The following is a 57,671-nucleotide window of genomic DNA, read 5'->3' on the forward strand; positions in this document are numbered from 1 at the left end:
TCGCCGCGAGGAGTTCCTCCCGGGAGGCGAACCGCCGGTAGACCGTGCGGCGGTCCACCCCCGCCTCCCCGGCGATACTCGCGATGCTCGCGCCCGGGTCGGCGGCGAGGATCCGCGCCCCAGTGGTCAGAACGGCTTCCAGATTGCGCGCTGCGTCGGCTCTCACCGCGCCAGTCTAGCGGCGGTTGTGAAACCTGGGTCCCATTCCGCCTCTCTAATGCGAAAGTATTTGCATTAACAGCGACAGTTATGTGGCAGATAACTTCTCAACAGTGGATTCGCCGACCGCACCGCCAACCTGCCCGCCGCAGGAGGCTTCGACCTCACTCGCCCCGACACCGTCGGCCACCTGCCCGCCAAGCCGCGCCCCACCGCACGACCACCGCCGGGCGCAGGTCGGCGGTCGTACCGCGCCCCGTGTCCCGTTGCGGATCAAGGTCAGCCGGCGCCGAGTGCGGTGAGGAGGCGGGCGCAGCGGGCCGTCATGTCGGCCGAGCTCTGGTCCGGGTGCTCGGACCACCAGCGCATCACGGCTGTCACTGCGTACTGCCAGACGTGGTTGAGGAGTTGATGGTCCAGCGCGTCGTCGTGTCCGGAGTGGGTGAGGAGCCCGGTGGCGCCCGCTGCCCCCATGGCGGCGAGCCGTCCCCGGTAGTGGTTCACGGCGTCGCGCATCTCACCGGCAGGCGGCAGAGCCGGATCGTAGAGGACGGACCACGCGTGCCGGCAGCCTTCGACCGCCGTGAAGATCGCGGAGAGGGTGTCCAGTGCGTGACCGGTCGTCCCGCTGCGCGAGCGGGCCGCGGCCACGGCCTCCACCAGGAGGCCGCCCACGCGGTGCACGCAGGCGAGGTACAAGCCGTCCTTGGACTCGAAGTAGCTGTAGATCAGAGGCTTGGAGATTCCCGCGCGCCCTGCGACGGCCGCGACGGAGACCCCGGCGTAGCCATGTGCGCCGAACTCCTCCACGGCCACGTCGATGATCTGCCCCTCCCGGTCGGCACGAGAGACGCCCTTGGTTCCGGCCTTGCCCATGCCCCGCATCCTAGTCCACGATATGACCACTCAGTAATTTACCCATCGGTCAATTCAGGGGAGGCGACGTCGTGGCGCGGTCGTGGTGGGGATGGGGAAACGTCGAGGACGCTGTGCGCGGCGCCGAACTCGAGGCACTTCTGACACGTGTGCGGGCGCTGATGCCGGGCGAGCTGACCGATCACGAGCCACCGGTCATCTCCTCGCTCGACCTGCCCGGGCCCCGCGTCACCCCTCCCGCCTCGCTCGCCGACCTGTGCTCGGGGGAACCCGAGGACCGGGCCGCGCACGCGCACGGCAAGTCGTTCCGGGACGTGGTGCGCAATCTGCACGGCGATCTGCGCCATGTCCCGGACCTCGTCGCCCGGCCGGCCGAGGAGCGCGACGTGATCGATCTCCTCGACTGGTGCACCCACGAGGGCGTCGCCGTCGTGCCGTACGGCGGCGGCAGCTCGGTGGTCGGTGGTGTAGAGCCGCGGTGCGACGGCCACCCCGCCGTGGTCACCGTCGATCTCGGGCGCATGAACCGGGTCCTGGAGATCGACCGGACGAGTCGTGCCGCGCGCATCCAGGCCGGCACACTGGGCCCGCACCTGGAGGGCCAACTGCGTCCATACGGACTGACGTTGCGCCACTTCCCGCAGTCCTTCGAGTTCTCCACGCTGGGCGGCTGGCTCGCCACCCGCGCCGGCGGCCACTATGCGACGCTGTACACGCACATCGACGATCTGGTCGAGTCGATGCGCGTGGTGACAGCGGCCGGAGTGAGCGCGTCGCTGCGGCTGCCGGGCTCCGGCGCCGGACCGTCACCGGACCGCCTCTTCCTGGGCAGCGAGGGATCGCTGGGCATCATCACCGAGGCATGGATGCGCCTTCAGGAACGCCCCCGTTGGCGCGCCGGGGTCTCCGTGCGCTTCGGTGACTACACGGCGGCGGTGGCAGCGACCCGGGCGATCGCGCAGAGCGGGCTGAACCCGGCGAACTGCCGCCTCCTCGACGCGAGCGAGGCGCTGATCAACGTCGGCGTGAACGCCGGCGGCCTGCTCGTGCTCGCCTTCGAATCGGCGGACCATCCCGTCCGTCCCGGCCTGGAGCGTGCTGTCGAACTGTGCCGCGACCACGGGGGAGAGCCGGTCGTCGGTACCGCCGAGGCCCCCGGCAGGGACTCGGACGGAGCTTCAGCCGGAGCCTCCGCCGCGGACACCTGGCGCTCGTCGTTCCTGCGGATGCCCTACCAGCGCGACGCACTGGCCCGGCACTCGATGATCGTGGAGACCTTCGAGACGGCATGCACCTGGGACCGCTTCGAGGTCCTCCACCGGACGGTCACCGAGGCAGCCCGGCAGGCCATCCATGAGGTCGCCGGAACCGGAGTGGTGACCTGCCGGTTCACCCACGTCTACCCCGACGGGCCGGCACCGTACTTCGGGGTGTACGCGCCGGGCCGCTGGGGCAGCACCGTGGCCCAGTGGGACCACATCAAGGACGCGGTGTCCGAGGCGATCCACACGTGCGGCGGTACGATCACCCACCACCACGCGGTCGGACGGGATCACCGCCCCTGGTACGACCGCCAGCGTCCCGGCCCCTTCGCCGCAGCGCTGACAGCCGCCAAGACCGCGCTGGACCCGGCCGGCGTCCTCAACCCCGGAGTCCTTCTTCCGGCGCCCTGACCCCGGGCCACTGCGGGGGAACGGCGACGGGGAACGGTTCGGGTCAGGTCTGACGCAGCGGTGCGTAGGCGGTTGCGTCCAACCCGAACGTCCAGGCGACTCCCTGGCGCGCCGTACGGGTGCCCGGCGGCACACGCAGCCAGTACGTGCGATGCGAACCGTCCGGCTCGGGCGTGGAGTTGAGCACCTCGACCATCACCGTCGGCTCGTCCCCGTCGAGGTCGATCCGCCACAGCGTGCCGGTCTCGTCCCGGTGGAGCGGTTGGGCGCCGGAGTCGGCCAGATAGCGGTCGTAGCCGTAGAACTCCAGCATCACCCGTCGCAGTTCGGCGTTCTCCTCCGACCGGATCCGCTCGGGCGTGAGCGTGCGCAGCTCCTCGACGAAGGAGGCCTGGACGGGCATGCCGCGCCAGGCGTGGAGGGCGAATCCGTCGGGGAAGGCCAGGGCCGGTCCGTCGCCGCGGTCGAGCCGGCCCGCCTCGTCCCGGTGCAGCACCGAGGGCCGCTCGCAGACGACGGCCACCCTCTCGAAGGGCCACCACCAACCGGCGCTGCGGCACACCTCGGCGAGGCCTTCGAGCGGACCCGGGCGGCCGGGAAACGCCGCAAGCCACGGCGCGTCGTGCTGACCCAGGACCGCGTCCAGCAGTACGAGCCGCACCTCCGCGCCCCCGCCGAGCTCGTCCAGCACGCCTGCCCGGATCCGGTCGACGAGCACCTGGGTGAGATCCCACAGCCGCGCACCGGTGGCCGCCCAGCGCGTGGCCCATCCCACGGCACCCAGTTCCTCGTGGAGCCGTCGTCGCTCAGCCGCCCACGGCGCACTGCGCACCACCTCCCGCACACTCATGCCCTCGTCCTGCAGGGCCTGCACCAGCCTGACCCCCTCGCAGGGGGACCTCGCCCACACCACACGCTCCGGCTCGGGCAGCCCTGCCCCCCGGTAGGCCAGACGGATCCCGGCCTCCGCCCTGCGCCGGTCGGCCGGAGCCGTCGAGGCGGCCCAGGCCCGCCACCGCGCCACCGCGTCCCCCTCCGTGCCCGCACGCGTCATCGCCGGGGTCTCCAGTTCCGTCACCGTCCGCTCCCTCTCCCTCAGTCCGCCACGATCCGCACCGACCCCGGCACGTACTCCCGCTGCCGGATCACGCGGTACCACCCCGCGGGCAGCGCTATCGCCGCATGCTCCTCGTGAACGACCCTGCCGCCCTTGGGCAGATGCAGCAGCATCGGCCCGAACGGCCCGCTCTCGCGTACCAGATCACCCGGTCCCACCACGGCGTGCGCGTGGCCCGTGACCTCGCCCAGGGCCAGAACCAGTCGGCCCCGCCCGTCCCTCCGCTCGCGCGGCGCGCCCGCCACATGCGCCGGGACCGCTTCCTCGGCCACGGGCACGAGCAGGACGTCTCCCTGCCGGTACATGACTGCTCCCCTCCACCGCGGTGCGCACCGCACCGCCGCCGTGACATCGACAGTAGGGCCCGCCACTGACAACGCACCCGAAGTCGCCCCGAGGCCCGTGCTGTCAGCGGCTGTTGGTAGAACTGCCGACATCAGCACGCAGTCGATTCCAGCTCCGGGAGCAGCCGCATGACCATCGGTGACCACCTGCAGTCCTTCCACGGGCTGCCCGTGCATCCCTTCCCCGCTCCGGGCGAGAAGCAGGTCCTGCCCGAACCGGAGGGGTCCGCCTGGCGCATCGCCGCCGATGTCTACGACGCCGAGGAGGAGTGGACGGCGGCGTTCGCCCGTTTCCTGGACGCGGTCGACACCTCGCGTGTGCGCGCCCTGATAGTCGGCGCCTGGGGAGAGGCGTACAACTCCGACTCGGCCCCCGTCGTCGAGGCACTGCTGGCCGCCCGGGACCGCCTTCCCGCCCTGCGCGCGCTGTTCCTGGGCGACATGGTCATGGAGGAGAGCGAGATCTCCTGGATCCAGCAGACCGACGTCACCCCACTGTTCGCAGGATTCCCCGAACTGGAGGAGTTCGGTGTGCGTGGCGGATCGGAGCTGAGGTTCCCGGCCGTACGCCACACGGGCCTGCGCCGCCTGACGATGGAGGCCGGCGGACTGCCCGCCGAGGTGGTACGCGGCGTCGGAGCCAGCGATCTGCCCGCACTGGAGCATCTCGACCTGTGGCTGGGCACGCCCGACTACGGCGGCGACAGCGAGGTGACGGACCTCGAACCCCTCCTGTCCGGGGCCCGCCTGCCGCGCCTGCGCCATCTCGCGCTGCGCAACAGCGAGATGCAGGACGCCGTCGCAGCGGCCCTCGCGTCCGCTCCGGTGGTGGCACGTCTGGAGACGCTGGACCTCTCCATGGGAGTCCTGACCGACGAAGGAGCGGCAGCCCTCCTCGGCGGCCAGCCCCTCACCCACCTGAAGAGGCTCGACCTGCACCACCACTACATCACCGAGCCGGTCCTCGACCGCATCCGCCAGACTCTGGAACCGGCCGGGGTCGAGCTCGACCTCGACCGGGGCGACGCCGAGGAGGACACGGACGGCGACGGAACCGTGTGGCGCTATGTGGCCGTGGGTGAGTGAGTGACCCCGCACCAGGCAGAGCCCGGCGCGCGGCGGACCGGCGCCGTGCGCTTCGCGGTGGTCGGCAACCCCGAGAACCGGCGCATCGCGCTCTTCGACCGCGCCGTGCGCGCGGCCGGGCTGCCCGCCCCGCGCGTCGTCGCCTGGGCGGACGTACTGCGCGGTGGTGGCGAGTTCGAGCCGGACGAGATCGTCCGGCTGGACTCCCCGGGCGAGAACGCGGAGGTCGACCGGCTGCTGCGCGGCACGGGAGACCCCACCCGGGTGGAGGGCTCGGGCCGCTGGTACGCGACACTGATGTCGGCGCTGCGCGGCCTGCGGGGCGGCGTGCGTCTGGACGACCCGGACGAACTCGCCGTCCTGTTCGACAAACGCCGATGCCACGCGGTGCTGTCCGCGGCCGGGGTGCCGGTCCCGGCCTCACCCACCTCCGGCGCCGAAGCGCCGCCGGTCCGCGGCTGGGACGACGTCCGCGATCTGATGCGAGATCACCGGATGCCGCGCGTGTTCGTGAAGCCCGCACACGGCTCGTCCGCCTCCGGTGTGCTCGCCGTCGAGTCGGCCGGCGGCGGCCGGATCCGGGCCACCACCTCGGTCGAACTCTCCCCGGACGGGTGCCTGTTCAACTCCCTTCGCGTCCGCCGCTATGACGACGAACGCCGGATCGCGGCCGTCGTCGACGCCTTGGCCCCCGACGGCCTGCACCTGGAACGCTGGCTGCCCAAGGCATCCCAACACGGGCGCGCCGCCGACCTGAGGGTCGTCGTCGTGGCCGGGAGAGCCACTCACGCCGTGGTGCGCACGAGCCCGTTTCCGCTGACCAACCTTCACCTCGGGGGTCGGCGCGGAGACCTCGAAGCCGTCCGCGCGTCGGTGGAGTCGGCGGGAGCCCGCTGGTCGGACGTCCTCGGCGTGTGCGAGCGGGCGGCGGCCTGCTTCCCGCGCACCCTGTGCGTCGGCGTGGACCTGCTGCCCGCCATCGGCTGGCGCCGCATGGCCGTCGGCGAGGTCAACGCCTTCGGCGACCTGCTGCCCCGGCTCACCGGTCTGCCCGGCAGCGGCGCCGAGCGCCAGGACACCTACGGGGCACAGGTCGCGGCCGTCCTGGCCGGGCACGCCCCCACGCACCACCCGCAAGAGAACGGAACGGGAACCATCCATGCCATCGCCTGACCCGACGCGCCCCCACCCGCCCGCGGGCCCGACCGGGCACCCGGACATGAACCGGATCGTCGGCAGCCACGACCTCCTGCTCGTCACCCTGGACACCCTGCGCCACGACGTGGCCGCCGAACTGGCGGCGGAGGGCCGCATCCCCCACCTGGCCCGCCACCTGCCCGGCGGCCGCTGGGAGGAGCGGCACGCCCCGGGCAGCTTCACCTACGCCTCGCACCAGGCCATCTTCGCCGGATTCCTGCCGACACCGGCGGCTCCCGGCCCGCATCCGCGTCTGTTCGCCGCACGCTTCGCGGGCAGCGAGACCACCGCGAACGGCACCTATGTGTACGACACCCCCGACCTCGTCACTGGGCTCGCCAAGGCCGGCTACCACACCGTGTGCATCGGGGGAGTGGGCTTCTTCAACAAGCAGGGCCCGCTCGGCTCGGTCCTGCCGGGCATGTTCCAGGAGTCCCACTGGCGGCCGGAGTTCGGTGTGACGTCCCCCACCTCCTTCGAGTCACAGGTGACGTGCGCCGAACAGGTCGTGCGCCGACTCCCCGCCGACCAGCGTCTCTTCCTCTTCGTCAACGTGTCGGCGCTGCACCAGCCCAACTGGTTCCACCTGGCCGGCGCGACCCGGGAGGCCGGCGACACCCGCGCGAGCCACGCCGCGGCCCTCGCGTACGTGGACCGGCACATCGGCCGACTGTTCGCCGCGGTGAGCAGCCGCCGCCGCTGCTTCGCCATCGTCTGCTCCGACCACGGCACCGCCTACGGCGACGGCGGCTACACCGGACACCGCCTCGGCCACGAGTCCGTGTGGACCGTGCCCTACGCACACTTCTTCCTCGACCCCGACCAAGCCCCGCGCCCCGACGCCGACCAGCAGCGCACGACCGCCGAGGCCGCCCGATGACGCTCGCATCCCCACAGCCCACCGCCCTCACCCCGTACCAGAGTTACGTCTACGCCTATCCCCACAAAACGTCCTATCGCCGCCTGCCCGACCGTCCTCTGCTCAGCACGCTGTGGGCGCGGGAACCCAAGGACGCGCTCTCCCTCTACCTGCACATACCCTTCTGCGAGGTGCGCTGCGGCTTCTGCAACCTGTTCACCCGGATCGGCGCGCCGGACGGCCTGACCACCGCTTACCTGGACGCCCTGCAACGCCAGGCGACGACCGTCCGCGCGGCCCTGGGCGACGCGGCCGACCTCCGGTTCGCGACCGCCGCGTTCGGTGGCGGCACCCCCACCTTCCTCACCGCCACCGAACTGGAACGCCTCTGCGACATAGCCGAGCACCACATGGGTGCCGATCTGCGCGCGATCCCGCTCTCCGTCGAGGCGTCACCCGCCACGGCCACCACCGACCGCCTGGAGGTCCTCGTCGAACGAGGAACCACCCGGCTCAGCCTCGGCATCCAGAGCTTCGTCGACACCGAGGCCCGCGCCGCCGTACGGCCTCAACGCCGCGCGGACGTGGAGGCTGCCCTGGCCCGGATCCGGGACACGGCCCTGCCGGTGCTCAACATCGACCTGATCTACGGCATCGACGGCCAGACGGACGCCACCTGGCTCCACTCGCTGGACGCCGCCCTCGCGTGGCGCCCCGAGGAGCTCTACCTCTACCCGCTCTACGTACGCCCTCTCACCGGCCTCGGCCGTCACCGCCGCGGACCGGACCCCGCCTGGGACGAGCAGCGGCTGCGCCTGTACCGGCTGGGCCGCGACCACCTTCTCGCCCACGGCTACGTGCAGCACTCGATGCGCATGTTCCGCCGTGCCGACGCCCCGCCCCAGGGCGCGGACGACTACGCCTGCCAGACCGACGGCATGATCGGCCTCGGCTGCGGCGCCCGTTCGTACACGGCCGAGCTGCACTACTCCTTCGATTACGCGGTGGGCATGCACGAGATCCGCGCCATCGTCGACGACTACGTGACCCGCCCCGCCGCCGACTTCGCCCACGCCGAACACGGCCGGCGCATGACGGCCGACGAGGCGCGCCGCCGTCATCTCCTGCAGTCCCTCCTGCAGGCGGAGGGCCTGGCGATGGGCGACTACCGGACACGCTTCGGCAGCGACCCCTTCGACGACTTCTCGACCGAGCTGGGTCGCTTCGCCGAGCGGGGGTGGCTGGAGCGGGAAAGCGGGGCGCAACGGCTCCGGCTGACCGCCGAAGGGCTCGCGCACTCCGACGCGATAGGGCCGGAGCTGTTCTCCCCGGCCGTGCGGGCCGCGATGGCCGCCTACGAACGCAAGTAGGTGGCTCGCATGGACCTGACCATCCTCTACCGCGGACCGCTCGCCTCCTGCGACTTCGACTGCCCGTACTGCCCGTTCGCCAAGCGGCGGGACAGCACGGCCCAACTCCGCGCCGACCGTGCGGCACTGCAACGCTTCACGGAGTGGGCCGCCGCGCAGACCGGCGATTGCCTGTCGGTGCTGTTCACCCCCTGGGGCGAGGGACTGGTCCGTTCCTGGTACCGGCGGGCCCTGGTGGACCTGTCGCGACTGCCGCATGTGCGCCGCGTCGCGATCCAGACCAACCTCAGCTGCCGTACGGACTGGCTGGCCGACGCCGACCCGGACACCCTGGCCCTGTGGTGCACGTACCACCCGGGACAGACCCCGTACGACCGTTTCCTGGCGAAGTGCCGTGACCTCGCGGAGCGGGGTGTCCGGTACAGCGTCGGCATCGTCGGACTGCCCGAACACCTCGACCAGGCCCGGCGGTTGCGCGCCGACCTGCCCGAGCACGTCTACCTTTGGGTGAACGCGGCCGAGGGCCACACCTACGAGGACGCGGACGCGGCGGCGTGGACGTCACTGGACCCGCTGTTCCCGTACAGCCGCCATCCGCACCCCAGTGCCGGCATGCCCTGCCGTACCGGCGAGTCGGTCGTCTCGGTCGACGGAGAAGGCACAGTCCGCCGTTGCCACTTCGTCCGCACCGAGCTCGGCAACCTCTACGACGGCTCCTACCGAACGGCGCTCCGCCCGCGCCCCTGCCCCCTGGCCGCGTGCGACTGCCACATCGGCTACGTCCACCTCGAAACCCTCCCGCTGTACGACGTCTTCGCGGGCGGCGTCCTGGAACGCATCCCTGCGGGGACCGTGGGACCTGCCGGAACCACCGGGCAGCAGAGAGCACGTGGAGTGCGTCCGACGCAGCGGAGATGAGGGATGTCCAGCTCCCCGCACTCGATGGCGAGAGTGCTCCGCCCGGTGGCCCCGGCCTAAGGCCCACTCGCCGTGCCCGTGGGTTGCTGGGCCCATACCGTCTTGCCCTGCCTGCCCCAGCGGGTGCCCCAGTTGTCGGCGAGGCTGGCGATGATGAACATGCCTCGTCCGCCCTCGTCGACGGTTCGGGCGTGTTTGATGTGGGGCGCACTGTTCGCGGCGTCGCTGACCTCGCAGGTCAGGCGCCGGTCCAGGACGAGACGCAGTCGGATGGGAGGGGCGCCGTAGCGGACGGCGTTCCCGACCAGCTCACTGACGATGACCTCGGCGGTGAAGGCCTCCTCTTCGCCGAGCTTCCACGCTTCGAGCTGCCGGCGGGTGGCGGCGCGTGCCCAGGGGGCGGCTTCAGGCTCGGCGGGCAGGGGCAGGGTCAGCACCTGTTCGGCGGGAAGTGTCCTGACACGGGCCAGCAGCACGAGTTTCTCCGTCTCGTCGCGGTCCCGCAGCGCGTACGCGATGGTGTCGCACAACGTGTCCAGAGGCTGGTCGGCGCCTGCGTCGAGAAGCGGGAGCAGCCCGGCCGACGGCGTCAGCAGGTCCTCGTTGCCGATCGCCAGGATGCTCCCCGCGGGCAGATCGACGGTCGTGCGGGGAAACGGGGCGTGATCGGTTCCGGCCAGCAGGGGCCCCGCCGGCACGGACACGAGGGTCGGGCTGTCGCCCGGGACGACCACGCACGGATCCGACAGCCCCGCACGGACGATCGTGCACGTCTGGTCCACCGAGTCGTACACCGCGATCAGACAACCGGCGGTGAGCGGCTCATGATGCAAGCTGTCCCCGGCCGGAAGAGCGGCACGTTCCATGGCCAGGCGCGCCGCGGTGTCGCTCAGTCTCGCCATCAGTTCGTCGGGTTCCAGGTCCAGGGCCGCCAGGGTGTGGATGACCGTACGCAGCTGACCCATCGCGGTGGCGGTGGCGATGCCCCGACCGAAGACGTCACCGAGGACCAGAGCGGTTCGTGCCCCCGCCAGCTCGATGACATCGAACCAGGCCCCGCCGCCGCCCGGCCCTTGAATGTGGAGATGGGAGAAGTCGACCGTCGACGGTTCCGCTGGCCGCCGGGGCAGGAGCCGGCGCTTCAGGGTCGCGGCGATACTGCGCTCTCGCGCGAAGCGGCGTGCGTTGTCGATGCTCAGGGCGGCGTGGGCACAGACGTCCGACGCCAGCGCGATGTCGTCCTCGTCGAAGTCCTCCTCCTCTCCGTATCGGTAGAAGCTCACCACGCCCAGGGCCTGGCCCCGCAGGGCCAGTGGCGCGACGATCAGGGAGTGGGCCCCCGCCTGCTCGATGGCGTGGCCACGGGCGGGATCCGCCGCCAGCCAGGGGCTGTCGTGGTCCACGCGGAGGAGCCGCGGCCGCAGGTCGGTCAGCACGAGGGAGTAGGGGGTGCCCGCCGGCAGCCTGCGCACCTCACCCACCGGATAGGCCGACACCTGGCCCCGGAACGCCGCTCGTCTCAGGGGCACCTCGCCGTCGACCGGCGCCAGGGGCGGATCCTCGCCCCGGACGACGTGCTCGATGACCTCGACCACGGCGATGCCCGAGAACTCCGGCACGACCGCCTCCGCCAGCTCCCTGCACACGGTCATGACGTCGAGGTGCTCGCTTGTGCGGCTGCGCACCGCCTCCAGAAGCCTCAGACGTTGCACGGCCCGCTCGCGGTCGGTGACGTCCAGTGCCGAGACGACCAGCCCCTTGACCTCTCCGTGCTCGCCTTCCAGACGGACGTAGGAGAGCGAGTACCGCCTGGGGTGGGACGCGTCGAGCCCTCGCACCCATGCCACGCGGTGGAACGCGGGTTCCCCGGTGGCGAGAACCCTGCGCGCCACCGCAACCTCCTCCTCGGGAGCGGCGAGCCCGTAGGCCTCGGGGAACGTGCGGCCGAGCAGGTCGTCGACCGGACGGTCCGACGGTCCACGCCGCTCGTCGCACACCCGGACGATACGCAGCTTCCCGTCCAGGATGTGCAGGCGGATCGGCGGGTGGGCGAACATGGCCCGCAGGAACGCCAGCTCCTGCTCGCCGCCGCGATCGCCGCCGCTGCGCACCTCCCAGACCAGCCCGGAGCCGATGAGCAACGGCTTGACCGTCAGCAGACCCAGGGGCATGAGGGGCGTCCGGCCTCCGCCGCCCGTCTCCCGCAGCAACGCCCCGAGATCCTCGCCCACGGCCTCCCTCGGCCACCAGCCGAACATCTGCCGGGCCAAATCGGACCACTCGATCACTCGCCCGCCATGGGCAACCCGCATGAGCACGCCACCGTTGGACATGACAACACCTCCGCTCCGGCCCGCACACGGGTGGCGGAGCCGCTCGACCCAAGCAGTCGTCGGTGGACGCAACGCGCTCTCCCCCCATAGTGAGCCCCCGGCGGCGACCTCCGACAACAGCAGGGCCGACGATTGCTGCGGCACCGCCCCGGGCGACCGCGTCATCCCCTGCGTGGACGGCGACGCGGCCCGGCACCTGACGCCCGCCAGTCCTGCCGCACCCTGGCCCGGTACCGCGTCCGGCGCCCCGACGGGCTCATCGCCGGCGCCATGCGATTACCGCGGCTCGGCCTACCGAGGCCGAGGGCTACGGCAGCGTCGGCGACTGCGGACCGCGCGCCGAGGCCGAGGCCGAACGGACCCGCGCCGCCCACAGCGAGCACCTTCGCGCCCTCACCACCCGCCACGGCCGGAAGATGCCGGGCGCCCCGCCGCCTGCGCGGCGTCCCCGACGTCTCCTCCGGCACCTGGTAGGTCACCTGCGGGTTCGAGCCGGGCAAAGCCCTGTAGGGCGGGCCCGCCGCCTCCGGCCCACGGCTTCGGCTCGCCGCTCTCGGCTGCCGCTTCCTGAACCGTCGCAACGTTGCCCTCACACGACAACACATGATCATCCGATGCCGGTTCACAGATGCCCGCCGTGGCGAGGCTCTGTGCGGTTTCATGCCACGCCGCTTCGGCCTGCCCGCGAGAGTGCCGCGTCGATCAGCGTGACGGCGGCCGCTCGGGCGCCGCTCACCGGCCGCGGGTCGTTCAGGGAGGTGGCCGGTGCCTCGGCTTCTTCGAAGAGGACCGCGAGCTGCCGCCCCAGGACCTCGGGGTCGGCGGCACCGGCCTCGCGTGCCGTCTCGGTCAGGAGGTCCGCAAAGGCCTGCTTGTGACGGGCCACGATCTCGCGGACGGCGGGCAGCGTGTCCGCCATCTCGACGGCGGCGTTGTGGAAGGGACAGCCGCGCAGCGGTGCCTCGCCCGCGGGCGCGGCGAAGACCTCCAGAAGCCGTTCACGAGGGGTGAGATCCAAGCGGTGGAGAGCCGGCTCACCGCGTGGTGCGGCCTCCCCTTCGAAATTCGGTCAGGCGCTCCATGCCGGTGGCGTTGATGCCTTCCTCGTAGAAGAGCTTGGCCGCCGCGTGCAGTATGCGCCCGCGGGCGCCGCGACGGCCGCGCGGGCGCTCGAGGGCTGGGCCGGGCGTGGTGTCCACGGCCGAAGTATACCGATCGTTTTATTTTGGGCGGGTCGAGGCGTGCGGTCAGAAGTACACCGACCGTTCTACAGACTGTGCTTCCAGGAGGGGACGTCATGCAGTACACGACCTTCGGCCGCATGCCGGCGGCACCTTCGCCGACACCGCCGAGAGCTGTCAGGCCGGCCAGTCCGAGGAGATCCCCGGCGAGCTGCTGACCGGGAGGCGTTCGCGGTTCACACTGGCCACGAAGTTCCCCAACGGCGTCGGCTCCGCTGCGGGCGTCATGCGCACCGGCAACAGCCGCAAGAACAGGGTGCGTGCCGTGGAGGACAGCCTCCGCAGGCTGCGGACCGACTGCATCGACCTGCTGTGGGTGCACTTCTCCGACACCGTCACGCCGATCGAGGAGATCCTTCGCGCCCTGGACGACCTGGCGCGGCAGGGCAAGATCCACCACGCCGGGCTGTCCGACTTCCCCGCCTGGCGCACCTCCCGTGCCGTCATCCTCGCCGAGCTGCGCGGCCTGCTCGAGTACAGCCTGGTGGAACGCACCGCGGACCGTGAGATCCTGCCCATGGCCGAGGCGCTCGGGCTCGGCGGGGCCTTGTGGTCACCGCTGGGCGGCGGACTGCTCACCGGGAAGTACCGCACCAGCACCGAGAGTCGGCTGACCGACTGGAAGCGCCTGGTCCACACCGAGAGCGACCAGCGCAAGACCGCCGTGGCCGACACAGTCCTGGCCGTTGCCGAGGAGATCGGCGCACGCACCGCACAGGTCGCGGTCGCCTGGGTCCGCGAGCACGCCGCGCGCGCCGCCACACCGCTCGTCCCCGTCATCGGGCCACGTACGCCGGCTCAGCTGGAGGACTACCTCGGGGCTCTCGACGTCCGGCTCGACGCCGAGCAGTTCCGGGGCCTGGACGAGGTCAGCCGCGTCCCCTCGGCCTGGCCCACGACCGGATCGCCTCCCAGCGGCCCGTAGTCCTCGGCGGCGACACCACCACCTTTCGCAGCCCGGCGCTCCCCGTCGGCTGAATCCCAGGCCGCGGCTCCCGGCTCCGGGCGCATCCACGGTGTCTCATCCGCCGCACGTGGCACCGGACCAAACCCCAGTCGCCCCAGCCGGCACATCCCACCCCCCTGCAGGCCCTGGCTGCCACCAAGCGCCTGCCCAACCAGCGCTGTACCCCGCCCACCGAGGGCGAGTTGCTGGAGTCGTTCCGGGAGATCTCCGAGGCGACCACCTGGCCGGCCGAAGAGGACCGCGCGCACATCATGGAGAGGCGCGGCTGGGGCGCCGACACGGACGTGGCACGGTCAAGTGAAGCTCATGCTGGTCCGGCAACTCCACAGAAGGGGAAAGGACTCTTCCCAGGCGGACCACGTCCACCGCGGGCAACCTGCGGTACGGCTACGCCAGTCGCGCCTTGATGGGGTGAGGCACACCCCTGCTGCGGGTCGTACTGGCCCCGGTCCACTACCGGCAGGGCCGAATCGGCTCACGCCCGGCCGAGGTCCGCACGGTCTCGGACCCGGATCAGTGGTAGGACGAACTGCGAACAGCCGCTCCGGGGTTCGGTGTTCCGGCGCAGACCGGAGCCGGCTGCTCGCCGTGGGGCCGTCACGGCGGGTACTGGCAGACGCTCGGCTCCAGGGTCCGTGAACCGGCCGGCTCCCCCTGGCGGGTCACGAATAGATGACCGTTACACCGAATCCGCACACAAGCTTCACAACTGGCGTTACGGTCATCCCTCCGACACACCTTGGGGGGACACATGAACAACCCGTACACCATGCCGCCGCAGCCGCCGGTCAGAACGGCTCCGAGATGGGCACGGAAGCGGTACGTGCTGCCCGCTGTCGGCCTCGCCTTCTTCCTCGGCATCGGCGCCGGGGGCGGGGGCCAGGACAAGGGCGGCGACGCCAAGCCGGCGGCCCAGAAGGTGCGGCCGACGGCCACGGTCACGGCGACTGCCACAGCGACGGAGACAGCGACGCCCGAACCGGGGCCGACGGTGACGGCGACGAAGACGGTCAAGGTGAAGGTGACGGTCACCGCGCACGCGGCCGCCGCAGGTTCGGGAAGCAGCGGTGGTTCGGGAAGCAGCGGTGGTTCGTCCGTCGGGTCGTCCGGGGGTGGCGGCTCCAGCTCCTCGGGCGGGAGCGGCAGCGCCGGGAACGGTGCCACCGCGCTCTGCAATGACGGCACTTACTCGTACGCGGCCCATCATCAGGGCGCCTGCTCGCACCATGGCGGCGTGGCCGTCTTCTACAGGTAGGCCAGGTAGGCGCACCACGACGGCGAACGGCACGGGCGGCTGGTCACCCTCTTCCGCGCCGACGTGCCCAGCCTGCCGCCGGACGGCACGCCCTGACCGCGACGCGGCTCCCGCCGGACGAGTGGCCGTGTCGCCGGTCGGCGCCGGCGGTCCGCAGGCCTCGACACGCGATGTGGCCGACGTCATCGCCACGCTCGGCGGAGCATGCGCCGCCGGACCGTCGTCTGCCTGGTGTGTGACGCGGCCGTAGCCGCCTGCCCGTTCGGCAAGGCCGGCGCCGGTTTCGGCGTGGAGTTCCGGGGGAGTCGGTGTGCGTGGTGTCGTACGGGCCGGAGCAGCGTGTGCACGTCCCGGCGTTGCGTGCCCGCTGGCTCACCCAGACGTTCGTGCACTGGGCCTACCGCCCTGACCAGGTACAGCGTCTACTGCCCCCGCCGCTCTGCCCGCCTTCGCGGAGACGAATCTGCGTACACATGTGTGCGGGCGGGCGGGACGGCCGGGACGGGCTGTGGTTCCTGTCCGTCGAGGTGGCGGGCCCGGTGATGCTCGCGGCCCGCGCGATCGGGGCGCCGAACCACCTCGGGCGCCTGGTGTTGTCGCGCGGCGATGACGTCCTGACCTACGCCGGGGCCCGAGGGAGTCGCGGGCCGTCGTACCGCCTGACCGTCCGTCCTGGAGCGTCGATCCGGCCCACCCGCCGCGACGTGTGGCTGACCTCGCGGCGCTGCCTCCGCCCGCCGACGAGCCGCTGGTGCACTTCTCGGACGGGGTCGGCAGGGTGCGCATCGGCGTCTCCCGTCCCGTGCGGCCCCAAGCGAGAAGGCGGGCATGAACCCGGTGCTGGTTGGCCGGTCCCACAGGTGGACGCGGCGCTGCGGGCGGCCCGGCCGCCGGCACGGCTCCGCCGCGGGCGGCCCCCGGTGCGCCACGGGCGCATGAGCCGAACCACCGCGGCGGCACGCTGATGCGCCGGGCCAGGCCTCCGGTCCGGCTGCGCTTCGACGGCTGGATCGCCGGCATCGGGACGACGTCCGGCACCCGGCTCGTGCTCGGCCACTGGGCCCGTTCCCCCTTCGGTTCGTTCGGCGACGTGATGGTGGAACGGCCTGACGGACACCGTCTGTTGCTCGCCCCCACGCGGCGGACGGCTGACTTCATCGCCGGCACCTATGTCTTCGACGAGGCGCGCGTCGCCCCCGTACGGGTTCGCGTCACGGGCGACTACTGGACCGTGACCGCGGGCCCGCTGCTCGACCTGCGGTTCACCGTCGGCCGGCGCGGCCCTGCGGGGCTGCTGCTGCGGGCGGTGCCGGGCGTACTGGCCGGCAGTCCCGGCTGGACACGGGTGACGGACCTGCCGGCCCGCCTGCTGCTGGGCGCGCGCACCCGTGGAACGGCCGGCGGTGGACGTCAGGAGTGGTACGGCGCACACGATCTGCGTCGGATCACCGCGGCGACCGCCGTCCTGGAGGGACGGGACCTCGGCGCCCTCACCCCCGTACGACCGCCGGTCCGGTTCGGATTCGGCTCGACACCGCGCAGGCCCTGCCTCGTTCGGGTGACGACGACGGTGAGCACACCTCGCCCGCCCAACCCCGGCACGCCCAGAGTCCGTGGAAGAGCGCGGTGAACCGCCGCTCGGGGACGCCTCCCGGCGCGATGTCGCGGCGCAGGTCGTCGGCTGCTCAGGCGTGACCGCCGGGGATCGACTGCTCTCGCGTCCGCGCGGACGATGCGGGGGGACAGATGTCGGCTTGTCGCCCGTCGACCGGTGCCGGCCCGGTATCGAACGTTCGGGGGCTGCGTCGGCGAAGGGACTCCGCCAGCGCTCTGACCGCATGGGAAGGCCTGGCCGGTCGGCTGCGGTGGGTCCCTCGCCCGGCGGGGCGCCCTTGGCGCACGGAGGAGGGCGTGTTTTCGGGCCTCACCTGACTACGTGACGCGGCGATCGATCACGGTGGTGCTGATGTGTGGCCTCCCGGGTGCGGGCAAGACCACGTACGCGATGGAGTTGGTGCGAGCGGTTGCGTTCGGCCAGCTCAAGGCAGAGGTCCGCCGCGAGCAGTGGCAGCAGCTGGTCTAGTTGATGGTGGCTGGGCGCGATGTCGTGGGGGACCACAGCTTCCGGATTCGCGCCGCCCGAGACCATTACAAGGCACTGGTCGAAGGCCACGGCTGCCGCTGGGAACTCGTCGTCCACCTCAAGTCCGATCGGGCGACGTCGGAACGTGTCCGGCCGGGTGGGTGGCGATGCCGGTCATCGACTTCGGCGGGCTGATCCTCCCGTGCGTCGTACTCGGTCTCGAACGCCTCCCCCGGTCGGCGGGCACGGACCAGGGCGGCCGAGCGGAGCGACCCCGCTGAGGATGCCGTGTTCGCCCTTCCGGCCCACCCCCATGAGACCTCACAAGGGTCTCGTGTCACCCGACAGGCTGCATGCCACCGTCACCCGAAGAGCCCGGCGACGCTTGTGTCACTCGTACGGCGGGCCTGGAGTGCAGGCGGTTGCCGCACGCGGAACCCTAGGATCCATCACCGGACGAATAAGCATAAATGCCCTTGTTCGGCACTGGCGGGTTCGCCTCATCACTGAAGGAGACAGGATGTCGCACCGCGCCGGGAGAACCCATTGGAGGCGTTTCGCACTGGTCCTTCTGCCCAGCGTCGCAGCGTGCGCGGCGGTCGGCATCGCCATGGCGCAAGGAGCACTCGCCGCCTCGTTCTTCATCTCCGGCCGGAAATTCCAGGTCACCGCCGACTCCTTGACCGCTCGTGGGTTCAGCCTCTACGGCATGGTCGACGTGACCAGGAAGCACGAACTCGTACCTGTCGTGGTCACCGGATTCCGGCACGCGACGCTCAGCGGGCTGTGCCAGTCCTTTCTCGTCGACATCCCGGTGCTGGGCACACAGACTCTGCGGCTCACCGGCGGTGACCGGCCGGCCGAGGCGTCGGACCTGTTCATCGACGCGACGGCCGAGACGGCCAAGAGCACGAACTTCAATGGCCTCGACATCGGTGTCGCCCAGGGTGCCATCACCAAGGGCCCGGTCAACTCCGGAGACAAGAACTCGCCGTACTTCGACCCTGACGGCGTCGGCCAGCAGGCTGTGTCAGCCACCCTGACCGACGTGCGGGTGAGCGCCGTCGCGGTCTCCACCGGCACGTTCAGCGTTCCGGGTCTGCGTCTGCAGCTCGAGCAGGGCAACCACGCATGCCCATGACGCGGGTCCCCTCTGTGCGGCGGCCACAGGCCCGGGACCCGCATCCCCCTCACGGTCACGACACCACCGATCAGGACTGGACGCGTGAACACCAACGGCTTCGGCAGACCACGTGAACTGCTCCCCGCAGCAGGGGAGTTCCGAATCAAGTTCAGTACTTGGCGGGGAGAACGCCCCTTCTGGGCCGGGCTGTTCACCACCGTCGCCGGGCTGCCGATCCTCTACTGGCCCTACGCGCACCTGGACCCGGCCGGGGTTCCCCTCGCCCTGTCGACCACGTCCGGTGCCGGGTCCCTGGTGATCGGAGTCCTGCTCCTGGCACTCGGCGTCGCGCTCTGGTTTCGCCCCCACCTTCGTGTGTTCGCCGGGATCGCCACCCTCCTGCTCGCCCTCGTCTCCTTTCCTGTCGCGAACTTCGGCGGTCTCTTCCTCGGTGTGGCCTCCGGCCTGATCGGTGGCTCCCTGGCCTGCGCCTGGATGCCGCCTGCGGCCGACGAGCCGTCGAACCGGCCGAGTGACCGCACGGCTCCAGCGGTTCAGGCGGGAGAGGACGGAAGCGGCGCCTGACCACCGCACCGGCCGCCTGCGCCTTCTGCAGGACCGGCGGGTTTCCGTGCACACGGCCGCTGCCAGAGATCCAAGCTGCCCTGCGCGCGTCTCGCAGTCGCCGGGCTCGGATGATCCGGCCGGAGCGCCGCCGGCAACCCGTGTCGTGGTCAGGCTGGTGTCGGGACAAGCAGGGGCTTGCGCCCGAGTTGCGCGAACGATCCGGGAATCCGCCGGTCGTGACGCTGGCGTCGACAGGGGGCCGCGTCTGTGAACCCGGCGGCCGCCGGCAACCATGGTGGTGTCCGCGGGGACCTGCGTGTGACCATGCACGTCGCCCGTGACATCAGCTGCAGAAGTTGGTCCGGAACGGATTCGTGAGGTGACCGGCTGCCCGCGGCGAGCCGTCCGCGGCGAGAGGGCCGGTGCCCGGTGGGGGCAGAGGTCACGGGCCCGTACGTGCAGGTGACCGGCGAAGGGGAAGGCGGGCGGTGCGGCGGGCAGTAGCGTGGTCAGTGCGTACCGGCTCTTCTGCGCGACGCGACACGATGCCGTGTTGTCCACCTGATGCAGCAGTTCTAGTCGCGTCAGTTCGTCAGCAGGAAAGCTGGTGAAGGCCCAGCCCGTCACCGCCTGCAGTGCTCTGGGTGCAACTCCCCGGCCGCGCGCGTGCGCCGCGGTCCAGTAGCCGACCTCGGCCGACGAGGCACCCGGTGTGCCGTACTTGAGGACCACGTGACCCGTCAACTGGTCATCCCCGCCTGGAGTTTGGATCTCGACAACGGCAAACCCGAAGCGGTCTCCCGTGATCCATCCCCGTTGCTGACGTTGAATCCACTGCACCGCGCTCGCCTCGTCATGCACGACTGAGCTCGTCCATCGGCGCAGGGCGTCGTCCCGATACAGCTCGACCAGTTCGGCAGCGTCCGTCGCCCTCCAGGGGCGCAGTACGAGACCGGGGGCTGACGCCGTGGCGTCTGCCTCCAGTCGTAGGGCGATCTCGTCCATCCGTCGAGAGTATGCTCCCCGCCCTGGGAATTCCCTCGAAGGCGATGCCGCGCCGGTTGCGCTGGACGGGGATGTCGTTCGGGCGCTTCTCGGTCCGCACGACGTCGCTGAGCCGACCCTCGCCGTGATGTACGACGGACGCCCGCCGTTCTGGGTTCGGGCTGCGGACGGCGGTGAGGCTGACTCTTCGCCGGAGAGACCGGCATCATGGTGGACCGTCCCGCATTCCGGTCGCGGCGTTTTCACGATCGTCGGTGAACTCGTCTCAGGGCCAGGCGGTCATCCTGGAACCGCGCACGGGCGCGTTCCTCTGCGACGCCGATAGGCATCCGCATCTTCCGACAACTATGAAAGACCAAGTGGTTGTCATCGCGATGACAGGGCAGTCCGTCGCGGCCGCGCTGGTCGGAACGGGGGACTTTCGGCCGGCTCCCCGTGACGGACGTGGGGTGGCGACGGCCGGCAGGAAACTCGGTGCGTGGCGAGGCCGGCGCACCCGTACGATGCGGCGGTCCTTCGCGGGGCATCCGCCGTGACGTGCGACCCGCCGCCGGGGTGACCGGTCCTGCCGGCACCGGGGCGGTCATCCACCCGTGGCTTCCGGTGCCCCGGCCTGGCCGGCAACCCCGAGGTGGCACTGCCGATCTGCACGCCGGTCGACGCGTCCGGGCCAGGTCGGCCGGAGCGGGTCTTGGCTTCGGGCCGGCCGAGAACCCCATCGACGCGTGCCGTGTCCAAGGCGGGTGATTTGTCGACTTGAGGCCGGGGCTGGCAATTGCCCGCTACAGCAAGGCCATTGACTCCGGGGCCCGTCATTGGTTCAGTGGCTCAGCCACTGATCCACTGTGCTGTGGGAGGCCGGGAATGGAAGCACTGCCGCGCGAGACGATCGTCGATGTGCTGGAGAGGAAGCTGCGCGAGGACATACTCGCCGGGCGGCATCCGGCCGGGAGCTATCTGCCACCGGAACGTGAGCTCGCCGACGGGTTCGGTGTCACCCGCACCACGCTCAAGCACGCCTTCGGTCGCCTGGTGCACGCCGGGCTGCTGGAGACCCGTCATGGAGTGGGCACGCGTGTACGGGACTTCCTGCGGCTGGGCGGGGCGGACCTGCTTCCGATGCTCGTGCGCCACAGCCCCGACTGGATCGGTGAGATCTTCGAAGTGCGCCGCAGCATCGGCGCGTTGATCGCGGAACGGGCCGCGGCCCGCGCGACGGCGCAGCAGACCGCCGAACTTCGCCGGCTGCTGGAGGCCGTCGGGGAGGCGGACGGCGGTGAGGAGGCACAGCTGGCGGACGCGGAGGTCCACCGGGCACTCGCCAGGGCCACGGGCAACCGCGTGTACGTCTTGCTGACCAACACACTGTTCAACGCGTACATGCCGGTGCGCGCCGCCCTCGTGGCGCCCTTCGAGGACGCCCGCACCGCCCATGACCGTCTGGCGCCCGTGGTGGAAGCCGTGGCGGCCGGCGCCCAGGAGACGGCCCGCACCGCCGCCGGCGACTACCTGTCGGCGACGGAACGCATCATGCTCGAGGGCCTGGCGCGATCAGGACGCGGGGAGGCCACCCGATGAGTTCGCGTGGAACAGCGTTCAAGGAGATCATGCTGGGCCGCGTACGCCTGGTGGGCGAGGAAGCCGACCGACCCGTCCGGCTCGACCTCGTGGCGCACGCCGACCGGATGTTGCTGCCCCATCGCACCACGCAGGCCCGACTGACCGGCCGGATACGGATAGCCGGACTGACCGACGATCCGCACGTCGTGGGCGAGTTGGAGATCTCACCGCTGGCGCGCCGCAGGATTCGCTACCGGGTCGGCTTCGACCTGCAGGACCGGCGCCTGCTGCTGGACGGCTGGAAGTCGGTGTCGTTCAAGCGCCCCCTGCGCTCGATGACCGTACTGCCGTACACCCTGTACGAGGACGGGGAACGCATCGGTGCGGGCACCCTGCGTTTCCCCCTCGCCACAGGCCTGATCCCCTTCCTCGCCGGCTTCCGTTTCCCCCGCGAGGCAGAACCCACCACCGACCGGCATCTGGCGCCGCGCTGGGACGGCACACCAGGGCGCACGGAGGTCTGGTACACCACGCTGACCGATCCCGCGACGGGTACCGGCGTCTGGCTGCACCACGAGATCGTCGCACCCAGCGACGGCTCACCCCCCTCTGCGCACGGCTGGGCGGCCGTCTTCTCCAAGGGCGGCCCGGTGGAACACGCCCGCTTCGGACCCACGCCCTGGGAGCGGCAACCACACGGATTCAGCGCCGGGGACATCCACGCCGTCCCCGGCCGTCTCACCGGCACGGCCGGCCCGTTCACCTGGGCGCTCAGCGAGCAGCCGCAGGGGCCGACGCTGCACACCTTTCCGCGCTGGTCCTGGCGGCACCCCTGGCTGCCGGCCTCGCACATGCTGCCCGCGGCGCGCGCCCGCTACACCGGAACCATCCGTCACGGTACGGGCGAGCTACGACTTGTGGACGCGCCCGGTGCGAGCGCCCGCATCTACGGCCACGGCAACGCCCGCCGCTGGGCCTGGCTCCACGCCGATCTGGGCGGCGGCGACCTGCTGGAGATCGTCGCCGCGGTGTCGATGCGGCGGGGACTCGACCGGCTGCCCCCGCTGGTGTTCCTGCGCCTGCACCGCAACGGCCGCACATGGCCCCGGAGAGCGGAGCGCACTGCCGTGGGCTGGGCGGGCATCGGCCGGTTCCGGGCGGACATCGGCCTGCCGCGATGGCGCGTTGAGGGCCGCGCCGGCCTGCGCCGGATCCGGGTGACGGTGAACCAGCCACCGGAGCACACACTCGCACTCGACTACACCGATCCGGACGGCTCGCCCGCGGTGTGCCGCAACAGCGAACGGGCGGACGCGGACGTGCACCTGGAGCGCTGGCGGGGCGGATGGCGGACGGAGGCCGTATGGCGGCTGTCGGGAACCGCCCACGCGGAGGTCGGCGAGCGATGAGGTCCCCAACTCGCCGCTGGTTGACCGGCCTTGTCGCCGCCGTCCTCGCGGACGACGGCACGGATCCTTGGCCGGGGGCCGTGCCCCGGCGCGTCGTGGCCCTGCTCGACGCCATGCCCGCCCCGGCACGAGGAGCGGTACGCGGCGCGGCCGCGGCCATCGACGCCTACGCCGTTTCCCGCACGGGCAGGCGGCTGTCCGCGCTCGATGCGGCAGGGCGGCAGCACGTCATGGCCTCGCTCGCCTCTCACCGGGCGCTGCTGCCGCTGCTGGACGCGGTCAAGGTTCCGGTGCTGCTGGCCGCCGGCACCGAACGGCTCCTGCACCACGTCCCCCCGCCCTCGGCGCCCGCCCCCGAGGACCCGCCACTCGACTGCACGCCGGCCGCCCACTGGCCCACGCGTTCCACCGCCGACGCGGTCGTCGTGGGATCCGGCGCCGGCGGAGCGATGGCGGCCCGGACGCTCGCGGCAGCCGGCCTGAGCGTCGTCGTACTCGAGGAAGGGGAGCACCACAGCACCGCGTCGTTCGCAGGACGGGCGCCGCTCGACCGCTTCATCGACCTGTACCGGGACGGCGGAGCCACGATCGCCGTCGGCAACCCCCCCGCTGGTACTGCCCGTCGGCCGCGCGGTCGGTGGCACGACCGTAGTCAACTCGGGCACCTGCTACCGCACACCTGACCACGTCCTCGCCCGCTGGCTGCACCACCACGGGTTCGCGGCCGCCGAGGGCTTCGACGCCCACCTCGACGAGGTCGAACGCACCCTGCGGGTGGCGCCCCAGCCGCTGGACGTCCTGGGCAACAACGGGCAGCTCGCACTCGCCGGCGCCCGGCAGCTCGGCTGGACCGCCGCGCCCCTGCGCCGCAACGCCCCGGGCTGCCGGGGCTCGTGCCAGTGCGTCGTGGGCTGTCCGACCGGCGCCAAACAGAGCGTCCAGCTGTCCGTGCTGCCCGAGGCCTGCTCGGCCGGCGCCCGCATCGTGACCGGGGCCCGGGTACGGCGCATCCTCACCGACCGCGACGGCCCGGGCGGCCCACGCGCTGCCGGTGTCATGGCCCGCCGCGCGGACGGCAGCGAACTGGAGATCCTCAGCCCGTTGGTCGTGGTCGCCGCCGGAGCCCTGCACACACCGCCGCTCCTGCGCCGCTCCGGCCTGGGCGGACACCCGCGGCTGGGCCACAACCTGAGCGTGCACCCCGCCATCAGCGTCGCGGGCCGCTTCAGCCACCCGGTCACCGGCTGGAAGGGCGTCCTGCAGAGCGTCGGAGTGGAGCACCTGCACGCCGAAGGCATCCTGATGGAGGCCACTGCGGCGCCTCCCGGCATGAGTTCCTTCGTCCTGCCGGGCGTCGGTCGCGAACTGCGGCGCGAACTCGAGCAGACGGACCGGCTGGCGACCTTGGGCGCCATGATCGCCGACCGGCCCTCGGGCCGCGTCCTGGGGCGCGACCGCACGCTGCTGCGCTACGATCTCGCGGAGCGTGACGCCGGGCGGCTGCTGCGTGCCCAACGGGCCATGGGACACCTGCTGTTCGCCGCCGGCGCCCAAGAGGTGCTCACCGGCGTCCCACATGCCCCGCGCGCCCGGACCCCTGCCCAACTCGATGCACTGCTCGACACGGTGAGCGCACGCCACCTCCACGTGTCCGCCTTCCATCCCACGGGCACGGCCGCGGCCGGCACCGACCCCGAGCGGTCACCGGCCGACCCGGAGGGACGCCTGCGGGGCGTACACGGCGTACTGATCGCCGACGGCTCCGTACTGCCGAGCTGCCCGGAGGTGAACCCGCAACTGAGCATCATGGCCGCGTCCCTGGCGATCACGGGGCGTTTCGTGGCGGAGCCCCGCTGACCTGGGCGCGGCACGGTTCGAAGGCACCCCAGCGGCCCGGATTCCGGTCGTTCGGTCCGGGCAGCAGTGCGAACGGACGGGAGGGATGGCCGGCGGCGCGTCGGGAGACGCCGGTCGTCCTTGTCCCTTCAGTTGCTCTCGGACAGCGCAGGTAGCTGTGCCGTGTGCACACGGGTTGCCGTCGGCCGCCTCGACGAGCCGGGCTACCTCGGTCTCCGTCGTACGGCCGAAAGGGACGGCCCGGCCCTCGCAGCGCAGCGTCGAGGTGGCGGCCGACACGACCTGACGAGGTTCACCCCGGGCTGGGTGCTCCCCGGGCTCGCCCTCGAATGCGGCCGGCACCTCCTCGACCTCCACGAGCCGGAAGCCGAGCATCCCGCATACCGGGGCTTCGGGCAGACGTCTGCCGAGTCTCATGGGGACCAACCGGTGCCGTGCGGCGACCTGCGGCCGCGTAGCTCTTCGAGGGGGTGCCCAGGTCGAGGGCGAGCGGGTCGGGGCGGGTGGGTTCGCGCGTGTGACGGTCCCCTGCGCGGTCCCGCTGGGCCGCCGGCCCGGCCCGGCTCGGATCCTGCCGGCGCCCTGGGGCCGGCAGGCACGACATCGAGGCGGGTACGGTGACCACCGCGGCGGACACCGTCACTGCTCCCTGGACTGGCGGGGAAGGCCGCGTGGGGGAGTTGTTGCGTCCGGCTCCACGGGCGTGGCGAGCGCTGCCCGCGGGGCCGGCGCGGCTTTTCGCAGGGATCGGTTCCGCAGCGTCTCGGGGACGGGCCAGACACGCTGGTCAATTGTCGCTGAATGTAACGGCGTGGTATCACCTGGGCTGACATCATCAAATTCCACTCGCGGCAGCTCGGCGACACGTGGGCAGCGAGAGGGTTGAGCGCTGGTGTGACATATGGCGGGAGGGAGGCCTTTCGGCATCCGCACGCTGATGGCGGTCTGGCCTGTCCGTGGAACGTCTTGGGGGCGCCGTCGATGACTTGGCTTCACCACACCTGGTTGGCTGATTACGTGTTACCCGCTGCCGTGAGCGCGGCCATCGCCTGGGTGGGGCTGGCACGCGAGTTCTCCGGGAAGGGACGGCTGCTGGGCAGCTGGGCGTCGTCTTCTCTGATGCTCCTCGTGCTCGCGCTGATGGGTGGGGTGGCGGCCGGCGCGGTGGTGCTGCTGCCGCACGCGGCGCGGATTCCTCCGGTCATCGCCGGCGCCGCGACGGGGGCCACCGCACTCCCGAGACGGAAACAGGACGAGGCGGCGCAGCCGTACATCAAGTTCATGACACTGGGCATCGCCCTGGTGAGGGAGCGGCTGGTGCAGCGTGTGCATCTCGACGCCTGCGACTGGTCGGACCGATTTCTTCGCGGTATCGAGGCGTCTGCCCAGCTCAGGGTGTTCGTCCACGATCTCAGGCTGTACCTGCTGGAGAGGCATCCCCTTGCCGCCGAGACCAAGATCATCAACGCTATCTACACGGATGTGGAGACGGCGATCGACGTGGCGCTGGACGTGCAGACAGGGATCGACGAGGCGTGCCGTCAGGGTGAGCGGGAACCGACGGACGAGGAACTCATCGCCCGTCGCCAGGCGTTCGCCACCGCTCTCGCGCAGTGCGGACATCTGTTGCGCTTCGCGTACGCTCACGGCCACCGCAGCGAGAACGAAGAGCTGAAGACCCTGCGTGCGAAGGCGATGTCCAACGACGCGTTCCACAGTCCGGCTCTGCCACCGCAGCGTCGCTGGTTCGACCGGTGGCTCACCCGCTGAAGGAAGGCGGCCGGCCGTGAGCGGCCTCGCCTTGCGGCACCGGTGCCGGTCGGCGAGGCTCAGCGATGGGCGGGGAGTCCGCTGCTCCTGAGGAGCGACGAGTCCGAACCGCCGCGGGCTTTGGCGTCCGTCGACTGCGGTCGGGCACGGAATGTGATCTGGACATCGGCATCCAGCGCCTCCGCTACGGCGGCGAGGGTCCGCACGGTCAGGTTCGCGTCGCCGGACATGATCTGGCTGACGCGGCCGGGACTGACGCCCATTGCCGCCGCCAGTTCGGAGCGGGTCTTGCCCTGCCCTGCCAGCAGGCCGGCCAGGGAGGCCGTCGCCTGTCGCGCTATCCGGGAAGCCGCTAAGGTCGTCCGGCTCTCGTCACGGGCAAAGATGCCCATGATTCACCCCCAACTCATGGAGAGACAACGCTCGTTGCCACTCCATCAGCATGCCACCTTTAGCTAGGGCTAAAAACTCGGTTGGTGAGGAATCTACGCCCAATACGCCCCATCCAAGGCGCTGACCTGCCGTAGCGCACGGTAATACTGACGTGGAGTCACCCGATCGGGTCAACGATCGGCGCGTTGCTGCCTGGCTGTGCGCCCGCCGCCCGGCTGTACGGGGGGGCGTCCCTGTCGGACCTGGGCCGATACGGACAGCCCCCGCAACGGGCGCCCGGCAGGTCGGAATCATGCGCTGTGAGTGCTCTGGCCATCGGCACCGCGGACGGCGCCGTACGCCTTGGGAACACAATCCGTACGACATGACCGGTCCGGCAGTCGCCGCGGCGTCCGTGCCCCGCTCGTGGGATGCACGGACGAGACCGGCCACCACCCTTTCGCGCCCGGCGGCCGGTCCTCCCGTGGAGGTCAAGGGCGGAGGAGGGCCTTGACGACCCGGCGGTCGGCCACGACGCGGTGGGCCTCGGGGGCCTGGTCGAGGATGAATTCCTGGTGGAAGACGCGGCCGGGGGCGATGGAGCCGTCTAGAACGCCGGGCAGCAGCTGCTCGATGTAGGCGCGGGCGGGGCTCGCGCCACGGGCCAGGGTCATGTTGCGCATGACCTCAGTGTGTCAGCTGGCAGCGAACGGTTCCGTGGTAGCGCAGGCTTCTTGCGCGGGGGCCCAGGAGGCGAGGAGGCACAGGCCTGCGTCGAAGGGGCGCCGGCCCGGTTGAGCGCTGTAGGTGGCGAGGGTGAGGCCGGGTCCGACGGCCATGTCCAGGCCCCGCGGACGAGGGTGAGTTCGCCGACGGCCGGGCGACAGAAGCCTCTCGCCGGTGACGGTGCCGTGGTGACGGGCGTTAGTGGGCTACCCAGCGGGTGCGAACGGCGGCGCCGGGCGCGGACAGTTCTCCCGCCAGGATGTCGTCCGCAGTCATGCGTGTCAGCGGCGGCGCAGCCGCTTGTCGGTGATGGCGGGGTGGGGTCGATGGAGAAGTCGTCGGGGTGCACGTCGACGCCGGAGCGGAACGATGTCGTCGATTCGGCGAGGACGTCGTCGCCGAGTGCCCCATCGGCGCCAGCGAGGAGATCGACGAGCGGCTCGGGGTGGCGGGGGCTGCTGGGCGCTACGAAGGCGGTTATGGAGGGCCATCCTTCGGCAGGTGTCGCCTGTGGGTGCGGCTCCTTCTCAGCGAGTCTGCGCTTCGGACGCCTTGGGGGGAGTCAGAGCGGCCTGCATGGCCATCCCGTCTACATAGGAGTGCTTCTCCTTCACCGCGCCGTTCTCGACGAGAACGAAGTCGGCGAGGTCGACGTCGACCACGGCGCCGGAGACGGCCGTGCCCGTCAGTTTCCACTGGACGACCCAGAAGTCCTCACCGGTGCGCAGTGAGACGAATTCGAAGGCCAGGTCCGGCACGAGGCCGAACATGGCGGCCGCTGCCTCCCGGATGGCCTCCCGGCCCCGCACGGGTGCCTGGCCGGAGTGGAGATGGAAACCGAGTCGGGTGTGTGGAGTTCGGCGATCCGGTCGGGATCGCGGGCCTCCCAGCAGGCGTGGTAGCGCTCGAACACCTCACGCGTGGCAACGGTCACCAGCGATCCTCCATCTGGGCGAGAAGCGGGTACCCCGCATGCAACTTCCCCAAGCAGCCCTATGTCAACGCCATTTGGCCCCGCGCCACGAGGAAGGGCCGGCGCCCTTCCTCGTGGCATACGCGATGCGGCTTCCGCTCACCGGACGAGCCGGCTCAGTCTCTGTTGATCGATCACGTGCACCGCCCGTCCCCGCCTGGTGGGACTGGATGCCGTCCATGTCTCGTGGCCATCGCCCAAGGACCTGCGTCCCCGCCCGAAACCCTCAAGGTCGGGCTGGAGATCGTGCACATCCCGCTCGACCTGCCGGTGTGAATTCCCATGCTCGCCCTGACCGGCTCCGCCCGGTTCTGGGATAACGTGCCGCTTCCGGTTCCGGCTGTTCACTGCGTCTGCCCGGCACGTCACCACCGACCGGTGCAGGATCCTCCGCCCCGCCCGCCGCTGCTCTGGGCCCACGACCGTCCTTGCTCCCGTTGGGCGCCGGTTCGCGGCTCGTGACCTCACATTGCGAAACTACACAGAGCTAGGTATCGTGACAATTAGTAACAGGTCCGTAGTGTGAATTCGTCTGGTGTCCACGCGACCCCGGGACGAGCTCGGTCCTCGCGGTGCAGGGAGCCTGCGCGCGCAGACCTCCTGTTTGCGACGATGAGCTGAACCTTTATGTGAAGCGATTCCCCCGCGCACTCATACCCTCACCGGAACCGATGGGATGATCCTAGGAGATCCGCCGTGCCTGAATTTCTCCGGACGTATTCTCGACGGAAGTTCATCCACGCATCGGCCACCGCGGGGACCGTGGCAGCAACGGGTGCTTTCGGCCTGCAGGTCATGGGCTACCTCGGCAAGTCGGTTTCAACAAGTAAGAGGCAAAGCATCCGCCCCTTCCGTGTGAACATTCCGGAAAGGGACCTTGCGGATCTACGGCGACGCATCATGGCGACACGGTGGCCCGATCGGGAAACGGTCAACGATCAGTCCGAAGGCGTCCAGTTGGCCACGATCAGGGAACTCGCCCGCTACTGGGGAACAGTCTACAACTGGCGGAATATCGAGGCGAAACTCAACTCGTTGCCGCAGTACATAACGGAGATCGACGGACTCGACATACACTTCATACACGTCCGCTCTCGCCACGCGAACGCACTTCCCATGATTTTGACCCATGGTTGGCCCGGCTCCGTCCTGGAGTTCTTGAAGGTCATAGAGCCGCTCAGCAACCCCACGGCCCACGGAGGACGCGCCGAGGACGCTTTTCACCTCGTCATACCGTCGATGCCCGGCTACGGCTTCTCGGAACGGCCGACGAGCACCGGATGGAACCCCGACCGCATCGCGCGCGCTTGGGCCGTGTTGATGGAACGACTGGGGTACAAGCACTATGTCTCCCAGGGCGGCGACTGGGGTGCGGTGATCTCGGACAAGATGGCGATACAGCAGCCCAAGGGACTGCTCGGAATCCACGTCAATTTTCCGGCGACCGTCCCGCCGGACATCGCCAAGAAACTCGCCTGCGGTGAACCCGTGCCAGCCGGACTGAGCCCGGACGAGAAGGCCGCCTACAACCAACTTGCCACCCTCTACAAGACCGGATCCGGCTATTCGGCGATGATGGTCACCCGTCCACAGACCGAGGGGTACGGGCTGACGGATTCCCCTGTCGGACTGGCCGCCTGGATGTACGACAAGTTCGCCGCTTGGACCTACAGCGGTGGCCACCCCGAGCGCGTTCTCACCAAAGACGAGATGCTCGACGACATCACGCTCTACTGGGTCACGAACACCGCGACTTCCTCCTCGCGTCTCTACTGGGAGAACAACGCCAACAACTTCAACGCCGTGTCGGTGTCCATACCGGCCGCCATCACTGTATTTCCCGGAGAGATCTATCAGGCACCACGGAGTTGGGCAACGCGCAGTTACCACGACCTCTTCTACTTCCACCAGGTCCGCAGCGGTGGCCACTTCGCAGCCTGGGAAGTTCCGGACATCTTCACAAGCGAGCTCCGGGCCGCGTTCAGGGCCCTGCGCGGCTCACGAGGGGCCACAGGAAAGTGAAGCGTGAGGATCTGAGAGAGTCTGACAGTGCCTTCCGGCGGAGCGAGTCCGACGGTGTGGGGTGTAGTACGAGTGGTGCACGGCGATTGATGTCTGCAAGGGCGTGAGGGGGGGACCATGACGACCGTCGACCGGGTACGCCGGGCATCCGGCTTCACCACAGGCCCCGGGACCACCACCGACGACGTCCGCATCCGCGACATCGCCCAGGCCCTCACCCGGCCGGGCCGGGCGCCTGTTCACCGCCGTGGGCACGGCGCCACCGGACCCCAGCTGCCGCGCATCGCGGCCGAGGGCCCGGCGGAGGCGCGCATCCGCGCCGGCATTGCCCGGGCCCACGGGGTCGGCGTGGAGTACACCGACGCGGAGCGGATCGACATCGAGCTGTAGCCCGTACAGTGACGCGGGACCCGCCCAGCGGTTTCTCGTTTCGGGCCTCCGATCAGCCCGATGGACGACTGCGACGGTGGCCTCGCGGTTCACATCGTCGAGTGCTGACCGGTTTCGCCGTAGCGGCGCGTCACAGCGTCGCGGTCGTCCCCTCCCCGGACGCGCTGCCCGCCAGCCACTCGTCCCATCCCAGGTTGAAGTCGGCGTAGCCGTTGTCGGCCGGGGCCTTGGCACGGGGCGAGCCCGTGATGGTGACGGGGTCGCCCTGCTTGACCTGGCCGTAGAACCACTTGGCGTCCGACATGGACAGGTGGACGCAGCCGTGCGAACCACGGGCGCTGCCGCTGCCCGGATACGGGTCGCCGGTCGAGTAGTGCACGTACGTGCCCGACTGGGTCAGGTGGACGTCCCAGGGCAGAGTCAGGTCATAGTAGTTGGGGCTGCCCTTGTCGCAGCTGATGCCCACGCTGCAGGAGGTCATGTGGACCTTCTCCTGCTTGTCGATGACGGCCATGGTGCCGTTCCACGTCGGATACTGGGCGCTGCCCGCGTTGATCGACAGGGTGCGCAGCAGCTTGCCGTTCCGGGTGACCTTCATGGTGTGGCCGGTCACCGAGACATCCGCGCGTACATCGTCGCCGATGGTGAAGTCATGCGTGTAAGTGCGCACGCCGTAGCGACCGTTGCCGTTGCTGACGCCCTTCATGTCAGCGTCGATCCTCACCTTCGTGCCGGAGGGCCAGTACGTCTTCGGTCGCCAGTCGGCGCGCCTGTCGTCGAACCAGTGCCAGGCGCCGTCCACGGGCTGCGAGGTGCTTACCTTCATGTGCTTCTCCACCGTGGCCCGTGCCTTTGCCGCCACCGGGTTGGTGAAGACCACCGAGATCGGCATGGCCACGCCGACCGTGGTTCCGGTCTGCGGGGTGATCGTCTCCAGCAGCATCGGCGGACCGGCGGGCTTCGTCGGTGAGGGAGAGGCGCTCGCACTCGGCGTGCCCGACGCCTTGGCGTCGTCCCCGCTCGCCTTGCCACTGCCCGCCCCGCCGCAGGCGCTCGCGCCCACCAGCATCACACCCGTGATGAGTGCGATCCCTATGCTGCCCTTGCGCCGTCCCACGACCTGCCCCGCTCTCTCTCGCTCTTCGGCCCTGACGAGCCCGACTGCCTGTCAGACAACGTGGGCATGGCCCGCAGTTGCGTGTGTAGGGGTAAAGCGTGTCTCAAAACTCCGTGCGCATCGGTCGGAGGGGAGCGAGCGCTTTCGTCGGGACGGCGAGCGGCGCCCTCGACGGTGATCTTTTAGGCGTTCTGACAGTCGCGGCATCAGCAGGCGGTGGCTGCTGCTGCCGGGCTGGGGCAGTGGGTGGCTCCTCTGTCCCCGCACGGTCAAGTCGTGCTGATCCACCTGACGCCCACCCCCGCGTCCGCGCCGCAGCCGGGGGGCCCGCCCGACGGTGAGCAGCTCGTCCTAGGGCCTGTCTGACAATTCCCGTCGAATCAGCGTGCGTCCGCCGAGCCGGCAGTGCGGAGGTGCTACGACCGTCCGGCGGGTATTGCCGGGCAGGATCTACGAACGGCGGGCCAGCAGGTGGGCGTCGAGGAAGCCCCGTTCGGAGCCCGGATCGTGGAGCAGTCGGGCGAAGGGAACGAGCCCGGCATCGGCCAGCAGTTCGGCGAGGCGGTCCGCCGGCCAGCTGTAGGCAGGCGCCACCTTGTGGTCGAACCAGACCGGCTCCGGTGGGTCGGTCCCGAAGAAGGACACCAGGAGCAGACCACCCGGAGCCAGAACGCGTACCTGCTCGGAGAGCAGCCCCGGTAGTTCCTCCGGAGGGGTGTGGATCATCGAGTAGTGGGCCAGTACACCGCCGAGCACACCGTCCTCGATCGGCAGAGACTCCATCCGCGCCTCCTGGAATCGCAGCGCCGGATGGGCCCGCCGGGCGTGGTCGACCATGCCGGGGGAGAGATCGAGCCCGAAGGCGTCCAGGCCCAGCTCGTGCAGCATGGCCGTCAGATGCCCGGGCCCGCACCCGACGTCAGCTGCCCGCAGGTTGCCCGTCGCGCGCACCAGTTCGGCGAAGGTGCTGATCATGGCCCGGGCGAACGGCTGTGTCTCCAGCCGGTCTGCGAACAGCGACGCGTACAGCTCGACGACTCCGTCGTAGGCCGCCCTGGTTTCGTCATGATGATTCGCCACATGCAGGACTCTATAGCCGGTCTGATCATTGATCTTGTGGCAGGTCGAGGTGAGCTGACGGATGCGGCGTGGGAGCGAATAGAGCCCCTGTTGCCGCGAGTGGATGGGCGTGGTCGTCCGTGGCGTGATCACCGTCAGGTGGTCAACGGGGTGCTGTGGCGGCTGCGGACCGGGGCTCCGTGGCGCGATCTGCCCGAGCGGTACTGACCCTGGCAGACCGTCTACGAGCGGTTCGCCCGCTGGGAAGCGGACGGGACCTGGGCAAAGCCGCTGGAATACGTCCAGGCCCGCGACGACACGGTGGGCCGGGTGGAGTGGACCGTCTCCATCGACTCCACGATCAACCGTGCGCACCAGCACGCGGCAGGCGCCCGTAAAAAGGGGCCGCAGACGGGGACGAACTGGAAGATCCGGGCCGCTCGCAGGAGCCTCAGGCCCTCGGCCGGTCCCGGGGCGGGCTGACCACCAAGGTCCACCTCGCCGTCGACGGCCGTGGCCTCCCACTGTCCATCGTGCTCACGCCCGGCAACGTCAACGACGCCACCGCCCTCGGCCAGGTCCTCGACAGCATCCGCATTCCGCACGCCGTTACGGGCCGACCTCGCACGACACCGGCGCGGGTGCTGGGCGACAAAGCATATTCCAGCCGGGCGATACGCCACTTGCTGCGGCGTTCGGGCATCGTTGCCACGATCCCCGAACGCCGCGACCAGATGGCCAACCGCCGGCGACGCGGAACCCACGGCGGTCGCCCACCCGCCTTCGACAAAGACATCTACCGCAACCGCAACGTGGTCGAACGATGCTTCGCCCGTCTCAAGCAGTTCCGTGCGATCGCGGTGAGGTTCGACAAGCTCGCCGATCGCTATCGGGCTGGAATCGTTGTGGCAGCTCTGGTCCTGTGGCTCCGCGAGCCCGCCGGGTGATCATTTGTCAGACAGGCCCTAGGGGGGCGACCGGCGTGATCGCCCGGCGGGTGGACACGGTCCGACCCGCGCGGCCTCTGCATGCGCGGCGAGGAACTCGTCGCCGGCCGACGGGGCCCGGCGGCCGATGTGGCCCGGCCGGCCGATGCGCACGCGCGGCTGCCCGTCCGGCGGGTCAGGGTGCGGTGAACAGGGTGGGGAAGCGGGGAGCCAGCCATGGCCGGGAGCCCCAGGCGAGGACCTGCCCCTGGGCGATGGCACGCCAGGGGTTGAGCCGGCCCAGCGCGATGAGCAGGAAGGCGACGGGATCGAGCCAGATGGTGCAGTCGGCGTCCTCGGGTGGTGCCTGCGGTGTCACCTGCACGGTGCCGTCGGCCAGCCGTACGCCGAACGTCTCGCCCCCGCGCAGGCGTATGCGGTAACGGGCCGTGAGGCCCGCCGTGGCCGCTGGGTTTGCGACACGCGGCATGACCGAGAGCATGAACGGCATGCACAGGCCCACCCGTGCCCGGTCGACCATGTGCGGACGTTTCAGGGCGCGAGCCAGATCGTATCCGTGCCCGAGCATGTGCGTGAGCAGGTACGAGGCGAGAACGGACCGGTTCATCAGGCCCAGGGGCGTGGCGGGTGCCGGGCCGTCGGCCGCTGGACGCGACACCGCGTCCAGGAACACCTCGGCCTGCTCCGTGATCATCCTCGCGAGAGGCTCCGCCCGGCGCTCTGCGAACTGGGCGAGGGACTCCGCGTTGGCTTTGGCCAGGCTCTGGGGCGTTCCGTCGCCATAGGGGCGCTCCCGCCCGGCTGCCAGGTCTGCCATCAGTTCGTTGGCCATGGCCAGGTGGGCGGCGGCCTCGCCGACGGTCCACTGCGAGCCCGGCACGGCGAGCGCGGTGTCACTCGCGCTGCGCACCAGCCTGGCGATCTCCTCCGCGGTGTCCCGGATGGCCTGTCCCAGCCCGTCGGGCAGCGGCCACGAGCTGTCCTGCCGTACCGTCGTGTACACGTTGCTTGGCTCCGCTCCTCGCCCGCCCGGCATGCTCCGTCGCTGCCTGCGGCGCTGGTACACAACCAGACCCGGGGGCGCGCGGCAAGCCCCGCCTCTTCCCTCCCGCCCGATGTGCAGGCAACCGTCGACCTCGATCGAGCCGTACGGTGCCGGGGGAGGCCGTGGCCACGTCGCGCCCGGGAGTACGAGGTGAAGGAGCGGTGGCGGCCGTCGATGAGGGCCCGGTGCTGCCAGAAGTGGCGTCGGCCAAGCGGGGGGATGGCGGCCGGCCGCGCCGACAGCGTCCGCCTTGAGAAGGACCGACGCGGTCGGCGCCGGGCGCCATCGTGCCGCGGGCGAGTCAGGGCACCCCCGTGGCCCTGGCACGCCTCGGCACTGGGCCTGTTGAGCGACCGAGGTCAATGATGTGCGTGTGCCTCAGGTGCTGTCATTCGCGCAGCGTCCACGTCGATGTGCGGAGCGTCCACGGCTGTTCGGCTCAGCACCCGCTCTCGTAGCTCGCTGGGAGTGACGCCCTGTGCGGTGCGGAAGGCCCGGGTGAAGTCGCCGGGGCGGCGATAGCCCCAGCGGGTGGCTATCGCGTGGATGGGCAGTTCACGCAGACTGGGGTCGCTCAGGTCCCGGCGGGCCATGGCCAGCCGCTGGTCGCGTATGTAGGAGGCCACGGTCAACCCTTCGTCCTGGAACAGGCGATAGAGGTAGCTGCGTGAGATGTGGTGAGCCGCGGCGATCTTCGCGGGAGTCAGGTTCGGATCGCCGAGATGCCGCCGGACGAACGACTTGACGCGCAGGACCATGGCGCGGGCGTGAATCTCGGGTGGCAGGTGCGGCTCCGCCTCCAGGGCGTGGGCGAAGGCAGCGCTGACGAGATCGGTGACGACCCTGCCCAGCCGCTCGGCGTCCGCCGCCCGGTAGGAGGAGGTGTCCGAGACCAGCTGCACGAGCAGCCCCGCGAGCAGCGCGCCCATCCCCTCACGGCCGGATATCCGCCGTCCGACCACCCCGTACGCCCGGTCGGCCGGAAGATCCACCGCGGCGCGCGGGATCTCCACCCCGACGATGGTGACCGGGTCCGGTCCGGTGGATATCTCGTACGAGCGGGACGAGCAGTTCACGTGGAAGTCGTCCACCTGGTACTCCACCTGCTGCCTGCCCCAGCTCGCCGCGCCGTCGCCGCGCCGCAGCAGAGACAGGTGGAACACCTCCGGGTCGGACTGGCGCACGAGCTTCGGCGTCCGGCGGAACACCAGATGGTCGAAGGTCGCGGGCCACACCGTCACGTCGCCCAGCCCGATCACACGCTGGTGCCCCCGGTAGTCGGCGGCGCGCTCGCTGCTCAGGTGCATCGGCGCATGAGTACGCCCCAATTGCTCCGTCCACGCCTCGAAACGGTCGCTCGCCGACAGCTCTTGGGTGGTAAAGACGGTTTCAGGCAGCACGACGGTAGTCAACCACAGCGCTGAACTGCGGCCCCCGGGTGCCGAGATGGACGCCGCGCTCGGGTGAGGACGACCACGACCCGGCCGGGAGCCACATCCGCCGGCGCATCGACCGAGCGGGCGCCCGTGTCGCATCGCCGGCCGGATCACGGAGCGGCCACCCGGTACGGTCCCAGATCGAATGCCGTGCGGGGGACGACCGGCACGGAGACATCGTCTCTCCTCGGAATACAGCCCAGATGCACGCATGTACGCCTCGGTCGGGGCGTCCCTGCGCGCTGAGCCCTGCCCACCCGGGCGACCAGGCCGGGCGGACCGTACGCCGTTCACCCAGGGCGCGCCTGACCTCGTGTGCCTCCCCGGCCCTGGGGCACGCCGACGCTGTCCGAGCACGGTCACGGAGCGACAACGCCGGCGTCGACCGGTCCGCAGTCCCCACCGACACTCTCGCAGGCGACCGTACGCCCCCTCCCGTACGTCGGCCGGCTAACCCGCTGGTCACGAGGCTGATGGGGCCGTAGGTGCATGCTGGGGCGGGCAACCTGTCCGGCCCGCACCCGCCGAACGGTACAACCCGGCGGGTGCTGGATGTGGTTGCCCGGCGTGCTCACCGCACTTGTCGGCGAGGACTCGGTCGCCACGGCGAGCGGCGCACCGGGCGGCGCGGGATCACAGCCGCCGTTTGGCTGCTTCGACGCTGTCGCCACCCTGGTGCTGAACGCGGCCGCGGCCTTCGGTGCATGGTGTCGGACCGGGCTCACGGCCTTCTCGAAGAGCGGCAGGTGAGGTTCCGGCTTGCGGATCCCGCCACCGATGACGACGACGTCCCCGTCGCGCCGGGACAGTGCCGCGATCAGTCACCGAAACGTGCCAGCTGCTGGTCGAGGGCGGCGCCGATGGCGGCCCGGTCCATGCCGGGCGCCGTGTGCGGATCGGCTCCAAGAACGAGAACGGAGAACCTGTGCGGAAGGCGATCAGCTGCCCGGCCTGGTTGCCCGACGCGTGGCACCGCCGCCGGTGGCGCAACACGGTCTCGTCGAGTTCCTCGCGGGTGGGGAAGTGACGCTGGAGCGTGCGATCCCGACGCCCGCGTGGCGGGCGACGTCCCGCAATGAGACCTCGGTTCCGTGTCCGGCGAGGGCGGCGCGCGCGACTTCCAGCAGGCGCTCGTACTGGCGGCGCCGCCCGTGCGCATCCCGTTCGTCGCGCCTGGGTCGGCGGAAATACCAAACATCTCGTGGACCGGGCCGAAGCCGAAGTCGAGGCGCACACAGGCTGACCGACCCCGGGGGATCGGCTGCTCCGGGCTGACCAGTTGGCGCCGCCTGCGCGACGGGACCGAGACCGGGATCCGGCCCCGTCCGCACCAGGCTCACGCCCCCGCTCGACGCGGTCCCACGGATCCGAGGCTGGGTGGACGGCCTCGCTCCGACCTCCGTGCCCACCTTCACCGACGCTTGCTCGACGACGGTCGGGCGGTGTCAGAGGGGAGTGTCGCTGCTCCCGGGCGTGATGCGTCCGCGCCATGCTCCGGACTCTCCGCCGCGCTGCTCGACGTACCGCTTGAACCGCTTCATGTCGCCCTTGACGCGTCGGTCGAGTGTGCCGAGCATGTCCGCGACCTTTTCTGCTGCTCCGCTCGGCTCGACGTCCATGACCAGTTCCACCCTGGTGTGCGTGTCGTCCATGCGCTCGAAGCGGACCGTGCCCTTCTGGGCCGTGTCACCGGTGGTGGTGCGCCAGGTGATGCGCTCGTCGGGCATCTGGTCGACGATCTCGGTGTCGAACTCCCGCCGCACCCCACCGATCTTGGTGGTCCAGTGGTTGTGGCGGTCGTCCAGTTGCCGGACCTCCTCGACGCCTTCCATGAAGTCCGGGAACGTCTCGAACTGGGTCCACTGGTTGTAGGCGGTGCGAACAGGTACGTCGACTTCCACCGCTTCCTTGACCTTGCTCATCCGTGCCTCCGTTGATCGGTCCGGGGAAGGGCCGAGTACCCGGCGCGTCACCGCCTACTAACCCGATCTGCACGGTGACTTCCTCGACGATCTGGAGCAGCAGCTCGACGCCCCGCACGACCAGCGGCAGCCGGGCGCCGCCGCGTGATCCTGCACGCCGACGAATCCTGGATCCTCGAAGTGGCGGAGCGGGCCGGGCACCGCGACCCGGCGGCCGACGACTACGGCGTGGCCATCGCCGCCGTCGCCCGCCACCGCGGCGAACTCCTCGACACCCCCGTCTACGACGGCGTCTTCGCCCGCGCCGCCGCCCTGGTGCACACTCTCGGCCGCTGCCGCTGGCTGTAGCGCTCCAACCTCACCGTTGCCTGCGCCGTCGCCGTCATGTGTCTCGAGGCCGGCAACATCCCGGTCAGCCCCACTCGCGAACAGCTCACCGCGCTCGCCCACGAGCTGAACAACCCCCGCTGCACCGCGGCCCGGATCGCCTCCTTCCTGCGCACCTCGAAACCCTGATCCCGGAGTGCGCTGTGGCGGGGCCTTGTCGCCGGCGCACGGCGAGGCCCTGTTCGGCGTCGCGGCCGCGGCACTCGTCGAACGTGTAGGCCAGGGCCCGCATGACCATGTCCCCGGCCGTCGCATGCTCGGCGGGGCATCACCACCCCCGGCCGGCGCCCATGCCGCTTCGGGAAGCAGCCCAGCCCGGTCCCGGGCATCCACCCGTCGCTGCATCCAGCGTCTTCGAGTGCGTGCCCGGTGCGCCGCGCGCCTCGAGCACGGCGCCGTCGACGTCGTCGTCCCCCAGTCCGCACTGTGCCTGTCGGATGACGCCAGGGGTGGCCGTCCGCGCGTCTGCGGGAAAAGCTGGACGTACGGAAGCGGCCGAGCGGATCGAGGGGATCGCCGATGGCGGACGAGAGTGTGGACTATCCGGGCCTCATCGTCCCGGCCGGGCACGTCGAGCCGGTGCCGCGGCGTATCCGTGCGCAGGTCGGGGGCCGGTGCGTATGCGACACCCGGCGCGCGTTGTACGTGTGGGAGTGGCCGGGCTATCCGCAGTACAGCATTCCGCTGCGGGATCTGGCCGAGGGCGTCCTGACCGACGACGGCCGCGTCGGCCGACTGGGCCCCGGCCCCGCACGGCGGCACTCGCTGCGGGTCGGCTCCGAGGTCCGTGAGGGTGCGGCGTGGGTCTGGGACGAGGGAGCCCCGGAGGCACTCATCGGCACCGCCCGTTTCCGGTGGGACGCGATCGACGCGTGGTACGAGGAGGAAGAGCAGGTCTTCGTGCACCCGAGGAACCCGTACACCCGGGTGGACGCGCTGCGCTCGTCCAGCAGCGTGCGCGTCGAGGTGGAGGGCACCGTCCTCGCGGACGCGCCGTCCTCGGTGAAGCTCTTCGAAACGGGTCTGCCGACCCCTTACTACGTGGAGCGTGCCTACGTCGACTGGACCCTGCTGCGTTCCTCGGACACGGTGACGGCGTGCCCGTACAAGGGCAGGACCAGCCAGTACTGGTCGTTCGTGGGCGGGGCCGTCGTCCATGACGATCTCGCATGGGCGTACGACTTCCCGACGGTGTCGTGCGCCGCCATCGCGGGGATGGTCGCCTTCTACAACGAGCACGTCGACCTGTACGTGGACGGCGCCCTGCTCCCTCGGCCCACCGCCCTCTCACGGGCTCAGTGGGACAAGCAGCAGCGGGCACGTTCCTGAGCCGCCCGCCGCCGCCCACGGATGACGACGGCGGCATGTCCGTGGCGCCGGCCACGCAGTTACCGAGGGGGTCAGGTGTCGGCTTCGTCGTCCGAGGAGGGTGCGTCCCCGATGGCGACGCGCAGGTCGTGCATGCCTTGCAGGATGTCGATGAGAGCTTCTTCGGCCCCGCTCAGAGCGTGTCGGGTGGCCTCTGTGTCGCCGCGTTCCGCGTGCAGCTGGGCGCTGAGCGCGTACACCGCCGTCATGACGGCGGCGAACGCGGCCTCCCGGCCGGGTGGCAGTTCTTCCGCCTCGGGTTCGGAGACCTGCAGCGCGGTGCGCTGCAGCCGGTTCGTCAGGACGTTGACCGCGAGACCGGGATCCGCTCCCAGCTGGTCCCCCCAGCCGAGCAACGTCTCAAGGACGTCCTCGACCTCCTCTTCCTCGGTCAGATGGGTTGCGGCGGTGATCTCGAGCTCCGTTTTCGCCAGCAGACGGCCCAACAGGCGCAGGCGGTGTTCCTCCTGCGGCCCCTCGGGTCGCTTCTCCGGATCTGCCACCGGCTCAGCCGCAAGAGCGGCCAGCGCTGCGTGGATCTGCTCAGCACTTACCGGGTGCTCGCTACTGGTGCTCACCTCTTCAGCTTCACCCGGCAAAGGCGTATCCGCCCGTTCAGGCACACGGAATCCACCCACAGGGAGGTCGTGCCAGCGTCGGTGTCCGCCTCCGGGACTGCGGGGTCCGCAAGCACACCGTACGGGCACGGCCGATGGCACAGACGCACTGCGACGACCAGGTGGAGGAGACCACCGGATCTCCCCTTTTCGGCATCGGCGGGATCCTGGCCGACCGCGACCTGGACGGCGTGCGCGGACCGACGGCACCTCCTGGCGCCCGGCACCCGCGGCCTGCCGAGGGCGGAAGGCCGCGTACCGCGCCGCTCCTACACGGCTGGATGGCGGGCGCAGCGCCAGAAGGGCTGCGCGGCCCGCTTGAACACTTCAGGACCGCCCCTTGAGGGCTCTCCGGGCGTCTCCGCTTGCGACGGGCAGCGGCGCGATGCCGAGCGCTCTCACCGGGGCGCGCATTCCCCACGGGACAAACCCCGTGGCCGGCCCGATCCCGCGGTACCACCGGGTCGCCTTCCGCAGCGCCGGCGCCCCTGCCGGGCGGGAGACGCCGGAGACGTCGGCCCGGCGGCAGCGGGATCGGCGGCCCCGTGCAGCAGCCGCCCGTCAGCCGCCGCCGGCGCGCAGCCCCGCGATGAACGCGGCGCCGTTCGGTGTTCCGACGCCCGTCATGGTGTCGTAGCCCTTGGCCGTCACCTGCCCGGTGTAGGAGCGTTCCTGCGAGTCGAACACGTCGAGCCCCGCGGATCCGTCGTCGGCGACATAGGCGCCATGGTCCTGCTGTGGCGTCGACGCGGTGACCGGCAGGGCGTCGTGGAACGCATGGGTTCCGGCGAGGTGGTAGAGCAGCGGGTCGATGAAGCCGAACGCGGACCTGCGGCCCTGCTGGGCGTCGGCGACGAGACCGGCGATCAGCGGGCACGCCAGGCTTGTGCCCGCGTTCGGCATGGTGTGGTACGGCCCCGGCTTTCCGTTGCTCGTCGACTCGATGTAGCCGGTCAGCATCCCGGTGTCGGGATCGCCGTCCGCGGCGATGTCGGGCACCGCACGCCCGGTGACGACCCGCTTGCCGACCCGCACGCGCGACATGGACGCGGGAACGACGCCCTTCTGGTAGGAGGGCTGCCCGTAGTCGGCGCTGGTGCCTCCGCCGCCCCCGCTGACGCCCAGGTCGGTCCATTTGCCCTTGTCCAGGGAGCCGTAGTCGTCGGACCAACCGGTCTCGAACACCCGGTTCCTCGCCGCCCCGATACCGAGGCTGGTGCCGCCGACCGCCACGGCGTAGGGGTCGGAATCGGTCACCGTCAGACCGGGCGTGTCACCGGAGGCGAAGTACATGCCCACCCCCTCGGCGGCGGCCCGCACGTCGATCGCGTGCACGGTCCTGGCCGGCACCACACCCAGGGGGATCTGCCACGAGTTGGACACGATCGAGGCGCTGGGACGGCCGCCGCTCCCGGTCAGCACGGCGAGGGCGGCGTTCAGCAACGCCTGGTCCTCGTCGCACCCCTGCCCGACCACCATCAACTGGTCGGCGTCGGGCGCCATCGCGTAGAGCGCCTCGGAGTCCATCTCCGCCTCGTCGTCGACAGCGGGCGACTGCGCCGTCCTGCGCGACGCCGACGGGGCAGCGCAGGCCTTGCCGGACTGCACTTGCCTGAACTGCGAGCGCTTCGGGGCCGGGAGATGACTGGCCTTCGCGTAGTCCGTCAGCGTCTGGAACATCGCGGTCGGTGCCTCGTCCTCGGTCAGGGCGACCGTCTGGCCCTTGCCGGTGTCCGTCCACGTCGCGCCGTAGGCGGCGCGGATCTGGTCGGCGGAGTATCCGCAGACCGGCAGCGCGGCCTTGGTCAGCCCCTGGTAGGCCGGACGGAACGCCTGGACGTGCTGCGCCCAGTACCCGGAGCACGTCGGTGCCTTCGTCGCCTGCGCACGCGGCCCTGGTGCCGAGGAGGCCGCGGCCCGAGGCACGGTGGGTGGAAGGCTGCTCAGCCCGGTCACGCCCAGCACGTCGGACGCGAGCGAGGACGGAACGGATACCTCGCGGTCGTTGGAGCGCGCCACGGCCGGCCGGCCGTTCGCATCCTGGACCCGGTACTCGTCGATCCGCACCCGGAACGCCGACTGCACCTTCACCACCGGTCCGGTGGCGGAGACGTAGTCCCGGCCGCTGTCGGCGTGCACCTGGGTCAGGCCACGGGACGCCAGCCATCGCGCCACCGCCGTGACGTGCGCGCTGGACGGACCGAACCTGGCGGTGTAGGCGTGCGGACCGAGGTAGTGGTGGAACTCGGCGTTGCCGGGTGTGGCGACCGCGTCGGCGAACGCGGCGGCGCCCGTCATGTCGGGTGTCAGCCATACCTGCACGGTCAGTTGCTGCGAGGCGGGCACGGCTCCGACGCGTGACGCCGTGCGGACCACGGGGGAGACCGACTCCGGCACGGGAACGGTTGCCGCCGCGCGTGCAGTGCCGGGCACCCCCACCACGGCACCCGCCGCGAACGCGGCCGCGCAGGCGACCCACACGGCCGCGGCTCTGCGACCGCGCCTCACCGTCGAACCGACTGCGCCCCTGTGCGAAAAGGTGCTCTCCAAGCCCCAGTCCACCCCTCTCGAACGGCAACGGCACAGCAGGTGTCCGTCCCCCCTTCCCTGTACGACGCGGGCCCGGCGCCCCGGGTTGCGGCGTTTCGGCGGCATCACCGGAGCGCGGTGTCTTCGGGGAGCGGCAGTGCGCCGAGGTTTCGTCGTCGAGGAGAACGCGCCCGGATGGGCTTCTTGCCGCTGATGCCCGCCCGCAACGGTGCCGCACCCGCACGGCCTTGGGAGCGAACAAACGGCCTCGGGGTCAGCCGAGAGCATCGAAGTCTGGCTCCTCCCCTCAGTGCGCCGTGCACGGTCGGCGTGACACACCATCGAGCGGGCCCCAGCGGGGCAGGGCGGCAGGCGGGGAGCATCTGCTCAGCTGTCGCTGGCCCGTGAGGGGGCATCAAGGGTCCCGTGCGCCGTGCCGTGCCGTCGGCCGTTGCTCTTCCGCCGGCCGGTTGCGGGCTGTTCGCCCGCGTCGACTGCCGTACGAGGACCTCGGGCAAGGGCGCCGGTGAGGGGCGTCGGGGCCTGCCCTGCCGGTGAACCGGGCGGGGAGCTGAGGCGGGAGCCATCGGCACGACGTCCACGGCGGTGGTGGTGCTCCCACTGCCGTCGCCGTCCGAGCTTGTCGCGCCCTGCTGGCCGCGGTGAGCGCGGAGGGGGCGGGCGGTGCCGAGTGGCGGGAACCGGGAGGGAACCGGATCATCGCGCCGCTCGGCCTGCGGCACACCTACATCCCCGGCGAGATCCCGTGTCCCGTCGGCCCGCACGAGCGGGTGACCATCGACGGGCCCGGAGGCGAGCCGGTGGCAAGCGGGGCGGGCACGGACTCGGGCTGCACGTCATGCCCCTGACCTGGATGAACGTTGATTACACGCACGAGGACGACGGCTTCGGCGTGTACGGACGGCGGCCGTCAGCGCGGCCGGCCGGAGGGCCGTGACCGTGCCGGTGACGCCCACCGCCGCGGTCGTCGACGAGGACTGGGCGCTGGAGCGCGCCGTCGGCGGCCTGGCCTGTCCTTGAGAAGCGCGGGCCGCTTTTGGGGCGGCTCGTGACGCCGTGCCGGACCCTTCCTCCTGCGGGAAGGGGTGGTCATTCACTACCTAATGTCCGATTTGTGGCGATAAATCATAAAGGATCGATAAGCAGTCATTTAGATTATTAAGGCGCTCCATCTGAAGCTTGGTGACTCAATTCACTTACGACACATCTTAGTGCTTTAAATCGTCCCTACCGCCCTGATTTCCGCGCCTCCGCGGCACGCGCCACGTGGCCGGTCAACGAAGCTGGTTAGTAAAAAGGGGAATTGTCGATTTATTCCCGGCGGCTCAAGATGAGCGCGCCGCAGCGCACCGCTGAACGAATGTGGTGCAGCTTGCCGAGGGAACCGGCAACTGCGGGTCATGCAAATTCTGGAAGAGGACCGCTCCATGCCCCGTCACGCCCGCAAGCGCCCCTCCCGGGCGCGCCGACTCATCGCCGGCAGCGCCATCACCGTCGGCACCCTCGCCGTGGCCTCCACCGCCGCACTGGGCACGGCCCAGGCCGCCACGGCCACGACCACCTACACCGTCCGGCCCGGCGACCACCTGGCCTCCATCGCCCGCACCCAGCACGTGCCCGGCGGCTGGCCCGCCCTTGCGACCGCAAACCACATCGCCAGCCCCTACGCGCTCCAGCCGGGACAGGTCCTGACCCTGCCTGCCGGATCGACCCCCGCCGGATCGACCTCTGCCGGATCAACTCCCGCCACGAAGCCGGCAACCGCCCAGAAGGCCACGTCCACCAAGACCGCCACCAGCGGTCAGACCTACACCGACAACCTGGACGGCTGGATCAAGCACTCCCTGGCGATCATGGCGCAGAACAACATCCCCGGAACGTACAACGGGATCTACCGCAACGTGATGCGGGAATCCTCCGGCAACCCCAAGGCCATCAACCTCTGGGACTCCAACGCCGCCGCCGGCCACCCCTCCATCGGCCTGCTCCAGGTGATCCAGCCCACCTTCACCGCCTACCACGTGCCGGGCACCTCGTCGGACATCTACGACCCGGTCGCCAACATCACCGCCGCCTGCAACTACGCCTACCACCGCTACGGCTCCATCGACAACGTCAACGGGCCTTACTGACCGGGGACGGCGCTCCAGGGCTTGCCGCAACGCGCGGTGGTGACGGCACTTGGCCGCCGCCCCCGCGCGTTGCGCCGCAATGCAGCCCGGTGGTTCTTGACCACCCGGAGCAATGCGCGGCCGCAGAAGTCCGGGAAGGGGGAATCGGACCCGACAGGGCCGTGCGTGGTCGCCCGGTTCACGCGGCCGGTGAACCACGGGTGCCCGGCTCGGTTCTGTCGGCCGGCCCCCGTTCCGGCGGAAGGCCGTTGTCACGGCGATCCGGCTGTGGGTGTCCAGACGCTTTTCCTGGCTGACGGGAACTCAGGCCGGAGCGAACCCATCTGAGGGTCGCCTGTTTCGGCGGTGTGTGCCGTGTCACGCACTCGAAGTACTGTCCAAGTTGTCCGCATCACAGCGTAAATGTCCATTTAGCTCCATGCTCGGAAACGGATACCGGCTTCCGAAGTGGGGCTCATCGGCATTGCCTGGCCGGGCACTTCGGAAGTGGCCCACGACATAGCACTCGTGGCATTCCTCCTTGTTCCCTCCGGAAAGGTGCCCCTCGTGGCCGCTTACCTCTGTCCTCCTGCCGTGATACACGGCGAGCACACCGTGGAGACCAGCCAGATCGTGGCGGAGGTGCGCGACCGGCACCCGCACGCGGCCTGGGCGCCGCGGATCGACGGCATCGCGGCCAGTACGGGCATCGAGACCCGTCGCTGGATGCTGCCGCTGGAGACCGCCGTCGCGCCCGGCAACGGCAGCGGCCTGGGGGCTGTCGGCATCGGGCCGGCCCAAGAGGCGCTGGCCCGCGAGGGGTTCACCCAGCAGGACGTGGAGCGTGCGATTGCTGCCCTCGAGGCGATACCCACGCCGCAGACTGTCCAGGAGCGCACCGCGCCGGCCTGGGAGGCTGTGCAGTCCTACGGGGAGCGCGCGGCGCGCGGGGCCCTGCAGATCGCCGGTCTCGACGTCGCGGACGTCGACTGCCTGATCACCAGCAACTCCACCACCCCGGCGCTGCCGGGTCTGGACATCGCCCTGGCCAACAAGCTTTCGCTCCGCAACGACGTGATGCTGCAGCCGGCCACGCAGTGGGCGTGTATCGCGGGCACCCGCTCCCTGGCGCTGGCGGCGGACCTCGTGGCCGCGGACCCCGACCGGGTGGTCCTGGTCGTGATCGCCGAGGCGCTGAGCACGACCTACCAGCCCGCGGACGACACCCTCGAGTCCCTGATCGTCCGGTTGCTGTTCGCGGACACCGCGGTCGCCACGGTGGTCACGGGCCGGCCGAGGCGCGAGTCTGTACTGCGGCTGGACGCCGCCTGGCACCACACCCTGCCCGGCACGCAGGACCTGCACCGCCTGGAGACGCGGGCGGACGGCACCCACTCGTGATGGACCGGCGTGGGCCGCGCGCCGTGCAGGAGACGGTCAGCGCGATGTGGGAGTGGCTGCGCGTCCGTTACCAGGACCACCCCGGCTCCTGGCACCCCGACGTGCTGCTCGCGCACCCCGGCGGGACCCGGGTGCTGGAGTACATGGAGCAGACGATGCCCGACGCGTGGCCGTCGGGGCTGCTGGACTACAGCCGGGACAGCTACACCAGCGGCAACCGCGGAGGCGCCGCCGTGTTCGACATCATGCGGCGGGCGCACGACGCCGGGCAGAAGTCGGGCAGCCGAGCCGTCCTGTACGCGGCGGCACCGGGCCTCACCGCCACCGCCCTGGAGGGGGAGTGGCTGTAGTGCGGGGCGGTGCCACCCGACGCTGCAAACGGGCCGGCCGGATCACCGGTCACGCCGCCGGTACCGCTGAGGGCGCCGTCCGTACCGCCGGTGGCGCAGGCTGACGCGCACGCCGCCCGTACCCTCGCAGCGCTCCCGTACGTACGCCGGCCACGCCCCGCCGCAGCAGCCGCGTCACCGCGCGACTTCCGCCCAGACCACCTTGCCGGTGTCCGTCCACCGCACTCCCCACCGGGTGGTGAGCCCGTGCACGATGTGCAGGCCACGACCGCCGTCGTCGAGGAGGCCGCCTCCGCTCAGACGTGGCCTGCCGTTGCCGGTGTCGCCCACCTCGCACAGCAGGCCGTGACCGGCCCTGATGAGCCGTACGGTGATGGGACCGGTCGCGAAGCGCACCGCGTTCGTGACCAGCTCGCTGACCAGGAGCAGCGCGTTGTCCCGGGTCTCGTCCCTGGTGCGCCACTGCCGCAGCAGGGCGGAGACCTGCGCGCGGGCACGGGCGGGGGCGTCGTCGCGGGCGGGCAGCCGCCAGGCCGCGGTGTCCCCCTTGCGGTGGCCGATCATCCGCGCGAGCAGCAGAGTCACGTCGTCGCGATGGCGCACGGGTGCCATTGCGGAGACGACGTGCCGTGCGGCCGGCTGCAGGGCGTCCCAGGGGTGCACCGTGGACAGGGCGTTCGCCAGCCTGCCGATGCCCTCGTCGATCGACAGGGCCGGATCCTCCACCAGGCCGTCGGTGTAGAGGGCGAGCAGGGAACCCGGGGGTGCGTCGAACGTATGCACGCCGAACGGCTCCCGCAGCGCGAACTCGGCTCCCAGACCGGGGTGGGGGCGGACCGCGAGCGGGCTCGCGTGCCCGTTCGGGGACACCAGGACCGGGGGCAGGTGACCGGCGCTGGCCAGCGCCACCTGGTGGCCGACCGGGTCATAGAGGGCGATGCAGCAGGTCGACCCGAGGGCGCTGTAGCCGGCCGCCAACCCGGACTCCGCGTCGTCCAGCAACGTCACGGTGGCGTCCAGGTGCTCCAGCACCTCGTCGGGCGCCAGCCCGGCGGACAGCAGCGCCCGGGCCTCCATGCTCAGCTGGCCCATGGTCGCCGCGGCTCCCAGGCCGTGCCCGACGACGTCACCGACGACCAGCGCGGTACGGCCGTCCGGCAGCGGAAAGCTGTTGACCCAGTCGCCGCCGACGCCCGCGCTGTCAGGGGTGGCGGGCTGGTAGACACTGGCGATCTCGATGGTGTCGCCGCCGGTCCGGGGCAGCAGCCGGCGCTGCAGCGCCAGCACCTGCGTGTGCTCGCGCTGGTGCTGACGGGCCAGGTCGACGTGATGGGCCGTCCTGGCCACCAGTTCCTGCAGGTCGAGCAGTTCGCTGTCACGGAACGGGCAGTCCGCCCGCCGCCAGATCTCCGCCACGCCCAGCACGACGGGCGGCGTGCCGTCCAAGACCAGCGGTATGCACGCCACACCCGCCGACCGGTCGCCGGGCACCAGGGCACGTATCACTCGTGGACTCCCGAGTACCCGCTCGACCGCCTCCCGGTCGGGTATGACGATGGCCTGCGGGGCGTCGTCCCGCCGTACCGCCTGCGCCAGCAGGCGACTGGCGTCGCCGGGAAGGTCGTCGCCCGGCGTCACGTAGCCGTCGGGCCACGCCCGGTCCGGCACCAGGGCCGCCCGCCGCAGCCGGATGCGCCCCCGCGCCTGCCCGGTGACTCCCTCGCCCGACCACACGGCGAAGTCGAGGTCCACGGCGGCCACGTCTCCCCAAGCCAGCAGGGACTTCGCCAGCGACTGCGCGGTCTCGCCGATGTCCAGAGAGGTGCCGATCGCGGTCTCGGCGGCGTACAGGTGCAGCCTCCTGGCCATGGCGATCAGGGAGACGGTGAGGCCCTCCTGAGGCGCCGCGGCGGGCAGGATGCTCATCGACACCACCAGCTCCGACCCGTCGCAGCGCCGCAGGCGCTGGATCCGGGCGACGTGCGCCTCACCGGTCTCCAGCACCTGCCGCAATCGCCGTGTGACCGTCGGTACGTCCCCGGGGGGCAGGAGACCGACGAAGGGACTCCCGGGCACGGCGCCCAGACCTGCGAACACGGGGGCGTCCACATTGCAGCGGGTGATTCTCAGATCCGTGTCCAGGTTGACCGCGCCGAGAATCTGATCCTGACCGCCGACCGGGTCGTCGGGTAGGCGCCGGCGGGTGGTGCGGTCGCCCTGTGTCTCGGCAGGACCGGAGGCCGCTGCCGCTCCGCCGCGCGGTATGTAGCGCCCCAGCGCGCTGCTGACCAGGTCGAACGGCGAGGAGGACGAAGGGGAGGGTGTGGAGTCCATGCGGCTCTCTCGGCAATCCCCGGCGCGGTACCGGGGCCGTACTCAAACCCGTGCGACGGGGCCCCGAGATCCCTGACCGCACACCTCATTGAATAACACCGGGGGGTCGGTTCGCCCACCAAGACTGCTGCTTGTGGCTCCGTGGTCATGAGGGGGACCCCCTCCGATCGTGCCGGCCCGGCGCGGCCGCGCGGCGCCGGCCGCAACCCGCGGAGGGGACTCGACAGCAGCAGGCCACCGACATCTACGTGAACGCGGCAACACCCGCGCGGTTCAGGTCCCGCGCTGACCGTCCGCTTCTTGGATGTCCCTGGGGAGCTTCCCGGCGCACTTCCTGATCCTGGCCGGCAAACGGCTGCCACGCCCCGGCAGCGTCTCCACCGCGCACGCCGCGGCTACCGCCTGCCGCCCCGGGCCGTGGTGACGTACGCGCTGACCAAGATCAGTACGCACCCCACCAGCTGCAGCGGAGCGGGACGCTCGCCCAGTACGACCGCTCCCAGGGCCACCGCGCCGACCGGGGTGAGCAGCAGCAGGACCGCGCCGACATGACTGGCCAGCCTGGGCGAAGCGGCTGCGACCAGCAGCCATCCCACGACCTGGCTGCATGCGGCCACCGCCAGCAGCCAGCCGAGAGCTCGCCATCCGGGAGCCGGGTCGAACCCGTACCAGAGCAGACCCGCCGCCAGAGAGACCACCGCGGCCGACGCCACGACCGCTGCGTACGTCTGCCGTACCGGCCCGGCATGACCCCCACGGCGCAGCAAATACAGAAACCCCGAGTAGCACACTGCCGCCAGCACCGCGTGGAACGTACCCCGCAGTGGATCGGAACCGACCGTCCCGCCCTGCTCGAACACCCCGCCGGCAAGGACCACTCCCACCAGCAGCACCGGCAGCCACCACAGGAAGCGGCGGGGTACGGGTTCCCGGTCGACCGCCCAGGCCAGCAGCGGCACCAGCACCACCTGCACATTCACCAGCACCGTGGACAGACCCGCCCCGACCTCGCCGATCGCCTGCGTCCAAAGCAGCATGTCACCGGCGAACAGCGCCCCCGCGACCAGTGCAAGCCCGTACCGGGGCCGCGGGAACGCGCCCGCACGACGGCGCTCCGCGGCCGCGAGCACCAGCAGCGCCGGCAAGGCCAGAACACAGCGGTAGAAGGACGCCGTACCCGGCGAGGTTCGCGCCAGATCGAGCAGGATGGCCGACCCCGACACGGACAGCGCCCCGATCGCCATCCCCCACGCCGGATACCGCGTCATCCGCGAAGCGCCGGCCCCTCCGTTCTTCCGGGACGCAGTGGCGGACACCTGCCGGCCGCCGGTCGGACGTGACACGCTGCATCACCCCTCGGACGCCCGGTGGTGCCCCGGACTCACCCGTGCCGGACGCCACGAGTACCCGGAAGGAGTGAACGGGAACACTGCCGAATGGCTCCGGACAGTACCGCCCGCAAGTACAGTGCTGCCGACGCCGAGCCGAGTGTTTCCAGCCGAGTGCCACTGCGTTTTTCACGTCGGGCATCACGGATGACCGGGCCGCCCGGCCGGAACCGCATCTCGCCGTCGGCCGGGCCACGCCCGATACGGACCACCGCCCACCCATCGCGACCACCGGGGGCGGGGTGCAGAGGGGTGGGAGTCCGACGTCGGTGCGCATGAGCTGACTGATCTGCTCAGGCATTGGCAGTGATCGAGCCGTTGCCGGCTCCGCCGTGGATCGACCGGGTGCTGCCGTGGTTCCCTGTTGCCCCGAGCCCAGACCGAAGCAGTGGCCCGTGCCCAGCGCCCCTGTCCCCTTCCTGGTGTATGAGGCAGGAACGTACCTGCACGGTACGAAGGCAGACCTTGTTCCGGGCGATTTGTTGAGTCCCGGCCACGCATCCAACTTCGAGGAAGGGCGCACGTCCCGGCACGTCTATGTCTCCGAGACCCTGGATGCCGCCGCCTGGGGCGCCGAACTCGCATCCGGCGACGGACCGGGGCGGATCTACATAGTTGAGCCGACCGGCGATCTGGAGGACGACCCCAACGTCACCGACAGGAAGTTCCCGGGCAACCCCACCCGCTCCTACCGCACGCGCGAGCCTGTGCGCATCGTGTCGGAGCTCAAGGGCTGGGCCGGTCACTCCTCCGAGCAGATCACGGCCATGCTGGACGGGCTGGCCGACCTTCGCCGCCGCCGCATCGCCACGATCCTGGACTGACGAGGGCCGCCGCCGCGACCGTGGAAGCCTTCGCAGGGCGTCTGGGTGATTCCAGCAGCAACAGGTCGGCTGAGACAGAGGCCCACGGCAGCTCCGGGCCGGCTCACCCCGTGGCCCTGACATTGGTCAGCGACCCCAGCATGTCGGCTTGCAGCGGCCCCAGTTGGTTAGGATTCTGCGTCTTCTGGACGTGTTCAAGATGCCCCGGGGAATGGCTTGCGCTGGGACCGCTCGAGGCAGTGCGCCGTGTGGAACTACTTCGTTTCGTCGTGCATCGGCCCGGTCGGATCCGCCTCGGCGAGCTGGGCGGCGAGTCGTTGTATCGCCGATCGGATGCCCTGGCCGTAGTCGTCATCGTTGAGCGCATCGAGGTGCTCTTGGGCCTGTGACAGGTGCGTGCGGGCCTGCGTGGTGTTTCCGAGTTCATGGAAGCCACCGGTGTCCCGCGCGCCGGACCGGCCTCGGGTGTCGGTCCTCGCCAGGCGATGGAAGTGGGTGCCGGTCCGGACGGGGTCCACGAACGCCGCGCACAGCCTGGGTGGGTGAAGGTGCGGCTCCGGCCGGTGAAGGCCTTACACCTCCCTGGCGGCCCTGGTGAGCCAACTGGTCGAGACTGCAGACTCGCTTGATCGCGCTGGGCACCGCCGCCATGGCCGGCTATCGCGTCCGCAGATCACGGATGACCGCAGGTTCCGTTGGGTGGTGGGGTGTGCTCGTTGTGGCGTCGGGTGGCGGTGCGGGGGTGGTTCTGGTGGGTCTGGGACGTGATGTCGGCCATGCGAGCGGGATCACATCCTAGGGAGGGCCGTAGGGGCGTACACGTCTGAAGTGCGCAGATATCTGTATATCCGACGATTTCGGACATATCTGCGTAGATGGGTAGTAGGTCACATCGTTGCGTCGGGTTCCGGTGGCCGCTAATCATGGCTGTCGTCGCTGCACGCCGGGTTTCCGGAGCGGGTGAGTGCCTGATGGGGCCTGCCTGTGTGTGCGGGGGCCGACGCCGCCGCTCATGAGTAGCGGCGAGTACTGACGATGTTTCCTACGGAGAGTTGCTTTCGCATGGCCATGACCAACCGTATTCGCCTCGCCCGTTTCGCCCTGACCGGTATCGCCACCACGGGTGCCGCGGCCGCGGCCCTGACCCTGGTGCCGGCGAGCGCGCAGGCCGCCGAGGTGACGCAGGCGCATGGCGCCGCGGTCACGGCCTCCTCGCACGACGCCCGCACCGCCGCCCAGGGCAAGACCGGCGCCGCCAACAACCTCGACGGCTGGATCAAGCAGTCCCTGCAGATCATGAAGGCCAAGGGCATCCCGGGTAGTTACGACGGCCTGAAGCGCAACATCATGCGCGAGTCCGGCGGCAACCCCAACGCCCAGAACAACTGGGACGTCAACGCCAAGCAGGGCACCCCCTCCAAGGGCCTGCTGCAGGTGATCGACCCCACCTTCAACGCCTACCACGTCGCCGGCACCGCCAGCAGCGTCACCGACCCGGTGGCCAACATCACCGCGGCCGCCAACTACGCCGCCCACCGCTACGGCTCCATCGACAACGTCAACTCCGCCTACTGACGGGCCCTTCACGGAAGGGCGCCCGGCCGCGGTGGCCGGCCCGCAGGTAGCCGTGGGGAGAGTGGTCTGCCGGGTGCCCGGGCCTGATGGTGGGATGCGCCGCGGGTGGGTGTGGGTCCGGCCTGACGCGACGATTGATCAGTGCGGCTGATCAGTGCGGCTGATCAGTGCGGCGGTCGCCCTGGCCGCTGTCCTCGCCCCGTGCGGTGGCCTCCCCGGCTCTGCACGTCACGAGGACCGGCAGCGAATGTTCAGCAGTTCCGAAAGCACCCTGGCACAGTCCTTGTTCGATTGCGGGGACCGGTCCTGAGTTCCGGCTTCTGGCCCCACCAGCCGTCGGCCCGGAGCGGTGGCGGCCCGGCCCTCCGAGTCAGGAAGGCCGGTGGATCCCGTTGCCGGGCGATGTGCGGGCGAACCATGCCCGTGTCTCGTCTGCGGTCAGGACGCGGGTCAGCTCGGCCGTGCCCGGGAGATGCGGGAAGAAGCGGTCGGCGTTCCAGCTGCGCCGGTATGTCGGCTCGTCGAGCACGAGCAGGCGGCGTCCCTCCACTACGGGGATGTCGTCTGGCAGCCCTTCGTTCCAGATCTGCTCGCCGTCCGCGGTGAGGAGCTCGAAGGCGCCGGTCGCGATGGTCTGGGTGCGTCCCTGGGCGGGCTCGGGGTCGGTGGCCAGGCGGACGCTCTCCGCCGAAGGCGGAGTGCCGGGCACCTGGCCGCCGCCGACGAGGACGTGGGCGAGCAGCGTGTGCAGTTGGAAGTTGTCCCCAATGCCGCTGATGCGTATCTCGAATCCGGTCCCGGTCGGCCTGTGCAACACCACCAGGGGCTCGTCGTTCAGGACTGCCAGCGCGTAGGCCAGGCATTTGAGGTCGTGCCGTTCCAGGGCCGCCAGGTCGCGGCAGATGGGGAGGATCTCGGATGCATGCCGACGGCGTACCTCGGTGCTGCGGCACAGCACGGCCAGCGCGGGCGGCTGCCACTCCTCGACGGTGCACCAGGCCAGCGCCAGCCGCGCGGCCTCGTGCCGGTCGCCGCCGAGGCGGGCCAGCATCGCGTCGTCGATGATCTTCTCGTCCGGCTCCGGCAGCTCTTTCTCGGCTGCGCGGGTGGAGGTCCAGCGGCGGGCGAACTCCAGGGCGTCGATCAGGTCCTGGTGGACGCCGCCGAGGATCGGCTGGGCGCAGCCCGCCGGATCGGCTCCGCGCTCGACGCAGAAGCCGGCCGCCATCGCCAGCATCGGCCGCGGCCCGGTAGGCGGGAAGGCGGGAATCAGTGCTGCCAACCGGGGCCCTGCGACAACGCGTTCAGCATCCGACGCCGACTGCACGGCGTTCATCACGGCGGTGAAGGCACGCCCGGTGCGCTCACCATCGCGAGCGGCAACCGCCTCTTCCAGCTCGGACACGGTGGCGGTGAGGTCCGTAGCCTCCCGCTTCCTCTTGAAGATCACCGGCACACCTTAGGCCCGAGGTCTGTCCGGCGTCATCACGCCCAGACCCTTCGAATCCCTCGGGCCGCTGCCTGCTGTCGAAGCTGATGAACATTCGCTGTCGGTCCTCGGTTCTCGTGGACAGAGCCCGCGCTGAGTCGATGTGGCTCGTGCGCCGTCGGCGGTCACGGTGCTCTGGGCTGGTCCAAGGCTGTCGGTGGTGGCGAGCCGGGCGCGGGATTCCGGGCGGCTGCCGAGGCCGTGCTGGTCGGCCGGTCGGGCGGAGGGCGCAGACCGGGGAGGCAGGTGGCCGGGTCGGCCGGGGCGTGGGTGGTGGGCTGGCGGGTGAGGTGGTGATGCCGGTGGCTCTCGGCCGCCGTTTCCGGTCCGGCGGGGTCACGGGGCGCGTCGGGGGAGAGGGTCTGGTCGGCGCCGGTCCGCGCGGCAGTGAGGGCGGTGAGCCGCGGAGTGGCGAGGCCCCGGCGTGGCGAGGCCGCAGGCGAGGGCGTCGCGAGGCAGGTTGCACCGCTTCAGTGGATCATCTGCAGGTTGGCAACTCTGTGTTGAAAGCGGCGGGGTGCTTGCAGGGGGCTGCGGCGGGCACTGGCGAGGTCACGGGTGTGCGGAGCGCCGGTGATTCGCTCGACGGCAGCCGGCGCCGGGTCGGCGGTGATGTACCGCGCGGTCTGGTTCTGGTCCGCTGGGACGTGGGCGCGCGTGCCTTGTGATCCGGTTGGAGCAATGCCCCCGCCGTGAGCCGTCGAGAGGTCGACGGGAAGCCGTGGTCGACGGGAAGGCGTGGACGACGGGGAGACTTTTGTCCTGCAAGGCGCCGTTGGGGGAGGGGGCCGTCTGGTAGGCGGTGCGGGATGTGGGTCGGTGGCGGTGGCGGTCGTCGGCGTGTTCCGGTGCGTTGTCGTGGAGCGGCGGCGGATCGGCTCCGTGATGGTGTTTCTAGTGGGGGGGCGGGGAGGGGGTGCGTTGCCGTCTTACGTGGTTTGTTGCGGGTGGCCGGTCGGCGTGATCGGTGTGGGGTCGGTGAGGTTTTCGGGGGCGGTCGTCCATTCGATGCCGCCTCGTCGCGGGGCCAGCCAGGCGACCGGTGTCGACGCGGTGTCCTCCGGGGCGATGGCGCGCAGGATTCCTCGCCGGCCTGTCGCCGAGTCCGTCACCATGTGGCCGAGCCATGGATGGGAGCGGTGCATCAGGCCTGTCGAAGCCGTGGAAGCTGCGCGTGCGGAGTTCGTGCCGGTGCCCTTCGCCGAGGGGGTGAGGAGCGGGCTGTGGGGGGACATGGGGATTGCCTTCCGTTGTGGGGCCGGGCCGCCGGGGGTGGGGAGTGGCGGTGATGGCTTCCCGGCGGGTGTGTTCGATGTGGCGTGCGCGTTCGATCGTGTGCAGACGGCAGGTGCGTTGGCGAAGTCCGTTGGCGTGGCTGGTCGTTGTCGTGGGTGGGGCTGGGCGTTCGGCTGGGCTGCCTGTGGTGGTAACTATGCTCGCGGCCGACTTCACGCTGCAACTGTTTCCCTGATAATTTCAGCCGGTCGGTATCGGACTGGCGTCATCGTCAAGGCGCCGTCCAGCGCACCATGGTGACTGGCCGTCAGGGAGTGGGGTTGCGTCGATGGAGGGTCGTTCGGGGGCGGGGAGCAGTGCGCCGACAGTTCTTCGGATGATCCTCGGCCGGCGCTTGCAGGAGCGGCGGCACGGTGCCGGGGTGTCGTTGGAGGACGCTGCCAGGATCCTTCGGGTGAAGTCGCTGACCATCCGCCGTCTGGAGAAGGCGGAGGTCGCTCTCAAGCCCCTGTACGTGGAGAGGTTGCTGGAGGCCTATGGGGCCGGCCGGCAGGAGATCGAGGAGTTCGTCGCCCTGGCCGAGCGGGCCAACGAGCCCGGCTGGTGGCATGACTACCGTGATGTGCTGCCCGGCTGGTTCTCCGCCTACGTCAGCCTGGAGACCGGCGCGAAGACCCTGCGTACCTACGAGCCTCACTACGTCACGGGGCTGCTGCAGACGTACGCCTACGCGCGCGCCGTCCTGCGCGGTGGCTTCCCGAACGACAGCGAGGAAGAGCTCGAGCGGCGTGTGGCACTGCGGCTGCACCGGCAAGGTCTGCTGGACAGACCCACCGCTCCCACACTGTGGGTGGTGATGGAGGAAGCCGTCCTGCATCGCGTGGTCGGCGCGGCGGAGGTGATGCGCGAGCAGATCGACCGGCTCCTGGAAGTGTCCGAACTGGACCACGTCAGCATCGACATCGTTCCCTTCTCCGCGGGCGCCCACGTCGGCGCGTGCGCGCCCTTCACCTACTTCCGGTTCGAGGAGCCGGAGCTGCCCGACGTCGTCTACAGCGAGGTCCTGACGGCCTCCATGTACCTGGACCAGCGCTCGGATGTCGCCGCTCATCTGGAGGCGCACAACCGGATGTCGCTGCTGACCTCGTCCGCGGACAGCAGGGCGCTTTTGCACCGCATGCGCAAGGAGTACTCATGACCACAAGCCAGGGCCGTGTCTACAACGGGATGCCCGCCTCCGACCTCGGTGAGCACGGTTGGGAG

At 70.7% G+C, this 57,671-nt stretch carries 48 protein-coding genes and 5 pseudogenes (1 of these 53 running past the window's edge); 29 read left to right on the plus strand and 24 right to left on the minus strand.

The window, feature by feature from the left end:
* A partial coding sequence (locus AB0L59_RS25930) for a TetR family transcriptional regulator (protein WP_365588371.1) occupies positions 1-166 on the minus strand: 166 nt, incomplete at its 3' end.
* A gap of 272 nt (positions 167-438) precedes the next feature.
* A complete protein-coding gene (locus tag AB0L59_RS25935; RefSeq protein ID WP_365587959.1) occupies positions 439-1,035 on the minus strand; it encodes a TetR/AcrR family transcriptional regulator in 597 nt (198 codons plus the stop codon).
* A 71-nt stretch (positions 1,036-1,106) separates the two neighbouring features.
* On the opposite strand from AB0L59_RS25935, the gene AB0L59_RS25940 reads away from it, so the two are divergent.
* Complete coding sequence (locus tag AB0L59_RS25940) at positions 1,107-2,708, plus strand: FAD-binding oxidoreductase (RefSeq protein ID WP_365587962.1); 1,602 nt, start codon at positions 1,107-1,109, stop codon at positions 2,706-2,708.
* Between the two features lie 43 nt (positions 2,709-2,751).
* Here the strand turns inward: AB0L59_RS25940 and AB0L59_RS25945 are convergent, their stop codons facing one another.
* Entirely contained in the window at positions 2,752-3,762 is a 1,011-nt protein-coding gene (locus tag AB0L59_RS25945; protein ID WP_365588374.1) for a DUF6745 domain-containing protein, read from the minus strand.
* 41 nt (positions 3,763-3,803) lie between these two features.
* Positions 3,804-4,130 (minus strand): hypothetical protein, encoded by a 327-nt coding sequence (locus AB0L59_RS25950; protein ID WP_365587964.1) that lies wholly within the window; start codon positions 4,128-4,130, stop codon positions 3,804-3,806.
* A 168-nt stretch (positions 4,131-4,298) separates the two neighbouring features.
* Between AB0L59_RS25950 and AB0L59_RS25955 the strand changes: the two genes are divergently transcribed.
* Genes AB0L59_RS25955 through AB0L59_RS25975 form a run of 5 tightly spaced genes read left to right on the plus strand, consistent with a single transcriptional unit; the run spans position 4,299 to position 9,599 of the window.
* Complete coding sequence (locus AB0L59_RS25955; RefSeq protein ID WP_365587967.1) at positions 4,299-5,255, plus strand: STM4015 family protein; 957 nt, start codon at positions 4,299-4,301, stop codon at positions 5,253-5,255.
* On the plus strand, positions 5,256-6,428 hold the full coding sequence (locus tag AB0L59_RS25960; RefSeq protein ID WP_365587970.1) for an STM4014 family protein: 1,173 nt from the start codon (positions 5,256-5,258) through the stop codon (positions 6,426-6,428). It abuts the gene before it with no gap.
* 46 nt (positions 6,429-6,474) lie between these two features.
* The gene (locus AB0L59_RS25965; RefSeq protein ID WP_365588376.1) at positions 6,475-7,332 is read left to right on the plus strand and encodes an STM4013/SEN3800 family hydrolase; all 858 of its coding nucleotides are present in this window, start codon (positions 6,475-6,477) and stop codon (positions 7,330-7,332) included.
* Positions 7,329-8,681 (plus strand): STM4012 family radical SAM protein, encoded by a 1,353-nt coding sequence (locus AB0L59_RS25970; protein WP_365587972.1) that lies wholly within the window; start codon positions 7,329-7,331, stop codon positions 8,679-8,681. The genes AB0L59_RS25965 and AB0L59_RS25970 overlap by 4 nt, the downstream gene beginning before the upstream one ends.
* A 9-nt stretch (positions 8,682-8,690) precedes the next feature.
* Positions 8,691-9,599, plus strand: coding sequence for an STM4011 family radical SAM protein (locus tag AB0L59_RS25975; protein WP_365587974.1), 909 nt, complete (start codon positions 8,691-8,693; stop codon positions 9,597-9,599).
* 56 nt (positions 9,600-9,655) lie between these two features.
* On the opposite strand, the gene AB0L59_RS25980 is transcribed toward AB0L59_RS25975, so the two are convergent.
* The 3 genes from AB0L59_RS25980 to AB0L59_RS25990 form a co-directional block, all read right to left on the minus strand.
* The gene (locus AB0L59_RS25980; RefSeq protein ID WP_365587977.1) at positions 9,656-11,932 is read right to left on the minus strand and encodes a SpoIIE family protein phosphatase; all 2,277 of its coding nucleotides are present in this window, start codon (positions 11,930-11,932) and stop codon (positions 9,656-9,658) included.
* A gap of 658 nt (positions 11,933-12,590) precedes the next feature.
* On the minus strand, positions 12,591-12,950 hold the full coding sequence (locus AB0L59_RS25985; RefSeq protein WP_365587980.1) for a hypothetical protein: 360 nt from the start codon (positions 12,948-12,950) through the stop codon (positions 12,591-12,593).
* 16 nt (positions 12,951-12,966) lie between these two features.
* Positions 12,967-13,131 carry a hypothetical protein gene (locus tag AB0L59_RS25990; protein WP_365588416.1) on the minus strand — a complete coding sequence of 55 codons (165 nt, stop codon included), beginning with the start codon at positions 13,129-13,131 and terminating at the stop codon, positions 12,967-12,969.
* Here AB0L59_RS25990 and AB0L59_RS25995 point away from each other — a divergent pair.
* From AB0L59_RS25995 to AB0L59_RS26020, 6 genes are all read left to right on the plus strand, one after another.
* Positions 13,067-14,098 (plus strand): aldo/keto reductase, encoded by a 1,032-nt coding sequence (locus tag AB0L59_RS25995; RefSeq protein ID WP_365588379.1) that lies wholly within the window; start codon positions 13,067-13,069, stop codon positions 14,096-14,098. The two genes, AB0L59_RS25990 and AB0L59_RS25995, sit on opposite strands and share 65 nt — an antisense overlap.
* Before the next feature lie 793 nt (positions 14,099-14,891).
* Entirely contained in the window at positions 14,892-15,395 is a 504-nt protein-coding gene (locus tag AB0L59_RS26000; protein WP_365587982.1) for a DUF3761 domain-containing protein, read from the plus strand.
* Positions 15,396-16,359: 964 nt separating this feature from the next.
* Positions 16,360-17,025 carry a hypothetical protein gene (locus AB0L59_RS26005; protein ID WP_365587984.1) on the plus strand — a complete coding sequence of 222 codons (666 nt, stop codon included), beginning with the start codon at positions 16,360-16,362 and terminating at the stop codon, positions 17,023-17,025.
* 306 nt (positions 17,026-17,331) lie between these two features.
* Positions 17,332-17,478, plus strand: coding sequence for an AAA family ATPase (locus AB0L59_RS26010; protein WP_365587987.1), 147 nt, complete (start codon positions 17,332-17,334; stop codon positions 17,476-17,478).
* A gap of 610 nt (positions 17,479-18,088) precedes the next feature.
* A complete protein-coding gene (locus AB0L59_RS26015; RefSeq protein ID WP_365587990.1) occupies positions 18,089-18,619 on the plus strand; it encodes a DUF6230 family protein in 531 nt (176 codons plus the stop codon).
* Positions 18,620-18,703: 84 nt separating this feature from the next.
* On the plus strand, positions 18,704-19,186 hold the full coding sequence (locus AB0L59_RS26020; protein WP_365587993.1) for a DUF6114 domain-containing protein: 483 nt from the start codon (positions 18,704-18,706) through the stop codon (positions 19,184-19,186).
* 426 nt (positions 19,187-19,612) lie between these two features.
* Here AB0L59_RS26020 and AB0L59_RS26025 read toward each other — a convergent pair.
* Positions 19,613-20,173 (minus strand): annotated as a pseudogene (locus AB0L59_RS26025) (GNAT family N-acetyltransferase); the annotation flags it as partial.
* Positions 20,174-21,037: 864 nt separating this feature from the next.
* On the opposite strand from AB0L59_RS26025, the gene AB0L59_RS26030 reads away from it, so the two are divergent.
* The 5 genes from AB0L59_RS26030 (at position 21,038) to AB0L59_RS26050 (ending at position 26,769) form a co-directional block, all read left to right on the plus strand.
* Entirely contained in the window at positions 21,038-21,751 is a 714-nt protein-coding gene (locus tag AB0L59_RS26030; RefSeq protein WP_365587996.1) for a GntR family transcriptional regulator, read from the plus strand.
* On the plus strand, positions 21,748-23,142 hold the full coding sequence (locus AB0L59_RS26035; protein ID WP_365587999.1) for a hypothetical protein: 1,395 nt from the start codon (positions 21,748-21,750) through the stop codon (positions 23,140-23,142). Before AB0L59_RS26030 ends, AB0L59_RS26035 begins: the two co-directional genes overlap by 4 nt.
* Positions 23,139-23,825, plus strand: coding sequence for an FAD-binding protein (locus AB0L59_RS26040; protein ID WP_365588002.1), 687 nt, complete (start codon positions 23,139-23,141; stop codon positions 23,823-23,825). Before AB0L59_RS26035 ends, AB0L59_RS26040 begins: the two co-directional genes overlap by 4 nt.
* Entirely contained in the window at positions 23,758-24,999 is a 1,242-nt protein-coding gene (locus AB0L59_RS26045) for a GMC family oxidoreductase (RefSeq protein WP_365588382.1), read from the plus strand. The genes AB0L59_RS26040 and AB0L59_RS26045 overlap by 68 nt, the downstream gene beginning before the upstream one ends.
* A 1,119-nt stretch (positions 25,000-26,118) precedes the next feature.
* Positions 26,119-26,769 (plus strand): hypothetical protein, encoded by a 651-nt coding sequence (locus tag AB0L59_RS26050; RefSeq protein WP_365588005.1) that lies wholly within the window; start codon positions 26,119-26,121, stop codon positions 26,767-26,769.
* A gap of 59 nt (positions 26,770-26,828) precedes the next feature.
* On the opposite strand, the gene AB0L59_RS26055 is transcribed toward AB0L59_RS26050, so the two are convergent.
* From AB0L59_RS26055 to AB0L59_RS26065, 3 genes are all read right to left on the minus strand, one after another.
* Positions 26,829-27,161, minus strand: a complete 333-nt coding sequence (locus AB0L59_RS26055; RefSeq protein ID WP_365588008.1) for a helix-turn-helix transcriptional regulator — start codon at positions 27,159-27,161, stop codon at positions 26,829-26,831.
* A gap of 471 nt (positions 27,162-27,632) precedes the next feature.
* Positions 27,633-27,824: a hypothetical protein gene (locus AB0L59_RS26060; RefSeq protein ID WP_365588010.1), complete on the minus strand. Its 192-nt coding sequence runs from the start codon at positions 27,822-27,824 to the stop codon at positions 27,633-27,635.
* A 570-nt stretch (positions 27,825-28,394) separates the two neighbouring features.
* Positions 28,395-28,676, minus strand: coding sequence for an ester cyclase (locus AB0L59_RS26065; RefSeq protein WP_365588013.1), 282 nt, complete (start codon positions 28,674-28,676; stop codon positions 28,395-28,397).
* A gap of 860 nt (positions 28,677-29,536) precedes the next feature.
* On the opposite strand from AB0L59_RS26065, the gene AB0L59_RS26070 reads away from it, so the two are divergent.
* Entirely contained in the window at positions 29,537-30,862 is a 1,326-nt protein-coding gene (locus AB0L59_RS26070) for an epoxide hydrolase (protein WP_365588016.1), read from the plus strand.
* A 117-nt stretch (positions 30,863-30,979) separates the two neighbouring features.
* Positions 30,980-31,252 carry a hypothetical protein gene (locus AB0L59_RS26075; protein WP_365588019.1) on the plus strand — a complete coding sequence of 91 codons (273 nt, stop codon included), beginning with the start codon at positions 30,980-30,982 and terminating at the stop codon, positions 31,250-31,252.
* 130 nt (positions 31,253-31,382) lie between these two features.
* Here the strand turns inward: AB0L59_RS26075 and AB0L59_RS26080 are convergent, their stop codons facing one another.
* Positions 31,383-32,369, minus strand: a complete 987-nt coding sequence (locus AB0L59_RS26080) for a L,D-transpeptidase (RefSeq protein WP_365588021.1) — start codon at positions 32,367-32,369, stop codon at positions 31,383-31,385.
* Between the two features lie 450 nt (positions 32,370-32,819).
* The gene (locus AB0L59_RS26085) at positions 32,820-33,449 is read right to left on the minus strand and encodes a class I SAM-dependent methyltransferase (protein WP_365588023.1); all 630 of its coding nucleotides are present in this window, start codon (positions 33,447-33,449) and stop codon (positions 32,820-32,822) included.
* Between the two features lie 36 nt (positions 33,450-33,485).
* Between AB0L59_RS26085 and AB0L59_RS26090 the strand changes: the two are divergent.
* A pseudogene (locus tag AB0L59_RS26090) lies at positions 33,486-34,375 on the plus strand (IS5 family transposase).
* Between the two features lie 175 nt (positions 34,376-34,550).
* On the opposite strand, the gene AB0L59_RS26095 reads toward AB0L59_RS26090, so the two are convergent.
* From AB0L59_RS26095 to AB0L59_RS26110, 4 genes and pseudogenes are all read right to left on the minus strand, one after another.
* A complete protein-coding gene (locus AB0L59_RS26095; protein ID WP_365588026.1) occupies positions 34,551-35,378 on the minus strand; it encodes a maleylpyruvate isomerase family mycothiol-dependent enzyme in 828 nt (275 codons plus the stop codon).
* 401 nt (positions 35,379-35,779) lie between these two features.
* Positions 35,780-36,820: a helix-turn-helix domain-containing protein gene (locus AB0L59_RS26100; protein ID WP_365588029.1), complete on the minus strand. Its 1,041-nt coding sequence runs from the start codon at positions 36,818-36,820 to the stop codon at positions 35,780-35,782.
* Between the two features lie 1,047 nt (positions 36,821-37,867).
* Positions 37,868-37,983: pseudogene (locus AB0L59_RS26105) on the minus strand (TetR family transcriptional regulator); the annotation flags it as partial.
* Positions 37,984-38,301: 318 nt separating this feature from the next.
* Positions 38,302-38,778: an SRPBCC family protein gene (locus AB0L59_RS26110; RefSeq protein WP_365588032.1), complete on the minus strand. Its 477-nt coding sequence runs from the start codon at positions 38,776-38,778 to the stop codon at positions 38,302-38,304.
* Positions 38,779-38,922: 144 nt separating this feature from the next.
* Here AB0L59_RS26110 and AB0L59_RS26115 point away from each other — a divergent pair.
* Positions 38,923-39,294: pseudogene (locus tag AB0L59_RS26115) on the plus strand (fic family toxin-antitoxin system, toxin component).
* A gap of 390 nt (positions 39,295-39,684) precedes the next feature.
* Positions 39,685-40,494 (plus strand): DUF427 domain-containing protein, encoded by an 810-nt coding sequence (locus AB0L59_RS26120; RefSeq protein WP_365588035.1) that lies wholly within the window; start codon positions 39,685-39,687, stop codon positions 40,492-40,494.
* 71 nt (positions 40,495-40,565) lie between these two features.
* Here the strand turns inward: AB0L59_RS26120 and AB0L59_RS26125 are convergent, their stop codons facing one another.
* The gene (locus AB0L59_RS26125; RefSeq protein WP_365588037.1) at positions 40,566-41,156 is read right to left on the minus strand and encodes a hypothetical protein; all 591 of its coding nucleotides are present in this window, start codon (positions 41,154-41,156) and stop codon (positions 40,566-40,568) included.
* Positions 41,157-41,711: 555 nt separating this feature from the next.
* Positions 41,712-43,631, minus strand: coding sequence for a protease pro-enzyme activation domain-containing protein (locus tag AB0L59_RS26130; protein WP_365588040.1), 1,920 nt, complete (start codon positions 43,629-43,631; stop codon positions 41,712-41,714).
* A gap of 710 nt (positions 43,632-44,341) precedes the next feature.
* Between AB0L59_RS26130 and AB0L59_RS26135 the strand changes: the two genes are divergently transcribed.
* From AB0L59_RS26135 to AB0L59_RS26145, 3 genes and pseudogenes are all read left to right on the plus strand, one after another.
* Entirely contained in the window at positions 44,342-44,548 is a 207-nt protein-coding gene (locus AB0L59_RS26135) for a hypothetical protein (protein WP_365588042.1), read from the plus strand.
* Between the two features lie 579 nt (positions 44,549-45,127).
* Entirely contained in the window at positions 45,128-45,832 is a 705-nt protein-coding gene (locus AB0L59_RS26140; RefSeq protein WP_365588385.1) for a LysM peptidoglycan-binding domain-containing protein, read from the plus strand.
* Positions 45,833-46,378: 546 nt separating this feature from the next.
* Positions 46,379-47,562 (plus strand): annotated as a pseudogene (locus AB0L59_RS26145) (type III polyketide synthase).
* Between the two features lie 174 nt (positions 47,563-47,736).
* On the opposite strand, the gene AB0L59_RS26150 reads toward AB0L59_RS26145, so the two are convergent.
* Positions 47,737-49,896, minus strand: coding sequence for a SpoIIE family protein phosphatase (locus tag AB0L59_RS26150; protein WP_365588045.1), 2,160 nt, complete (start codon positions 49,894-49,896; stop codon positions 47,737-47,739).
* Positions 49,897-50,291: 395 nt separating this feature from the next.
* Positions 50,292-51,164 carry a DMT family transporter gene (locus tag AB0L59_RS26155; protein WP_365588047.1) on the minus strand — a complete coding sequence of 291 codons (873 nt, stop codon included), beginning with the start codon at positions 51,162-51,164 and terminating at the stop codon, positions 50,292-50,294.
* Positions 51,165-51,679: 515 nt separating this feature from the next.
* On the opposite strand from AB0L59_RS26155, the gene arr reads away from it, so the two are divergent.
* Positions 51,680-52,108, plus strand: coding sequence for an NAD(+)--rifampin ADP-ribosyltransferase (gene arr / locus AB0L59_RS26160; RefSeq protein ID WP_365588049.1), 429 nt, complete (start codon positions 51,680-51,682; stop codon positions 52,106-52,108).
* Between the two features lie 254 nt (positions 52,109-52,362).
* Here arr and AB0L59_RS26165 read toward each other — a convergent pair whose 3' ends face one another.
* Positions 52,363-52,626, minus strand: a complete 264-nt coding sequence (locus AB0L59_RS26165; RefSeq protein WP_365588052.1) for a hypothetical protein — start codon at positions 52,624-52,626, stop codon at positions 52,363-52,365.
* Positions 52,627-53,170: 544 nt separating this feature from the next.
* Between AB0L59_RS26165 and AB0L59_RS26170 the strand changes: the two genes are divergently transcribed.
* Positions 53,171-53,683, plus strand: coding sequence for a transglycosylase SLT domain-containing protein (locus AB0L59_RS26170; RefSeq protein WP_365588055.1), 513 nt, complete (start codon positions 53,171-53,173; stop codon positions 53,681-53,683).
* A gap of 370 nt (positions 53,684-54,053) precedes the next feature.
* On the opposite strand, the gene AB0L59_RS26175 is transcribed toward AB0L59_RS26170, so the two are convergent.
* Together AB0L59_RS26175 and AB0L59_RS26180 are read right to left on the minus strand one after the other, a co-directional pair.
* On the minus strand, positions 54,054-55,133 hold the full coding sequence (locus tag AB0L59_RS26175; RefSeq protein ID WP_365588057.1) for a hypothetical protein: 1,080 nt from the start codon (positions 55,131-55,133) through the stop codon (positions 54,054-54,056).
* 968 nt (positions 55,134-56,101) lie between these two features.
* On the minus strand, positions 56,102-56,407 hold the full coding sequence (locus AB0L59_RS26180) for a hypothetical protein (RefSeq protein WP_365588060.1): 306 nt from the start codon (positions 56,405-56,407) through the stop codon (positions 56,102-56,104).
* A gap of 329 nt (positions 56,408-56,736) precedes the next feature.
* Here AB0L59_RS26180 and AB0L59_RS26185 point away from each other — a divergent pair, with 329 nt between their 5' ends.
* Both AB0L59_RS26185 and AB0L59_RS26190 read left to right on the plus strand, forming a co-directional pair.
* The gene (locus tag AB0L59_RS26185) at positions 56,737-57,606 is read left to right on the plus strand and encodes a helix-turn-helix transcriptional regulator (RefSeq protein WP_365588062.1); all 870 of its coding nucleotides are present in this window, start codon (positions 56,737-56,739) and stop codon (positions 57,604-57,606) included.
* Positions 57,603-57,671: the beginning of a DUF397 domain-containing protein gene (locus AB0L59_RS26190; RefSeq protein ID WP_365588064.1), read on the plus strand. 183 nt of this gene lie beyond the right edge of the window; only the first 69 of its 252 coding nucleotides appear in the window; its start codon is at positions 57,603-57,605; its stop codon lies off the right edge, out of view. The genes AB0L59_RS26185 and AB0L59_RS26190 overlap by 4 nt, the downstream gene beginning before the upstream one ends.

The organism is Streptomyces sp. NPDC052109 (assembly GCF_040680195.1).
In the GTDB taxonomy this organism is placed as follows: Bacteria; Actinomycetota; Actinomycetes; order Streptomycetales; family Streptomycetaceae; genus Streptomyces.

What these genes read in the sequence shown, in the direction of transcription:
- AB0L59_RS26150 (WP_365588045.1), bottom strand. Translation starts at nt 49,896, where the DNA reads ATGGACTCCACACCCTCCCCTTCGTCCTCCTCGCCGTTCGACCTGGTC.
- AB0L59_RS25945 (WP_365588374.1), bottom strand. Translation starts at nt 3,762, where the DNA reads ATGACGCGTGCGGGCACGGAGGGGGACGCGGTGGCGCGGTGGCGGGCC.
- AB0L59_RS26120 (WP_365588035.1), top strand. Translation starts at nt 39,685, where the DNA reads ATGGCGGACGAGAGTGTGGACTATCCGGGCCTCATCGTCCCGGCCGGG.
- AB0L59_RS26005 (WP_365587984.1), top strand. Translation starts at nt 16,360, where the DNA reads ATGCGCCGGGCCAGGCCTCCGGTCCGGCTGCGCTTCGACGGCTGGATC.
- AB0L59_RS26000 (WP_365587982.1), top strand. Translation starts at nt 14,892, where the DNA reads ATGAACAACCCGTACACCATGCCGCCGCAGCCGCCGGTCAGAACGGCT.
- AB0L59_RS25965 (WP_365588376.1), top strand. Translation starts at nt 6,475, where the DNA reads ATGAACCGGATCGTCGGCAGCCACGACCTCCTGCTCGTCACCCTGGAC.
- AB0L59_RS25970 (WP_365587972.1), top strand. Translation starts at nt 7,329, where the DNA reads ATGACGCTCGCATCCCCACAGCCCACCGCCCTCACCCCGTACCAGAGT.
- AB0L59_RS25950 (WP_365587964.1), bottom strand. Translation starts at nt 4,130, where the DNA reads ATGTACCGGCAGGGAGACGTCCTGCTCGTGCCCGTGGCCGAGGAAGCG.
- AB0L59_RS25980 (WP_365587977.1), bottom strand. Translation starts at nt 11,932, where the DNA reads ATGTCCAACGGTGGCGTGCTCATGCGGGTTGCCCATGGCGGGCGAGTG.
- AB0L59_RS25995 (WP_365588379.1), top strand. Translation starts at nt 13,067, where the DNA reads ATGCGCCCGCGGGCGCCGCGACGGCCGCGCGGGCGCTCGAGGGCTGGG.
- AB0L59_RS26030 (WP_365587996.1), top strand. Translation starts at nt 21,038, where the DNA reads ATGGAAGCACTGCCGCGCGAGACGATCGTCGATGTGCTGGAGAGGAAG.
- AB0L59_RS26015 (WP_365587990.1), top strand. Translation starts at nt 18,089, where the DNA reads ATGGCGCAAGGAGCACTCGCCGCCTCGTTCTTCATCTCCGGCCGGAAA.
- AB0L59_RS26180 (WP_365588060.1), bottom strand. Translation starts at nt 56,407, where the DNA reads ATGTCCCCCCACAGCCCGCTCCTCACCCCCTCGGCGAAGGGCACCGGC.
- AB0L59_RS26050 (WP_365588005.1), top strand. Translation starts at nt 26,119, where the DNA reads ATGCTCCTCGTGCTCGCGCTGATGGGTGGGGTGGCGGCCGGCGCGGTG.
- AB0L59_RS26040 (WP_365588002.1), top strand. Translation starts at nt 23,139, where the DNA reads ATGAGGTCCCCAACTCGCCGCTGGTTGACCGGCCTTGTCGCCGCCGTC.
- AB0L59_RS26055 (WP_365588008.1), bottom strand. Translation starts at nt 27,161, where the DNA reads ATGGGCATCTTTGCCCGTGACGAGAGCCGGACGACCTTAGCGGCTTCC.
- AB0L59_RS26060 (WP_365588010.1), bottom strand. Translation starts at nt 27,824, where the DNA reads ATGCGCAACATGACCCTGGCCCGTGGCGCGAGCCCCGCCCGCGCCTAC.
- AB0L59_RS26140 (WP_365588385.1), top strand. Translation starts at nt 45,128, where the DNA reads ATGCCCCGTCACGCCCGCAAGCGCCCCTCCCGGGCGCGCCGACTCATC.
- AB0L59_RS26155 (WP_365588047.1), bottom strand. Translation starts at nt 51,164, where the DNA reads ATGACGCGGTATCCGGCGTGGGGGATGGCGATCGGGGCGCTGTCCGTG.
- AB0L59_RS26185 (WP_365588062.1), top strand. Translation starts at nt 56,737, where the DNA reads ATGGAGGGTCGTTCGGGGGCGGGGAGCAGTGCGCCGACAGTTCTTCGG.
- AB0L59_RS25955 (WP_365587967.1), top strand. Translation starts at nt 4,299, where the DNA reads ATGACCATCGGTGACCACCTGCAGTCCTTCCACGGGCTGCCCGTGCAT.
- AB0L59_RS25975 (WP_365587974.1), top strand. Translation starts at nt 8,691, where the DNA reads ATGGACCTGACCATCCTCTACCGCGGACCGCTCGCCTCCTGCGACTTC.
- AB0L59_RS26170 (WP_365588055.1), top strand. Translation starts at nt 53,171, where the DNA reads ATGGCCATGACCAACCGTATTCGCCTCGCCCGTTTCGCCCTGACCGGT.
- AB0L59_RS26110 (WP_365588032.1), bottom strand. Translation starts at nt 38,778, where the DNA reads ATGAGCAAGGTCAAGGAAGCGGTGGAAGTCGACGTACCTGTTCGCACC.
- AB0L59_RS26075 (WP_365588019.1), top strand. Translation starts at nt 30,980, where the DNA reads ATGACGACCGTCGACCGGGTACGCCGGGCATCCGGCTTCACCACAGGC.
- AB0L59_RS25935 (WP_365587959.1), bottom strand. Translation starts at nt 1,035, where the DNA reads ATGGGCAAGGCCGGAACCAAGGGCGTCTCTCGTGCCGACCGGGAGGGG.
- AB0L59_RS26035 (WP_365587999.1), top strand. Translation starts at nt 21,748, where the DNA reads ATGAGTTCGCGTGGAACAGCGTTCAAGGAGATCATGCTGGGCCGCGTA.